General features: G+C 37.2%; 49 protein-coding genes and 1 pseudogene. 15 read left to right on the top strand and 35 right to left on the bottom strand.

All coding sequences use genetic code 11. The features are described 5' to 3' along the window. Positions 1 to 105: 105 nt before the first annotated feature. Together AC625_RS24860 and AC625_RS24855 are read right to left on the bottom strand one after the other, a co-directional pair. Positions 106 to 1,386 (bottom strand): M20 family metallopeptidase, encoded by a 1,281-nt coding sequence (locus tag AC625_RS24860; protein ID WP_049684101.1) that lies wholly within the window; start codon positions 1,384 to 1,386, stop codon positions 106 to 108. Between the two features lie 611 nt (positions 1,387 to 1,997). Then, positions 1,998 to 3,896 (bottom strand): endonuclease MutS2, encoded by a 1,899-nt coding sequence (locus AC625_RS24855; RefSeq protein ID WP_049684100.1) that lies wholly within the window; start codon positions 3,894 to 3,896, stop codon positions 1,998 to 2,000. A gap of 743 nt (positions 3,897 to 4,639) precedes the next feature. On the opposite strand from AC625_RS24855, the gene AC625_RS24845 reads away from it, so the two are divergent. Both AC625_RS24845 and AC625_RS24840 read left to right on the top strand, forming a co-directional pair. Further along, a complete protein-coding gene (locus tag AC625_RS24845; protein ID WP_049684098.1) occupies positions 4,640 to 5,005 on the top strand; it encodes a carboxymuconolactone decarboxylase family protein in 366 nt (121 codons plus the stop codon). 422 nt (positions 5,006 to 5,427) lie between these two features. Next, complete coding sequence (locus AC625_RS24840) at positions 5,428 to 5,688, top strand: DUF3243 domain-containing protein (protein WP_049684097.1); 261 nt, start codon at positions 5,428 to 5,430, stop codon at positions 5,686 to 5,688. Between the two features lie 292 nt (positions 5,689 to 5,980). On the opposite strand, the gene AC625_RS24835 is transcribed toward AC625_RS24840, so the two are convergent. After that, on the bottom strand, positions 5,981 to 8,227 hold the full coding sequence (locus AC625_RS24835) for an MMPL family transporter (protein ID WP_049684096.1): 2,247 nt from the start codon (positions 8,225 to 8,227) through the stop codon (positions 5,981 to 5,983). A gap of 120 nt (positions 8,228 to 8,347) precedes the next feature. Here AC625_RS24835 and AC625_RS24830 point away from each other — a divergent pair, with 120 nt between their 5' ends. Continuing rightward, positions 8,348 to 8,965 (top strand): TetR/AcrR family transcriptional regulator, encoded by a 618-nt coding sequence (locus AC625_RS24830; protein WP_049684095.1) that lies wholly within the window; start codon positions 8,348 to 8,350, stop codon positions 8,963 to 8,965. 95 nt (positions 8,966 to 9,060) lie between these two features. On the opposite strand, the gene AC625_RS24825 is transcribed toward AC625_RS24830, so the two are convergent. From AC625_RS24825 to AC625_RS24815, 3 genes are all read right to left on the bottom strand, one after another. Next, entirely contained in the window at positions 9,061 to 9,354 is a 294-nt protein-coding gene (locus tag AC625_RS24825) for a DUF378 domain-containing protein (RefSeq protein ID WP_049684094.1), read from the bottom strand. Between the two features lie 671 nt (positions 9,355 to 10,025). Next, a complete protein-coding gene (locus AC625_RS24820; RefSeq protein WP_049684093.1) occupies positions 10,026 to 10,862 on the bottom strand; it encodes an AAA family ATPase in 837 nt (278 codons plus the stop codon). Beyond that, positions 10,855 to 12,300, bottom strand: a complete 1,446-nt coding sequence (locus AC625_RS24815) for a Mu transposase C-terminal domain-containing protein (protein WP_049684092.1) — start codon at positions 12,298 to 12,300, stop codon at positions 10,855 to 10,857. Before AC625_RS24815 ends, AC625_RS24820 begins: the two co-directional genes overlap by 8 nt. Before the next feature lie 172 nt (positions 12,301 to 12,472). Between AC625_RS24815 and AC625_RS24810 the strand changes: the two genes are divergently transcribed. Beyond that, positions 12,473 to 13,078 carry a recombinase family protein gene (locus tag AC625_RS24810; protein ID WP_031538326.1) on the top strand — a complete coding sequence of 202 codons (606 nt, stop codon included), beginning with the start codon at positions 12,473 to 12,475 and terminating at the stop codon, positions 13,076 to 13,078. Between the two features lie 200 nt (positions 13,079 to 13,278). On the opposite strand, the gene AC625_RS24805 is transcribed toward AC625_RS24810, so the two are convergent. The 9 genes from AC625_RS24805 to AC625_RS24765 form a co-directional block, all read right to left on the bottom strand. Next, a complete protein-coding gene (locus AC625_RS24805; RefSeq protein ID WP_049684091.1) occupies positions 13,279 to 13,953 on the bottom strand; it encodes an ABC transporter ATP-binding protein in 675 nt (224 codons plus the stop codon). Between the two features lie 11 nt (positions 13,954 to 13,964). Beyond that, positions 13,965 to 15,482: a hypothetical protein gene (locus AC625_RS24800; RefSeq protein ID WP_049684090.1), complete on the bottom strand. Its 1,518-nt coding sequence runs from the start codon at positions 15,480 to 15,482 to the stop codon at positions 13,965 to 13,967. 16 nt (positions 15,483 to 15,498) lie between these two features. Then, entirely contained in the window at positions 15,499 to 16,296 is a 798-nt protein-coding gene (locus AC625_RS24795; RefSeq protein ID WP_049684089.1) for a hypothetical protein, read from the bottom strand. Positions 16,297 to 16,420: 124 nt separating this feature from the next. After that, positions 16,421 to 17,716, bottom strand: a complete 1,296-nt coding sequence (locus AC625_RS24790; RefSeq protein WP_049684088.1) for a sensor histidine kinase — start codon at positions 17,714 to 17,716, stop codon at positions 16,421 to 16,423. A gap of 3 nt (positions 17,717 to 17,719) precedes the next feature. Beyond that, the gene (locus tag AC625_RS24785; RefSeq protein ID WP_049684087.1) at positions 17,720 to 18,436 is read right to left on the bottom strand and encodes a LytR/AlgR family response regulator transcription factor; all 717 of its coding nucleotides are present in this window, start codon (positions 18,434 to 18,436) and stop codon (positions 17,720 to 17,722) included. Between the two features lie 818 nt (positions 18,437 to 19,254). Beyond that, on the bottom strand, positions 19,255 to 20,214 hold the full coding sequence (locus AC625_RS25240; RefSeq protein ID WP_053178225.1) for a lysozyme inhibitor LprI family protein: 960 nt from the start codon (positions 20,212 to 20,214) through the stop codon (positions 19,255 to 19,257). Positions 20,215 to 20,244: 30 nt separating this feature from the next. Beyond that, entirely contained in the window at positions 20,245 to 21,618 is a 1,374-nt protein-coding gene (locus AC625_RS24775; RefSeq protein ID WP_049684086.1) for a sensor histidine kinase, read from the bottom strand. A gap of 3 nt (positions 21,619 to 21,621) precedes the next feature. Then, positions 21,622 to 22,314 (bottom strand): response regulator transcription factor, encoded by a 693-nt coding sequence (locus AC625_RS24770; protein ID WP_049684085.1) that lies wholly within the window; start codon positions 22,312 to 22,314, stop codon positions 21,622 to 21,624. Between the two features lie 12 nt (positions 22,315 to 22,326). Then, positions 22,327 to 23,571: an FG-GAP repeat domain-containing protein gene (locus AC625_RS24765; protein WP_245645133.1), complete on the bottom strand. Its 1,245-nt coding sequence runs from the start codon at positions 23,569 to 23,571 to the stop codon at positions 22,327 to 22,329. Positions 23,572 to 23,984: 413 nt separating this feature from the next. Here AC625_RS24765 and asnB point away from each other — a divergent pair, with 413 nt between their 5' ends. After that, entirely contained in the window at positions 23,985 to 25,886 is a 1,902-nt protein-coding gene (asnB, locus tag AC625_RS24760) for an asparagine synthase (glutamine-hydrolyzing) (protein WP_049684084.1), read from the top strand. A gap of 325 nt (positions 25,887 to 26,211) precedes the next feature. Here the strand turns inward: asnB and AC625_RS24755 are convergent, their stop codons facing one another. From AC625_RS24755 to AC625_RS24695, 13 genes are all read right to left on the bottom strand, one after another. Further along, complete coding sequence (locus AC625_RS24755) at positions 26,212 to 26,793, bottom strand: DUF7010 family protein (protein WP_245645132.1); 582 nt, start codon at positions 26,791 to 26,793, stop codon at positions 26,212 to 26,214. Positions 26,794 to 27,257: 464 nt separating this feature from the next. Beyond that, entirely contained in the window at positions 27,258 to 27,959 is a 702-nt protein-coding gene (locus AC625_RS24750) for a hypothetical protein (RefSeq protein WP_049684082.1), read from the bottom strand. A 21-nt stretch (positions 27,960 to 27,980) separates the two neighbouring features. Beyond that, complete coding sequence (locus AC625_RS24745; RefSeq protein WP_049684081.1) at positions 27,981 to 28,514, bottom strand: hypothetical protein; 534 nt, start codon at positions 28,512 to 28,514, stop codon at positions 27,981 to 27,983. Positions 28,515 to 28,531: 17 nt separating this feature from the next. Continuing rightward, entirely contained in the window at positions 28,532 to 29,566 is a 1,035-nt protein-coding gene (locus tag AC625_RS24740; RefSeq protein ID WP_053178223.1) for a bifunctional lytic transglycosylase/C40 family peptidase, read from the bottom strand. A gap of 92 nt (positions 29,567 to 29,658) precedes the next feature. Next, on the bottom strand, positions 29,659 to 31,710 hold the full coding sequence (locus AC625_RS24735; RefSeq protein ID WP_049684080.1) for a CD3337/EF1877 family mobilome membrane protein: 2,052 nt from the start codon (positions 31,708 to 31,710) through the stop codon (positions 29,659 to 29,661). Between the two features lie 11 nt (positions 31,711 to 31,721). Beyond that, on the bottom strand, positions 31,722 to 32,153 hold the full coding sequence (locus tag AC625_RS24730) for a lipoprotein (RefSeq protein ID WP_049684079.1): 432 nt from the start codon (positions 32,151 to 32,153) through the stop codon (positions 31,722 to 31,724). After that, entirely contained in the window at positions 32,150 to 34,600 is a 2,451-nt protein-coding gene (locus AC625_RS24725) for an ATP-binding protein (protein ID WP_049684078.1), read from the bottom strand. The genes AC625_RS24730 and AC625_RS24725 overlap by 4 nt, the downstream gene beginning before the upstream one ends. Before the next feature lie 12 nt (positions 34,601 to 34,612). Then, a complete protein-coding gene (locus AC625_RS24720) occupies positions 34,613 to 35,002 on the bottom strand; it encodes a TcpE family conjugal transfer membrane protein (RefSeq protein WP_049684077.1) in 390 nt (129 codons plus the stop codon). After that, positions 34,999 to 35,229 (bottom strand): TcpD family membrane protein, encoded by a 231-nt coding sequence (locus tag AC625_RS24715; protein WP_049684076.1) that lies wholly within the window; start codon positions 35,227 to 35,229, stop codon positions 34,999 to 35,001. The genes AC625_RS24720 and AC625_RS24715 overlap by 4 nt, the downstream gene beginning before the upstream one ends. Before the next feature lie 6 nt (positions 35,230 to 35,235). Continuing rightward, complete coding sequence (locus AC625_RS24710; protein ID WP_049684075.1) at positions 35,236 to 36,315, bottom strand: conjugal transfer protein; 1,080 nt, start codon at positions 36,313 to 36,315, stop codon at positions 35,236 to 35,238. Beyond that, the gene (locus AC625_RS24705; RefSeq protein ID WP_245645137.1) at positions 36,302 to 38,290 is read right to left on the bottom strand and encodes a type IV secretion system DNA-binding domain-containing protein; all 1,989 of its coding nucleotides are present in this window, start codon (positions 38,288 to 38,290) and stop codon (positions 36,302 to 36,304) included. The genes AC625_RS24710 and AC625_RS24705 overlap by 14 nt, the downstream gene beginning before the upstream one ends. Beyond that, positions 38,256 to 39,050 (bottom strand): hypothetical protein, encoded by a 795-nt coding sequence (locus tag AC625_RS24700; RefSeq protein WP_049684073.1) that lies wholly within the window; start codon positions 39,048 to 39,050, stop codon positions 38,256 to 38,258. Before AC625_RS24700 ends, AC625_RS24705 begins: the two co-directional genes overlap by 35 nt. Before the next feature lie 1,182 nt (positions 39,051 to 40,232). Continuing rightward, positions 40,233 to 41,780 (bottom strand): primase C-terminal domain-containing protein, encoded by a 1,548-nt coding sequence (locus AC625_RS24695; protein WP_049684072.1) that lies wholly within the window; start codon positions 41,778 to 41,780, stop codon positions 40,233 to 40,235. Positions 41,781 to 42,873: 1,093 nt separating this feature from the next. Here AC625_RS24695 and AC625_RS24690 point away from each other — a divergent pair. The 4 genes from AC625_RS24690 (at position 42,874) to AC625_RS24675 (ending at position 47,776) form a co-directional block, all read left to right on the top strand. Next, entirely contained in the window at positions 42,874 to 44,733 is a 1,860-nt protein-coding gene (locus AC625_RS24690; RefSeq protein ID WP_049684071.1) for a helix-turn-helix domain-containing protein, read from the top strand. A 162-nt stretch (positions 44,734 to 44,895) separates the two neighbouring features. Next, positions 44,896 to 46,038, top strand: coding sequence for a ParM/StbA family protein (locus tag AC625_RS24685; protein ID WP_049684070.1), 1,143 nt, complete (start codon positions 44,896 to 44,898; stop codon positions 46,036 to 46,038). 8 nt (positions 46,039 to 46,046) lie between these two features. Beyond that, positions 46,047 to 46,472, top strand: coding sequence for a hypothetical protein (locus tag AC625_RS24680; protein WP_049684069.1), 426 nt, complete (start codon positions 46,047 to 46,049; stop codon positions 46,470 to 46,472). A gap of 620 nt (positions 46,473 to 47,092) precedes the next feature. Then, entirely contained in the window at positions 47,093 to 47,776 is a 684-nt protein-coding gene (locus tag AC625_RS24675) for a hypothetical protein (protein WP_049684068.1), read from the top strand. 654 nt (positions 47,777 to 48,430) lie between these two features. Here the strand turns inward: AC625_RS24675 and AC625_RS24670 are convergent. From AC625_RS24670 to AC625_RS24660, 3 genes are all read right to left on the bottom strand, one after another. Continuing rightward, entirely contained in the window at positions 48,431 to 48,634 is a 204-nt protein-coding gene (locus tag AC625_RS24670) for a hypothetical protein (protein ID WP_049684067.1), read from the bottom strand. A 188-nt stretch (positions 48,635 to 48,822) separates the two neighbouring features. Beyond that, positions 48,823 to 49,578, bottom strand: coding sequence for an S-layer homology domain-containing protein (locus AC625_RS24665; protein WP_049684066.1), 756 nt, complete (start codon positions 49,576 to 49,578; stop codon positions 48,823 to 48,825). Positions 49,579 to 49,771: 193 nt separating this feature from the next. Further along, complete coding sequence (locus tag AC625_RS24660) at positions 49,772 to 50,317, bottom strand: DUF3967 domain-containing protein (RefSeq protein WP_049684065.1); 546 nt, start codon at positions 50,315 to 50,317, stop codon at positions 49,772 to 49,774. A 545-nt stretch (positions 50,318 to 50,862) separates the two neighbouring features. On the opposite strand from AC625_RS24660, the gene AC625_RS28070 reads away from it, so the two are divergent. Continuing rightward, a complete protein-coding gene (locus AC625_RS28070) occupies positions 50,863 to 51,837 on the top strand; it encodes a DUF4362 domain-containing protein (protein ID WP_053178221.1) in 975 nt (324 codons plus the stop codon). A 22-nt stretch (positions 51,838 to 51,859) separates the two neighbouring features. Next, positions 51,860 to 52,042, top strand: a pseudogene (locus AC625_RS26280) (thermonuclease family protein); the annotation flags it as partial. Between the two features lie 49 nt (positions 52,043 to 52,091). Here the strand turns inward: AC625_RS26280 and AC625_RS24650 are convergent. After that, entirely contained in the window at positions 52,092 to 52,322 is a 231-nt protein-coding gene (locus AC625_RS24650; RefSeq protein ID WP_049684064.1) for a helix-turn-helix transcriptional regulator, read from the bottom strand. Positions 52,323 to 52,560: 238 nt separating this feature from the next. Between AC625_RS24650 and AC625_RS24645 the strand changes: the two genes are divergently transcribed. From AC625_RS24645 to AC625_RS25230, 4 genes are read left to right on the top strand one after another with little or no spacing between them, the layout of a single operon-like run. Then, positions 52,561 to 53,847 carry an FtsK/SpoIIIE domain-containing protein gene (locus tag AC625_RS24645; protein ID WP_049684063.1) on the top strand — a complete coding sequence of 429 codons (1,287 nt, stop codon included), beginning with the start codon at positions 52,561 to 52,563 and terminating at the stop codon, positions 53,845 to 53,847. Next, entirely contained in the window at positions 53,783 to 54,367 is a 585-nt protein-coding gene (locus tag AC625_RS24640) for a replication-relaxation family protein (protein ID WP_180320173.1), read from the top strand. Before AC625_RS24645 ends, AC625_RS24640 begins: the two co-directional genes overlap by 65 nt. An 18-nt stretch (positions 54,368 to 54,385) precedes the next feature. After that, positions 54,386 to 54,538: a hypothetical protein gene (locus AC625_RS27150; RefSeq protein ID WP_156187693.1), complete on the top strand. Its 153-nt coding sequence runs from the start codon at positions 54,386 to 54,388 to the stop codon at positions 54,536 to 54,538. 19 nt (positions 54,539 to 54,557) lie between these two features. Then, on the top strand, positions 54,558 to 55,031 hold the full coding sequence (locus AC625_RS25230; RefSeq protein ID WP_053178218.1) for a hypothetical protein: 474 nt from the start codon (positions 54,558 to 54,560) through the stop codon (positions 55,029 to 55,031). A 110-nt stretch (positions 55,032 to 55,141) separates the two neighbouring features. On the opposite strand, the gene AC625_RS24630 is transcribed toward AC625_RS25230, so the two are convergent. The 3 genes from AC625_RS24630 to AC625_RS24620 form a co-directional block, all read right to left on the bottom strand. Beyond that, a complete protein-coding gene (locus AC625_RS24630; RefSeq protein ID WP_053178216.1) occupies positions 55,142 to 55,804 on the bottom strand; it encodes a hypothetical protein in 663 nt (220 codons plus the stop codon). A 292-nt stretch (positions 55,805 to 56,096) separates the two neighbouring features. Then, positions 56,097 to 56,678, bottom strand: a complete 582-nt coding sequence (locus tag AC625_RS24625; protein ID WP_049684062.1) for a sugar O-acetyltransferase — start codon at positions 56,676 to 56,678, stop codon at positions 56,097 to 56,099. Between the two features lie 197 nt (positions 56,679 to 56,875). After that, entirely contained in the window at positions 56,876 to 57,442 is a 567-nt protein-coding gene (locus tag AC625_RS24620; RefSeq protein WP_049684061.1) for a hypothetical protein, read from the bottom strand. Between the last annotated feature and the right edge of the window lie 229 nt (positions 57,443 to 57,671).

Raw genomic sequence — 57,671 nt, 5'->3', positions numbered from 1 at the left:
AACGGGGGCAGCACCAACATTTCGCGCAAAACATACGTTAAGCAAAATTCGACATAGAAAAAGGTTCTGAAGTTACCCCTACATAAAGTTTTAGTGAAAATAGATTTAAAATGACCTAAGATACTTGACTGCCGTCTCAGCATATATCTCGGCAGATTCTATTAAGCTCTCTACTGAAACCTGCTCATCGTACCCATGGATAGTGTGTTGCAGCCCAGGACCATAAAGGACGGTATCAATGCCATGGCGCCGGAAGTGACTGGCATCACTTGAACCAAGCAAGAGGACGCTGAAGACGGGTTCCTCCATTCCGAGGACACGCTGGATTCCTAGTTCTATGGCCCGCACAATTGGACGATTCTCTAAGGTCCAGTTCGGGTTAGTATAGGGTACCATTGGCTCTACAACCGCACCTGGCGCTACAGCACTGACAAGATTCCTAGCGACATCAAGTACAAACTCGGGCTTCATACCGAATGGAACCCGGGTATCCACTTTAATGATGCACTTGTCTGCGACGACGTTCACATTTGTTCCGCCTTGGATTACACCTGGATTGTAAGAGGGACGATAAAGTAATTGTGACAGTAAGGGATTTCCTAGACGCTGAGATAGGAACCACTCAGTATTGTACAAAAGTTGACCAAGCTCTGCCGGAGGCGTTGCCTTGAGCTCCCATAGCTTGGTTAGTGCTTCGACCGCGGCTGCCCCTCTTCGTACGGCGGAGATTCCAGAAAGCGGTTGTTGGCTGCCATGCCCGGTCTGACCTGGTATGTTCACCTGCATCCATGCCTCGGCCTTTTCACCGGCATTCGGATGGTGGGGGTACGTTGGTTCACCAATCAGACAAGCATCACCCTTAATCAATCCTTGATCCAGGAGCGAGGCCACCTCAATGCCGCCAGTCTCTTCATCCGGGGAGGCAATAACTCCTAGGCTACCTTTCAAATTAAGAGTGGAGGCGAACTCCTGAAGTAGTCCAGCCACAAAAATCAGTGATGCCAAGCCTCCTTTCATATCGGAGGCTCCCCGAACCAAAAGCATATCTGCTCTGACTTCTCCTGAGAAAGGATCGAAGGTCCAATGTGAACGATCGCCTGCAGGTACGACATCTGTATGTCCGCAAAATAGGAGCCGTGAACCAGGTACCCTGGTTAAGGGAGCATCACAGACCATGGTAACCAGCGCATTTTCGCTACGGTGGTGCTCGGTAATCAAGAACCCTTTTGCTGCTAGGTATCGGCTAATATGGCGTCCCATTTCTGCTGACCGCTTCTTAAACTTGGGCGATGGATTTTCAGATGGGATTCGAATAAATGAAGCAGCAAGTTCGACTAATTCCTGTTGCCTTGACCTTATCAGCTGCCGGATCATTCTGGTACTCATATAAATATATCCCCTCCATGTCCAGCATTAGCCGCAGTATTTCTATACTATTCTATGCGCTGTTCCTAGATCATATTTCTGGGTTTAAAAGTGGAGAAACATTTGATACGTGTTATTTAGAGCCGCGTTCAATGCTATAGTTAAACTTAATGAGCCAAAGATATACAGAGGGTAGTGTCTTGAAAATGTGCTTAACGTTGTAAATCCGCATTTTCAAGACGGGAGCCCATACCCCTATTCTATTTCTATTATGGAACATATCTTTACTCCTTTCTATCAGACAAAAGTTAGACTGACGCCCAAGCCATTTCGTTTCAATTTTTAGGATAAAAATGAATATTTCATAATTGCTTAATTAAAAACAGCACCATAAACGCACGTTTACCGTACTAATAATTACTTTATCAAAAAACAATGTCACTTTAGGAGGTAACTTGCGCTTTTTTTAAGTGTTATTTTGCACCTACAATTTTAAAACCCAGCTACCTTCACATAAGCAGATTAGCTGGGTTTCTTCATTACTATATGGTAATTTACATTGATCAAACAATTTAATTAGTGAGTTTGTGTAGGAATGTACTTAGACAAACGATTGATGTTCCCTTTTCCACTTACTTATTTTTTCGTATTTCTTTATGGATTTTACGAAGTGCTTTTTTCGAGCCTCGTTCAATATCATGATTTAGTTTTCTGCTTGTATAATCAATGAATAAAGTGTCTAAGTCATAGCCTTCTGGATATAACTCTACAGCTTTTAACTCTAGAGCCAACCGTTTTTCGTTTACCTCAATAAATTGATTTTGATAAAATACAGTAACGTTATAATATTTGTCTTTTTCTTTGTACACTATTCCAAAGTCGTCTTGGTCAAGCAGTTTTACACGGTCTCCTTTTTTATATTCGATATTATTCTCTGCTTTTTCAACAATTACTTCTGGTTTTCTGATTTTGCTTTGATTTAGTCGTTCTAAGCGATATTCTTTACTTTTCATATAATCTTCGGCTTTTTTTAGAACATTTTCCGGCACATTCATTTTCCGAGAGATCCATAAGGCGTTACTGTCTCCAGATTTCCCTATAAGAAGTTTATATAAAGGTTCTAATGTTTCATTATTAAATTGCATTGCAGCGTTCATAAAGTCACTATGCATTTCGGAAAAGCGTTTTATTTCTCCATAATGCGTTGTGGCAACGGTAATACATCCTTTAAGATAAAACTCTTCTAAGAGGGAGATTGCTAACGCTGCTCCTTCATTTGGTTCTGTCCCACTGCCAATCTCATCAAATAGTAACAGGGTATTGTTGTTTACTGATCGAAGTATCTCTGATAAGTTCTTCATGTGAGAAGAGAACGTGCTAAGTGCATTTTCTAAACTCTGATTGTCACCAATATCTACAAAAATGTGGTCAAATACTGCAATTTCGGTTTCTTTGGATGCTGTAATATGAAAACCGGACATAGTTGCCAAAGTAATAAGACCAATTGTCTTCAGCACAATTGTTTTTCCCCCAGCATTAGGACCCGTTATTATTAAACTACGATAACTACTTCCAATCTGAAATTGAATTGGAACAACATGACCTGATAATAATGGATGCTTGCAATTTATTAATTTAATATTTCCATAATCATTTATTTTTGGCTCAATTCCATCCACATGTCTGCTATATTTAGCTTTAGCAAAAATCATATCGTACTGGGATATAAGCTCGATATTGATTTTAATAGGTTGGAGATTTTCTGCCACTAGCCCTGTTAAAGTAGCTAGTATTTGATATTCCAACATTGCCTCTTCGGATTTTAATATTGCTAATTCAACACTTAATTTCCCTACCACATTAGGTTCCATAAAGACTGTTGAACCTTTAGAGGATATTTCAATTACGGTCCCCTGTACTTGATTTTTGTATGATGCTTTTATAGGTATTGTATAACGGTCATCTTTGATACTAATTATGAATTCCTGAATATAGTTTCTATTTACGCTGCTGTTTAAAAATTTATTTAATCGTTCTTTTATTTTTTGTTCAGTTGTTTGAATATGGTAACGAACACGTTTGAGTTCTTTGTTGGCGGACGAGTCAACTTGATTATTTTTAATAGAAAAATTAATTTCCTCTTCTACCTCCATGAATTCTGTCATGGAATTAGCATAGGACGCTAATGTTGGTGCAGAAAATTCTTTGTTGGACATGAAAATTTTTATTTTTCGGCTGCCTCTTAAAAAGTCGGAAATACTTACGAACTCCGATGGGTCTAAAATTATGCCTTTTTCTAATTTAGCAATAATATGTTCAATGTTGGAAACACCTGTAAAAGGCGGGTTTTCTCCTGCGTCAAGGATGGCACGTGCTTCAGATGTTTCAGTTAATCGATGTTTGACTATTTTTAAGTTAGAACTAGGAATTAATTTATCAATTAGTTGTTTGCCTAGTCCACTAACGCAATAAGATTTTACGATTTTTTTTAGTTCGTTGTATTGTAATTTTTCAAAAGTATTTTCATTCATGTTTTCATTCTCCTCAATGTGATTAATAGATCAGCAATGAAGAAACCTAATGGCAAGATTTCAATGAGTTGAGTATAAATATAAAAAAAGCTGCGGTGGATACCGCAGCTTACGTTTACAATGCAAAAGTAAAATACATAAATAAAACCATCAATAACGATAGTTCTAATCATGAAGTGATGCGCTTGTTTGTAAAGTGTGGTAGGTATCTTCATAAGTGGAAATAAGTCCATAACAAAATAAGGGGTGTGAAATTAACTGAAATCCCCTGTTGTTAAAACTTCCTTATTTCCTATAATGTTTTACTATTTAGAAACTACCGCACTCACAAAATGCACCTCTTATAATATAATTGATATGCTCATTGAAATCGACTTTACAGGATTTATTATACTTTGTGATACGGGAATTGTAAAGAATATCAAATATTTTGTTAACCCTATAAATAACTTTGGATAAACCATTATTATCATTTTGCCTGTCAGAGTAAAAATTATGATTAGTTGATTATGGAAGTCGATAATATCTATCAAAAAACTTTAGTATTAGAGTCATTGATGACAGGAAAGTCTCCTTATATTTGTCTATGAACCGACAATTACTAGAAGTAAGCTTGAGAAAAATTGGTTAAATGTCATCTGTTCACTGTAATTAAGTAATAGCGTCAATTTTGTTTAATCAATTCTTATTTGGCTCATACTAATTTTTGATTAATAAATGTTAGAAATGGAGCTGAATTGATTATGGAATTTGAAGCTGGAAATTCTACTGAAGCCGCACTTCATCATTATAAGGCTGGAATGGGTTTATTTACTGAGAAGATGCCTAAACTTGCTGAACAATTTAATTCATTTACAGAAGAATGCTTTAAAGAAGGTGTTTTATCTAAGAAAGAAAAACAGCTTATTGCTTTAGGCGTAAGCCTTTATTCTCAAGATGAGTATTGTATTATCTATCATACTAAAGGGTGTCTAGATCAAGGATGCTCAGAACAAGAAATCTTTGAAGCTGTGGGAGTGACGGCAGCATTCGGTGGTGGAGCATCTATGAGCCAGGCGGTAACTCTTGTCCAAGAGTGCGTTCAGGAATTAATTCAATTGAAGCAGTAATTGAATTCTACCGTGTGGAAATGTAAATTAAAAATACAGTTGGCACCGTTGGGCCATTCAATGAAGAAACTAAATGGCGTTTTTAAGCCACTTTATTGTCAATTAGCACTAAGGTACGGAAAGGGAATATTTTACAGAACTTTCCAAAGGCGATACTACAATTAAAGTAGCATCGCCTTTGGAAAGTAGAAAGCTTTTCACGATAGCCACATTTACATGTAAATATTTGACCTTTACCTTCACCACGAAACCCTAGTTTCTTCTTACATTGATGTAAGTTTTTCAGTAGCCTCCACGAAAGGAAAGAGTTTCTTTCTTAATAAATTCAGACTTTTTGTACTACCTCTAAAATTAAATGAATAAATCACTCTCCTCTTTCACACAATAGCATTGTACTATTATGAGGGAAGGGATGATTCTTAATGTCAATTTTAGAAAATTGGGATCAGTGGAAAAACTTCTTAGGCGACAGATTAAACCAAGGAGAAAGTCAAGGCATGGATGAAGGGACTATTAATAGTTTAGCCTTTGAAATCGGCGATTACTTAGCACAATCAGTCGATCCAAAAAATGAACAACAAAGAGTATTATCTGATCTGTGGTCTGTTGCTAGTGAGCAAGAAAAACATGCTATTGCTAGCGTGATGGTGAAACTAGTTGAGAATAATGGTACTTCACAGTAAATAATTATGAAGTCCTGTCCATTGTAAAATGTACCCTTTGTAAGGGGTACGGCAAGAATTCATTATTTTTTGGGCCACTCATAAACAAGAGAGATTTTTTAAAGTTGGCAAAGTGTAAAGTGGCAATATAGTATTTATTTTTAAATCCTCAAATACGCTTAACCCCATTCTAATTTTTTAGGATGGGGTCAAAAGTTGTTTAATTTTTGATGTAGATTACTTCACTGCACATAAAGTCGTTTAAATCTAAGAGTGGATAGATTACCATCCTCACGATTTTTATGTTAGCTATTTATTCTATGTTATATTCAGTATTTGATTTTTGTGATAAGGCGTCCTTCTTCCAGAGTTTACCCGGCCAGAAAGCGAATTGCCCTAGAACAGCAGTAATCGCCGGTACGAGAAGTGGACGAACGATAAACGTATCTAATAGTACACCAATTGCTGTAACAATACCAAATTGAACAAGTACTTGAATAGGTAAAGTAGCCAAAACAGCAAATGTTCCTGCCAAGATTAGACCTGCCGAAGTGATAACACTTCCGGTTTGTATCACTCCGCCCGCAACAGCATCAAGATGGTTTTGAGTCCGTTTATTCTTCCATATTTCCGAAACCATAAAAATATTATAATCCTCACCTAATGCAACAAGGAAAACAAAGGCATATAAAGGAATTGCACCTTGAATTGCAGGGGCCCCCAGCCCAACGTGAAGAATGAGCCAGCCTGCACCTAGTGCAGAAAAGAATGATAAAACCACAGTTAAAATCAAATAAATCATGGCAATGATAGAGCGTAAGTATAACAGCAACAATAATGAAATAATACAAATCATAACGGGGATAATAACAGATTCATCTCGTTCTGTGGTTATTTTTGTATCATATAATGAGGCTGTCTCACCGCCAATCCATACATGGTTTTCGAAATTATGGATGTCTGCGGTTGTTAACATCTTTTTCAATTGACTTCTTAGCTCGGGAATCCGATTCAACGCTTTAATGGAATAGGGATTCTCAGCCAAGGACACTTCGTACATTTGCAAATGATGATTATATTTTCCTCCCACGGGCTCGGTTACTTCCGCTACGAAGGCAAGTTGTTCCAATTCCCTTTTCAAAGAGATGTCTTTCCCAGTGGTATCAACAACAATTTGTATAGGTGCCAATTCTCCCGGAGAAAAATGATCAGAGATTAAATCAAACCCTTCCCTTGAGGGCATATCTTTAGGAAAAGACTCCAATAAATCATACGTATATTGAATTCGTGGAACAACGGCAGCCAATCCTCCAAGTAGAATAAGCGTTGTAATAATCACCGTCCATGGCCGTCGGGTCACGAGGCGGCCAAGTCCCTTACTAAAGAACCCTTGTGATTTTCTAAGTTTGATTGATTTCCCTTTCTTTTTAGCCCATTCTTCTGTCATTTCCTTTGTTCGTGGAATAAACGGAAAAAATGCCACTCTTCCAAAAATCGCAAGCAAAGCTGGAAGAAGTGTTAAAGCTGCAATCCCCATCAGAAGAACGGCGAGACTAAATGGAACGGCAAACCGATGGAAAGAACCGAAATGAGCAAGCAATAATGTACCTAACCCTATCATGACAGTTAGAGCACTCATCGAAATAGCTCCGCCTGATTCTTTCATTGCAAGTTGTAAGGCTTTAAACTTATTTTCCTCGCGAAGCAAGAATTCCCGATATCTGGAGATGAGGAATAAACAATAATCCGTTCCAGCTCCGAACAATAGGACTGTCATAATGGAAACACCTTGGGCATCAACTGTAATCCATCCTTTATCTGCCAAAAATCCAAGAGTTGGACTGATGATACCATACGCAAATCCAACAACAATCAAAGGTAAAACTGCCATAAGAGGTGAACGATAGAGAAGAATTAATAGGACTAAAACCAGTAGTACAGTTGCAACTAATAATTTGACATCTGCTTGGCTAAATAAACTAACAGCATCAGTTTGAGTACCAACAGGGCCGGATAACCGAACATGTAAACCAGAATCAGATAGCTTTCGTTTAAATGGATCTTCATTCATCGTACTTTTAACTATTTTCTTTATTTCATCCATATTGACTTGAAGAATTTCCATTCCAGCATTTTTTTCAAAAAATACCGGAGTGACTAGAGTGGTACCATCCTCTGAAACGCTTTGCGCAAGTGCCTGCTCGGGAATGATATCAAATGGTGGTAAAGTCGATTGTTTTGTTAATGGTTTATCTTTTAGCTGCTTATAAACGCTTTGAATCGCTTTATAGTCCTGATTATTTAGCTTGTTATCTTTGTGCCATACGATAAGAACAGGGTTCCCGGCATCGTTTGGAAATTCCTTTTTAATGAGTCTGCTCGCTTGTTGTGACATGGATGAATCAGGAAGGTCTACTGCTGTATCGTCTTCCACTGAATTGATTGCCGGCCAAGTAAAAGATAAAACGACGGTTAGAAGTATCCATATTACGAGAGTAATCCAGCGAGTCTTTGAACCTCCAACGAATGTTCCCCATGAATGCCAAGGGCGTTTTTTCATAAAAACCCACCTTTTCAATTGATTTATTATTAATTATATATACCGGTCAGTTAATTATTCAAGAACAAATTTGAATATGTGCTATAATATTTTGATATTAATAAGTTAGGGGAGAACTATATGCAACAGGAACATCGACCACTTGGAAGACCACGTCAAGATCATAAAGAGAAGCCTACAAAAAACGTAATATTAGACGTAGCTACTCGATTGTTTCTTGAACAAGGCTATCAGGTAGTTTCCATGGATGATGTTGCAAAAAAATGTGGAGTAACCAAAGCAACCGTGTATTACTATTATAAAACAAAAGCTGATCTCTTTACGGATGCAATGGTCCAAATGATGATTCGAATTAGGAAACGCATTTTTGATATACTTTCTGCGGACAAACCATTGAAAGATCGATTACTTGAATTTGCCAAAGCGCATTTGCAAGCAACAGTTGATATTGATTTAAAAGGCTTTATGAAAGAAGCAAAAACTTCTCTTTCCAAAGATCAATTACAGCAGATGAAGGAAGCAGAAGATAAAATGTATGAAGTACTTGAGCAGGCACTAATAAATGCGATGGAAAAGGGAGACATTCCTCAGGGTCACCCGAAATTAGGAGCCCATGCTTTTGTCTCACTGCTAACAGTGGGAAATTATAAGGATTCGGATCAAAAACCTATTTTTCCTTCAATAGATGAAATGACAGAACAAATTGTTGATTTTTATTGGAATGGACTAGCAAAGTAATTTATTAAATAATTTCATTGGAAAACATAAGAGCCATGCTATAGCATGGCTCTTATACATTATTGAGGTTGATTTATCCTTTGAATGATTAGATACTATTCTTCCTTTAATTTTGATAAATCTGTTTCCTCACCAAATTCAGTGGAGTAATTTAGGTTTCTTTGACCTTGTCGATTCACGTTCTGCACGGTTGCTCCCATTGGTGCAAATAAAAGGGTTATACATGCTAGTCCACTAATCCCAACTAGGCCAAAAATTACTCTTGCCAAAAAGGCACTTTGTCCGCCAAATATTGCTCCTACTAAATCAAATCTAAAAAAACCAATTAAGCCCCAGTTAATAGCCCCAATTATAGTTAGTAATAAGGCGATACGTTGTATTATTCCCATCGATATAACACCTCCTTCATTTTCTAGGATTCTAAATAGTAGTGATTATCAGTCGATAAATGATATATACCCCTAAATAACCCCCAGTTAATAAGAATAATGGATTTAGGAAGATGGAATGGATATTCGTCATAAATACAGTTTTATCTTTTATGATTTTATAAACAGACATAGAAGCAATATCTCCAAATATAATGGCTGATACAATGGCACCTAAATTAAAAAATAATACGAAATTTCACCTGGAATTTCTGTAGAAAAAACATAATTAAAGGAAGTACAATACTTGTTAGAACTAAGAATATCTTCAAAAAATCACCTTCTATATACAGTCTTAATTAGTTTCCATTTCACGAGATTATTTTCATTATTCCGAAAATACACTTCAATATTTCACAAATATCCTAATGAAATCCGTTTCAAAGCACACTTAAAAAAGCCCTTAATATCTTGCTTCAACACGGAGAAATTATACACTAGTTACTTTATAAGAGCTCCGGAAAGTAAAAAACACACAATTTTTCAAAATGAAATATCGTGTGTCTTAACATAAGTGATTCTGATTTTTCAGGTGAAATATTTGTGACTTTAAGAGATAAATTGCACCCTTTTTAAACGCTAAATTGCATTCAAAATGGGTAGTCAGTACAAAACCTTACTACCCATTTTGCTTAGTCGTTCGATCCAATGACTAAAATGTCCCGTGCTGTTTCGTTTGCTTCTGTTGTTATCTTTTCTAGTCTATTGATTTCCATAATTCGTTCAATTTGTGAAAATAAACGTTGAATTAATCTAAAGTTTCCACTAGTAATTTTAATGATAGTATTAAATGCTTCATAATCAGAAAAAGATTCATATTTTATAGACGTCCCAAACTCTTGCCATTTGAACTCTAAAATATATTTCATTTCAGTCGGAGTTAACTTTTTGAATTCATGAATGAATCCAACCCTTGAGTATAACTGAGGGTAACGTGATAAACGTTTTTCGATTCCTGGCATGCCAATAAGAACCATGCCAATGTTATTTTGATCATAAATGTCGCGTATAATTTCTAAAGTTGGAAGCTTTAAACGGTCAACTTCATCAACTATAAGTAAGTTAACATCTTCATATCTCGATCCTTTATCAAATGATTTTATCCAATCATTTTCAAGGTTATCTCTTTTAGCGACATATCCATCTTTTCCATATTGAAGATACTCTGCTAAATTATTTATTTGAACATAAATTTGGGATGGTCGCATTACCGGTGCTGTATAGAAGATAGTATGACAGTTTAATATCCTATCATCTTCAATATTTTGGCCTTGATCTGCAAAAAGTTTGCTTTCCGTGATTTTTCGATGCACATAATCCCAATTTGCATAATGTCTTGCTGAAATAGTTTTTCCAACGCCCGGGGGACCCTGACAAATTCCAATATACTTGTACTTTGCGCAGGAATCACAGAATTCAGCAAAGCGCTTATATTCTTTTGTTTCAATAAATACAGGATTATTACTCATGATAATACCTCTTCAAAGTCGTCTTTTTGGGTGAATTCTCAGTATCCGACCTTGGATGTTCTGCATCTTTTTCAGCTTTTAAATTTTCAACAACGGATTTTGTGTGCATTACTTGTTTCTTCAATTCACGCTTTTGTTTATTTCGCGCTGCTTCAATTTCTTTTACACCAATTGAATAACCATCTATTGACGATGAAATGGCAGTACATAAAAATTCACCGTTGAAGAAAACTCGAATTTCCGCAATGTCTCTTGGGTCATATCGAATGACCACATTTTCACCAACAAAGGCTGAAAGATTTGTATGCATATATTTTAGCCCCATAAAGTGTATGCCATCAGAATGAACTTTTCTTGGTTTTGCTGGAGTTAGAAGTAATAAATCCAACTCGTCTAAACTATTCGGTATATTGGGTAAGAATCCGAATTCATTCCACATGTTAATTGGCTCTTTTTTTGTAGTTCCATGTGTACGATGGTGGTAAGTATTCAAAATAAAACTAGTGATTTTCTCAACAAATTCAGAAACCGTCAATAGTTTAGTCGTTTTTTTATTTTTGATATAACCCGGCAGGTCCTGAAGAAACATAGTGTTAATAGATTGAAAGAATCGTTCAATTTTTCCTCGTCCCCTTGGGACTCCTACTCTAGAAAATGACAAGTTCATACGAATGTCTGCAGAAACTTGTTCCATATGCTTTGATGTATAGTCACTCCCATGGTCTGTATAAAAAATTTCAGGAATTCCACAAATCGGCCAGTTTTTATTCTCTTTACGCCAAATCGCTTTCCTTAAAGTTAACGTAGTTCTCAAGGTATCTGGTGACTTAAAGTCAATAAAGAATCCAGCAACTGCTCGACTATAATCGTCAAGTATTACTGTTAGCCAAGGGCGCTCTGGCTTTCCCTTTTCATTTAGAACTTCAATATCAAGCATTGTGTGGTCAGCTTGCCAAATCTCATTTGGATAATTTGCTTCACGTAAATAGACAAGATCAAATTCGTTGGCATATTTTTTTGTTCCGTCATGAGCTAACTTCGTTATATTTTGAGGAATTGTCTTAGTAATTGCTCGAACTTGATGGTAACTAGGAAATTGTAAATCATTATCTTCACACCAAGCTAATGTTCTTCGGTAAATGGAGGTAATTGAAATACCTTTGTTGGATAAGAATATTTTTTTTACTTGGTCTTGGATTGCTAGATCAACTTTCACGTTTCTCTTATCAGTTCTTTCCATTCGAACTAGTCCTCTTAAACCTAGTTCTTGATATTTCTGAATCCAATAACGCAAGGTACGAATTGAAATATTTTCCTCAGCACTAATTACTTCTAAAGATTTCGACTTTAGTAAATATGAATGGATAATTAAATATTTTCTGTGTGCTTCCTCCAGTTGTACTTCTGTACATTGAGTTAAAGAATTTATTTCTTGCATTGTCTTTTGTCACTTCCTTTTTTGGATTCAGGTCCATTGTTTCATATTTTTTATTCAATGTCTATTTAGGGTAAACCTTAAACAAACACTTAAGCGTTATTGTTAAGATTAGGTTTTGAGTGTATGATTAGGGTGTCTATTAAATAGATCTGCAAAAGGGGAAAATTACGAAATGAAAGTTGCTTATGCTAGAGTTTCTACTGAAGATCAAAATTTGGAACGGCAGATTGAAAACTTGAAAAGTTTTGGAGCAGAAAAAATATTTACAGAGAAGAAATCTGGTGCTGCAGTCAATAATCGAGAGCAATTCCAAAAAGCTCTTGATTTTGTTCGTGAAGGAGATTATTTCATGGTTGAAGCGATTGATCGACTAGGAAGGAACTACAATGAGATTATTGAAACGGTTACTACTTTAAAAAATAAAAATGCAGGTTTAATCGTGACGAGCATGCCCATCTTAGCTGAAGCTATTGGAAATCCATTATTGGATCGATTTATGAAAGATTTGATTGTTCAGATTTTGGCAATGGTTGCAGAAATGGAACGGACAGAAAGTAAACGTCGTCAAGCTCAAGGTATAAAAATTGCGAAAGAAAAGGGAGTTTACAAAGGGCGTCCGTTACTTTATTCACCTAACGCAAAGAATCCACAAAAGCGATTAGTCTATCAAGAGGTGGTAAGAATGTTGAAATCCGGAACTCCAATTAAGCAAATTGCGGAAAAAAATGCTATTACTCGATCAACTGTTTATAGGATAAAAAAGGAACTGGCAGAATAGAAGATTGTGGATTCTTAAACTATCTATATAGTAGGAGTAGCATCAGGAAAGCAGGGTTACAACATTAAGGAAATTCAAATATAAAAAAAGCCTAATTTCTCGGTATTGTAAGTGGAAAATTAGGACTTTTTTATTCATGAAAAGCACCCAGAATAACTAATATGCTTCTATTAGTTAGTGTTATTATAGAGTCTACTTTATTACGAACGTTTAAAATAAATCGATTTCAATTCTTCCGTTAAATGCTTTAGTTCTCCATCAGCAATGAAATACACTTCATCGCAAAGCTCTTCAATATCTTGAAAGTGATGGCTTGTTAGTAAAATTGTTCGGTCAGTAGCCTGAAGTGACCTTATAATCTCCTTAATATCATTATATGTTTTATAATCTAATGCATTAAACGGTTCATCTAGAATTAGAATATCTTGATTTTCCATGATGGCCTGAGCAATCCCCAGCTTTTGTCTCATACCGAGCGAATAATCCTTGACCTTCGTTTTATTATCTGGATTTAATCCAACATGTTTCATTGTTTGTTTAATTTGTGAATCCGTTATATTTTTATTAATTGCAGCTAAATACTGCAGATTTTTAAATCCACTATAAATCTCAATGTATCCAGGTGAATTAATAAACACCCCAACATTTTCTGGAAAATCAATTTCTGCTCCTAACACTTCTCCACGAATTTTTACCATTCCTTCGTCTGGACGAATAAATTCACATATCGTTTTAAATAGGACAGACTTTCCACTACCATTGCCACCGACAATACCAACTGTTTTCCCTTTTTTAATTTTTAGTTGAATATTTTTTAAGATAGTTTGTCCCGAAAATGCTTTGGAAACATTACATACTTCGATTACATTTGTCATGAATGAACCTCCTAATTAAAAAAGCGTTTGTAGGAACGACTAATAGAGCCAAGTAATAGGATTGATCCGAGCATTAATACTGTAAATGCTTTATTCAATGGTACACCTGTCGAACCTTCAAATATTTGTAGATTTGCAATTGTTACTAAACCTGCAGGATTATACGAAAACAATACAGTTAATACTAAAATGAGTGCATGCGCTGCAATGACAATTAAATAAGCTGCCGTCACATTTTTTAACCATATATATAATAAGAAGAATGTAAAGAACAATACACTAAGCTCCATTACTTTCAAGCAAATAAAAATAGGCCAAATACTCATTTGAATATTTTCTGAAATTTGAATTGTATGGGCTATCCATGTTTTTTTTGTTAATAGTCCACATATGAAAAGTAATGTAAAAGATAAACCAATATAAATAATATGGAATATAAGTCCGTTTGAAACAATCGCAATCAACCATTTCTTTTTCTGTCTGATTCGTATAAATACAGGCAAGTTATCATCTGAACACCAAGTTTCTATAAATAATGCAAATAAATATAACGGCGTTCCATAATAAATAAGCTGCTCTAAGAAGGTTAACAAATGAAAATTTCCTGTTTCTAGTCCATAAAAAAAGCGAAGTATATAATCTTGCATTGACTCTTCCATACCATTCATCGCTTTCCATATCGTTAAAGTCCCTATAATTCCACATAGCAATAAAATGATTTTACCTGTCCATAATGCTCGTGCGTAATAAAAAAACAATCCTTTACCTGTTACATTCCAAGACAGTGAAAACTTACGATACCAAGCAAAGCGAATGCAGATAATTTGGACAAATACCAACACAATCATTCCTGTAACTGACCATAAAATACCATTTCCAATCACTAAATTGTGATGAAGTATAATGTAGCGATTCATCGTAATAAAGGGTAAAGTACCTAGTGCAGGTATTTTAAGACCTATAACCATTATCAAATAGGCCGGAAGAACCGTTATCAACACAACTCTTCGATTGAAAAAATGAAATATGGTTAAAATTGAGACTCCAACAAAAGATAAGCCAATCATCATATATAGACTACTGCTAATTACAGCCAATAAAGGGGTCGAGAAGGCTGCTTCAAAATAATTAAATAGTTCATTTTCAACTAGACTATTCACAGGATATTCATTACCAACGGGTAAGCCAATTCCTAGTATAAGTACAGTGATGATTTGCAATAAAACAAAAAGGATGGCGTAAATCGAGATGGCTAGCCATTTTGTATAAAAGTAACGTGCAAAAGTTCGAAAACGAACGATTAATAAGGGGGTATCCTCTTCTAATTTTCGAAAAATGGACAATAGAAAAACCGGTGTCACACCATAAATGATTAAATAATGATCCGATAATATCCTTAAAACAAATAATTCATAACTTTCCGGACTACCTTGTCGTTCCACAATACAAAACAAAATGTAGATGACAGCTAGTAACAGGAGAGGAGCGCCGATATGCTTTCGAACATCATGTTTTAAGATTGAAATCATTCTCTTTCCTCCTGCCTTAGATCGTGTAAATATCTTCCTTTACCTTAAATTTCATATATATGACATAAAGAATCGTGACAAGTACTGCTAGCACAGGGCCAAATATAAAGGATGGCAGACCAACGTCTTCAACAAGAATCATTGTTGGTTCGAAAGCTACAGCTAATCGCAAATGATCAAGTCCTACTATCTGAAGAGTGAAATTTTCTAAAATCAAATAAACAAAAGGACCTGTTAATATGACAAATAAGTTTTTGCTATACAGACTAAACACATATCCCATTGTAGCTGGAATAACAGAAAGGATTCCTTTCCAAAAACTTAATAAAAATCCATAGAGTAGTGGTGATTCTAAAAAAATTTCTGCTGCAAAATGAAAATGGATTAAACTTGGAGCAGGTTTTCCTGTTTCAGGTGAGATCCAGCCTAAAAACACATCAATTGGTTGCACAATATAAAGAGCTGTAACAACACCTGCAAAAGATATAATAAACATAGTGAAAAACGCACTACTGCTAATGACTAGCCATTTTGATAACAAATATTGTTTTTTACTCGCTCTTGGTAATGTATATTTTAAGAAGCCATTTTTACGCTCAAAGTACATCAGCCAACACGTCGGTAAAACGGAAATAAGTGGGAATATGACATTGAAAATTGTAAACCCAACTTCCCATACTTCTAACTGATGCTCTAATGCATAACTCTTATAAATGGTGCTGCATAAAATAATCGATAGTAAGGTCCCTGCTATAATTGTAAGTAAAATCGGCATTTTTAATTTACGCCATTCCAGCATGATTAAATTTCTCATCGTATTCCCCCGTTTCGTTGACTACACTATAACGAACATATTTATCCGAAACAACAGGCTAGAAACAAACAGGGGTTTTAGAGGAACGAAAAAGTATTTGTTCCTCTAAAACCCCTGTTATGCTTTAAAACTGGATACCAATCGTAATCATTGGCCCATTCTTTTGATCGTTTCGTGCGATAATTTTTCCGCCATATTGCTTCGCAATTTGTTGGACATTATATAATCCAAAGCCTCGGTTATCCGAATGAATAGATTTCGTCGAATATCCGAGCTTAAACAACTGCATAAATTGTTCATTCGTCATATACTCAGCTGGATTACTTACTGTCAGCTCGTATCGATCATTTAATTGTACCATTCGGATTAAAATTGTATCACCTCCGAAGCAAGCTTCAATGGCATTATCAATCAGAATACCAAGAACTTCAATTAAATCATAATCTTCGCATGGAAAGGCTGAAACCGATACTGAACGTTCAAACTTCAATTTCATATTTAACTGTTCTGCACGTTTCATCTTCGTATAGAGAAAGCCTGCAATCACTTTATGATCCATATTCAGCAACTCGTGCTGTCCACTTGTTAGCTGCACATTCTCTACATACTTTGAAACTTGTTCGCGTGCATTCTCCATATTCTCATTTGCTTGCAAAATACTTGAAATAGCTAACAATTTATTTGAAAACTCATGTTGTCTAGATCGGACTTCCACCACTAACTCATCAATAATTGGAATATATTTTTCAATTGCTTTCATTCGATTTTCCATTACCTGAGTTCTTTTTTGTTCATAAAAGAGAAAAACAAGCATTGCAAGCACAATTAAAACAACAAATGCTATAAAGGCAGGATCGATTATAAACTCGTTTCGATTCCTTGATGACAGAACAATATACAATATAAAGGCAAATACACTGACAATTATTAATTTAACAAAATGATTGAAATCATTGCGTATATAAGTTGAAAATTTTTTCTTCATGAGCCAATAAAAGCATATTGCTAGAATAAGTGTTAGTGGGCGAATAGTCATCTGACTAATTGTGAATAGATCGATCGTTGCGACAGTGAATAATCGTATTAAGAACCAAATAATAAATCCGAGCATTGTAACAAAGATGATTTCAATATGTGATGCCTTTAGAACAAAGCTGTTCATTAATAATGTCAAAAAAAGAAGTCCAATTAGTCCTGAAATGCTTTGAACAGGTAAAATTTCAAAATCCCTATGCAGTATGGCATTAATATTACTGCTATCAAAGTTAAATAGTGGCTGATTCCATAGGCCAAATATCAAGATGACTACAAGCCATTGGATTGCTCCTCGTTTAAGGCTAACTTTCTCACGCCCTACTGAAAACATAATCAAAAAGAGTGAGATTACATCCAAAGCTGTTTCAAATAATAACAGTACCATTTTTCAACTCTCCAAGACTTGACTGCGATATTTAAGTCCAATTGGTAATGGATCTAAGCAATGGCGAAGCTTGACTAGATTATCTGCTTTTTGAATCGCTTCAACATACGTTTTATTGAGTATATAGCTTTTGTGGCATTGTACAAAGGGGCCATCATCTAATAATTCTAGCATGGCTTTTAAAGAATAACCTGCAATTTTTTCCTGTCGGAGTTCCCCTTGTTCCGTTAACAGATGAATAACCATTTTTTTGCCGAAAGATTCAATATATAAAATATCTTGCAATCGATATTCAAAAATAAATCCTTTTTGTTCAATCCTTACTGTCCTGTCATCAATTATCGGTTGCTGCAAGTAGTCGAGTACCTCTGCAACAATTTTCTGTACTTCCTCTTTTGTGTACGGTTTCATAAGATAGTGATAACATTTTAATTCTCGATATGCTCGTAATTCTTCTGACACAATAGCTGTTTCAAAAATGATTGGCGTATATTTATATGTCTGTATAGAGCGTAGCTGTTTAACTAAATCTGTACCTTTATAATCGAGTAGTTGAATATCAACGATGAATACATCAAATTGTTTCTTTTGTGCCATAACTAAGGCGTCTGTAGCACTGCCTGAGAAAGAAAGTTGTAAATCTTCATCTAACTCAAATAAAGCATGCTCCAAAAACTGTTGAATTTTTTCCTCATCTTCTATTATTAAAATCTGCGTCATTTTAGAAAGCTCCCTATCTCTGCCAATCTCTGTTAACCACATATTTATTATAAGCACATCTTGTTTACGTATTGCAATCAATCTATTAGTTGTAAGCCCGTTAAAGTCTACTACCTCTTTAATTAAATAACTTTGAGTTTGGAATAAGATGCTTTTCGTTTTTAAAGGACTTTATTATTTTTTAACTAACTTTATTGTCACTTAACATCCATTTTGAGTGCAATTTAGCGTTTAAAAAGTGTGCAATTTATCTCTTAAAGTCACATCATTTCAACGGGAATCTGTGTGTGTTCAGAAAAGGACGAGTTTTGGAACAAATAATAGAATCTATGATTATCAAAAGGTTGTTTTTTGATAAAGTTGTTTTTAGCAGTATAAATGTCAGTTTTATGGAACCTTTATGAACTGAAATAATAGATAGCCAATGAGGGTGCTTTTTCGGAGTAACAATAAAAGTCCAATTTCTCATTTTAATGCTGAGAAATTGGACTTTTTTATATTTACTTATAGTGCAAAATAACGCTTAAAATAGGTGCAAGATAACTCCTGAAGTGACACTCAAAATCGATGTCAATACTTTTGAGTTATGGCACTGTTTATATAGCAAAATCGACCTAAAAAACTTATTAAACTACCAGTAATTGAAACCAGAATTCTTACATAATTTCACTGACAGCCTTTATCATTTTACCAATCAACAGTTTTGCAGCTAATGCATCCGATGATATGAAAAAGGCAAACAAGATAATTGCTGAAACTAACCAATCTGTGGATGAGCTAAAGGGTGATGAGGATTCCACGTTCAGCTTAAGCTTCTGCTACTCCATATACCCTTCCACTAACTCATAACATCTCTCTTCTGTCAGCCTTGCTTGTGTGCTGATATATTCTAATGATGCCATCGTTCCGCCTTCAAATTTCAAGGAATTCTCTTTTGCGACTTCATCTCGGTAGGTTAACCATTTACGTTGTTCTTCTCTTAAACTCTCGAATTTGCTAGTGGACAGTTGATTCTCGAGTGCCCCATATATTTCGTTTAACGCAGTATCCCATCTTTTGAAGATTTCCCCCTTAGCCTGGGTCATTTCGACTTGTGTTCCAGCTAATGCGTTATCAAATTCCGCTAAACCTTTTTTGATATCATTAAGTTTTTTTAAATATTTTTCCCTTTCACTTGCTGCTTTTTCTTTTTCCTTATTCGTGACTTCTTCCTTACTTGCAGCCAATTCACTATTCGCCTTTTCTGTTTTGTCTATTGATTTTTTTTCAGTATTCGCCTCTACTTCCTTTTCGCTTACAGCGATGTTACTTTTCGCTTTTTCTGCTGTTGGTTTTTCTTCTGTATTCACAGCTTCTTCCTTCTCACTTGCATTCGTACCGCTTTCTGCTACTACTTCTTCTTTTGAGTTCATATCTTCTTTATTTGCGGCCAATTCACTTTCCGCCTGAGTGATATATTGTTCTGCTTCCGCTTTTATGCCTTTTGCTAATCTATCTTCTTTAAGAAGGTTCTTTGCTTTCGTTAATGCAACTTCCCAATCAGTACCGTCAATGGCTTCTTTCACTTGATTTAAAGCTTTGATATTTTCATACAGTGTTCTTGCCTCTTTATCTTCCGGCTTTTCCTCTAATGCTACATCAAGAGACTTTAATGCTTTTTCATATTCCCCGTTTTCTACCTCTGAAGTTGCGTCTTTCATCGCATTTGCATAGGCGCTAGTCCCACATCCCGCTAATAACAGAATGATGGTGGACATTAATACTGCTAATTTCCTCATATATATTCCTCCTCATATTTTTGCTTTTAGTTATTCCTTTTCCATCCCATTCAAAGGTAAGCGAACCATGATCGTGGTTCCTTTTCCATACTCACTTTGCACTTCTATCGTTCCCCCGTGCTTCATCACAATATTTCGGGTAATGGCTAATCCAAGCCCTGCCCCCACTGATTTTGCATCCACTTTATAAAAGGAATCCAATATATAATTTAATTTATCCTGCTGGATCCCTATGCCTTGATCTAGGATCTTCAGGACCACCATTTCTCCCTGTAAGTACTGAAATATTTGAATGTCACTGCCATTTTTAGAAAACTTGATGGCATTATCCAATAAATTGATTAATACTTGTCTGATCTTGTCGCCGTCAGCATTGATTAAAACAGGCATATACTCTAGCTTGATCAGTACGTTTTTCTCGGAAGCCTTTTTCTGGAGCTGGAACGCAACTTCCTTAATGAGCGTATCGAATTCCACCACGGTTCGAACAAATTTGACGCGGTTTGACTCATACCTGGAGAAATCCAATAGGTCTTCCACTAGATTCATTAGGCGTTCCGATTCACTGTTAATCATCCTCAAGCCAAATTCTGTTTCTTCTTTCGACAAGCCATCCGGTAACTGCATCGTCTCGGCCCAGCCCTTTATCCCCGTCAATGGGGTTCTAAGCTCATGGGAAATCGAAGAGATGAAATCATTTTTCATTCGTTCCTTTTTGACAATTTCTTCTGCCATATAATTCAGCGTTCTGGCCATTTCCCCAATTTCATAAGGAAAATCTTCTTTGATTCTTTGTTCAAAATGGCCCTTTGACATTTCTTCGGTGACATGAATAATTTCATTGACCGGTTTAACAATGGAATCCGTCAAGCGAAGGCTAATAAGAAAGACAATGAATGCAACACCTAGGCTAATCAATAATCCGTATTCAAGTAGACTTGTAATGACTTCCTGGACCAACGTCAACGAAGAGACATAGCGGAGGATTCCCACTATTTGTCCATCTAAGATCAAAGGTGTGTAGACGGCCAAAACGGTCTGTTCAAGTTCCTCTTTCTTATAGATTGTTTTATATGAAAAAACATCAGGATCTATTTGGTAGCTTTGTTCTTCGTAATAACCTGTGGACGATTGTATAAGTTCGCCATCCACATTCAATAGCTGCAATTCCGCTCCGTCATATTGATAGTTTTTAATCACCAGGTCGCTATAATCCTCAAGACTCCCATAATGGAGTTCATTTCCCTTTTCCCAAAAAGAATCAACGGCTTTGACATGGTTTTGAAACGTATTGGCTATTCCTTGGTAATAGTATTTTGTCAACACGACTCCAAACACCGCCATGATTAAGCTTAATGTCAAGATGATGATGATTGTGAAATAAAGGATGACTTTACGTTTCATGGCCTAACTCTTCCATAGATATCCATGTCCCCACTCTGTACATAAATAGAGAGGGGAAGAGGGATCGGACTCTATTTTCTGACGAATGCGCCGAATATTGACGTCGACTACTTTTATATCTCCTACATAATTTTCTCCCCATACTTCATCTAACAACTCGTCTCTTGTATAGACCCGGTTCGGATGAAACATTAAAAAATGGAGAATCGAGTATTCAGTTGGGGTGAGTTTGATGTCTTTTCCTGAGCAGACAAAGCTTTTGTTTCTTAAATCCAATTGAAACGGACCGGATACAAACAGTTCAGTGTTTTCCAATGAAACTTGGTCGTTTAGGTTGATTCTCCGCAAGAGCGAGAACATTCTGGCCTCCAACTCCACCATGCTGAAGGGCTTGAACAAGTAGTCATCGGCTCCTAACACTAGTCCCTCCACCTTGTCCTTCTCTTGCGTTCTTGCCGTCAGCATAATGATGCCCACCGTCTGATTTACCTTCCGGATCTCTTGACAGACTTCAAACCCATCCATCCCCGGAAGCATGAGATCAAGCAAGACGATATCGAATGCTTCGCTTTGGAAGTACACCAATGCCTCTTCCCCGGTTTCCGCTTCCCTGACATCATATCCTCTCTTTTTCAAATTCAAGCAGACAAAGCTGCGAATGGATAGCTCATCTTCAACAACAAGGATTCTATTCATTTTCTCCCTCCTTCAAAACTCATTTTCCAGCAAATGGAATTGTTCAAAAGGAAACGATTTCTTTTCCTTCCTATCCGTATAAAAAGTGGTAGTCTTCGTTTCCTTCAAAACTGTTTTTGAGGAATTTATTGATTTTTTATTGGCCCATTTCACCTCAAACACTAGCTGCTGGTTCGAATACGATAATAATTGAATGCCATTCTTGATCTTTTTCACGGTGACTTTACCATACCAGGCAGGTGGGATCTCGATGTAAAACCTACGTACGCGGTCGGTCAACCGTTCCTCCATCTTTTTTGAAACTCCATCTATCGCATACGTGGAGTAAGTTTCGATAAAGGGGATATCTTCGAAGGCAGAATCCTCCCAACCTTTTGGGATATACATCCCTCCCACTTCCGTTATCCCGTCTTGATTGATATCTTTGCTATACAGCAGGTAATCTTTATAGGCTTCATTCCCAACTGCCACAAGTTCTCCATCATGATAGGCGACGATTTCCGTTAACATGAAATGAATGCCAATTGTACTATCGATAAATAAAGCCTTTTTCCCATCTCGTAATTTCCCACTGACGATCTTCTTATGAAAGGCAAACGCATCTAGGCTTACGGCTGAGCGAGGCTTTAATGTTCCTTTTTCATAGTCCAGCAATTCTGCCTTGAACGATTCTCTTCTTTTTCCTACGATAAGCAGGACATCCTTTTTTTCATCTCCATCATAGTCGGCAATGTCTATTGCGTCGTAACTTCGATCGATGACGTTCTTTAATCCCGTCCTGTCCCATTGATAAATGAACAGCTGCTTTTCCGTTTCGAATTCAGAGATTCCTAACCCAATGACCACTTCCTTTACTCCATCTCCATCCAAATCTTGAAGCCCAAAATAATCGAGCGTGTGATAGTCCGTTTCTATATTCGTTATTTCCGACCACTTCTCACCCTTTTCTTGGAGAACCAGTAAATGCACTTGTTTGCTTCCCTTTAAACTTTTGTATAGAATACATGCTTCTTGCTTACCGTCATTGTTGATATCTTCCAAATAAATGGACTGTTTCCTCACGCCTTGTTTTGGTGTTATAAACTCTATACTGGATGGTAAAAGTTGATTTAATGTATTATTTAATGCAATTTGTTGCACATCTTGTGGATCAGGGGATTCAATTAACTCATTGGGAGATTTTCCAATGTTACAACCCGATAATAAAATTCCAACTGAGATATACATGCCTAACTTCCATTTCCCTCTGTAATCCACGCAGTACACTCCTATCTTCTAACCCAATGATTCTAAACCGAATTTTCGTTTGAACCCTAACGGAATAACCTCATTATATAAATCTTTCTCTATGAAAGAGTTACAAAAAAGTTACAATATAAATTTTCCAAACTTTGTAAGTAAAGATAACCTAAGTATTATTCTAGTGACCTTGCTTGTCACTAGACGAGGTTTAGGAGATTTTTTTGCTAGGTTATCAGTCCTAAATCTTACCACAACGCTAGCATACTATTAAAGGAGCCAAGAAAAATCCAAGCTATAGACAACCATTTTTTCACTTCGTATTCTGTAACTTTTTTGTAACTACTTTACTAGTACCCCCTGTATATAATAGCGAAGTAGATAAGGAGCATCAAAATAATAGTAGGAAAATAAAAAAAGCAGGTGGAGAAATGTGCGGATTTGTAGGATGTTTATATAACCAGCCTAATGCTCAGAATATATTAGAAGAAAAAATAGTGGAAATGAATGAAACCATCACGCATAGAGGCCCCGATGATGAAGGATATTACTTCAATGAATATGTGAACTTTGGTTTTAGAAGATTAAGTATAATAGATGTTCCTAATGGCAGTCAGCCACTCTCTTATGAAAATGATAGATATTGGATTGTATTTAATGGAGAAATATATAATTATGTCGAACTTAAAGCAGAATTGATTGCCTGCGGACACACCTTCAGCACGGATACCGATACTGAAGTGATTCTTGCACTTTATAGCCGAATAAAAGAGGAAACGGCTGGTAAATTACGCGGCATGTTTTCCTTTGTCATCTGGGACAAGCAAGAAGAGAGACTGTATGGGGCAAGGGATCAGTTTGGCATTAAGCCTTTCTTTTATAGTGTACAAAAGGATATAACTTATTTCGCTTCTGAAAAGAAATCATTATTAAAGGCTCTTGAAGACGACGAGTTGGATATTCTTTCCCTGCAACAGTTTCTAAGTTTTCAATATGTACCGGAGCCGAATACACTTACCAAGTCGATTAAAAAACTGTCCCCTGGTCATTATTTCACACAAAAGCCTGGAGAAAAAATGAAGATCCTCCCTTATTGGCAGCCTAAATTCCAGCCGTCTCACCTGGAAGATTCCAAACTGATAAAAGAAATTCAGGACGCATTAATCGAATCTATAAATGTTCACATGAGAAGTGACGTACCTATTGGGGCCTTCCTTTCTGGAGGAATTGATTCGTCCTTTATCGTTTCTCTAGCTAAAGAAGTGAATCCAAAGATTAAAACCTTTTCAGTTGGCTTTGAAAATAAAGGATATAGTGAAATTGACGTTGCCAAAGAAACTGCAAATGTGCTGGATGTAGAAAACATATCGTATCTAATCAGTTCAGAAGAATATAAAAAGGAGTTACCAAGAATCATTTGGCATATGGATGATCCACTAGCGGATCCTGCTGCCGTTCCTTTGTATTTCCTGTCCAGGGAAGCAAGAAAGCATGTGAAGGTCGCTCTTTCCGGAGAAGGAGCAGACGAATTATTTGGGGGATATAATATATATAGGGAACCCCAGTCATTACAGCCATTTTCCTATATACCGTCTCCCTTAAAAGCGCTATTAAAGGTTCTTGCTAATGGAATTCCTGATGGGGTCAGAGGTAAAAGCTTTATTGAGAGGGGCACTACCCCCCTTCAAAAACGGTATATCGGCAATGCTAATATTTTTAATGAAAAAGAAAAGGAACTTTTATTGGTTCATTATCTATCTCATGCAGGAAACGAAAAAGTAACGGATTCTCTATACTCAGATTCCATCCTCTATGATGATGTCACAAAAATGCAATACATTGATATTCAAACCTGGCTGAAGGGAGACATCTTATTAAAAGCAGATAAAATGTCGATGGCTAATTCGTTAGAAGTAAGAGTGCCTTTCTTGGATAAACATGTTTTTAATGTTGCCTCTAAACTAACCAGCCTACAAAAAATAAGAAATGGTCAAACTAAGTTCCTTCTTCGTGAAGCAGCGAAGGGTATCGTTCCAAATCACGTATGGAGTAGAAAGAAACTCGGTTTTCCAGTGCCTATTCGACATTGGCTGAGAAATGAGCTTTATGACTGGGCTATTCAGTTAATCCACGAGAGCCAAACAGACCACCTATTTAACAAGAAAAAAGTCCTTACATTACTTGCTGATCATGTTATGGAAAAGAGAGATAACAGTCGAAAGCTATGGTCCATCTTCACATTCATGATTTGGCATCAAGTTTATGTAGAGAAAGTATATATGTTTGATAACCATATAGAAAGCAAAGAAAAACGGACCCTTATGACAACTTAAAAGTAACGATTTTCATTTTCCCTAGAATTTTGCTGATTTTCAAACAAAACAAGGAATCAACCATGCTTCCGATAGGAGAATTGCTGGTTCCTTGTTAACCTACCTGAAACCTACTTATAAATCCTGTGATATACAGGATTTTTTCTTTTTCAGAATCGGGCCAGATTGTTTAGTAATGCTTAGTAAGATAAATGCAGATTATGAAGAAATGTACTTAAGCTAACGGGGCAGGTTAGATTGAATAAGAAAGTTACTCTACCTTCCACTTTATTGTACAATAAACACACTTTTCCGGAGTAAAGTCCTATCTTGCTGTTTATGTTATTTATTGTGGTATGATACCTAGCAATCTTCTACCCATTAGCCATATTGCCAGACCAGTTCCCCACAAGATCAGGGCAGAGCCAAAGCCTACTACAGACATAAATGCATTTATCTGATGTTCCCCCAGCGTGACCTTCGCAGGCACAACCAGCAATGTAATAATAGCGAGTAAACAAAGGAGTGCTCCTGTAAAATAATAGAGTCTGACTTGGAAAAGAGGGGCCAATGGGAGAAAATGAACACCGACAATAATAGCTATTACGGGAGGTATAAGTTCAGAGTGACAAGTAGCGTTACAGACAACAATCGTGATTGCTATAGCCAAACCCTCTGCCGCGAAAATAATATTAAACCAGAACCTCGTACGCTTCCCGCGCCTTAAATCCGTTTTTGAAACCTGATTCGTTAATTCTCGCGATGCACGTATTAATGAAACACCGCCGATGAACAGCGCTATACCTATGGTAACAGCAGCAACTAACAACAATGGAACTCCCCAGCCTTGCAATCCCATAATTCCTGTGTACGCCCACAGGGTACCGAAAAACGCCATGAAAAATACGCCAGATGCCGTTCCGCGCACCGCGGCTCCAGGAATAGTTCTTGATGTTTGTGTCATAAATGAAAATCTCCTTTCAATCTAAGTATTTGATCATTGCAACCGCATATCAGCTTACATTAGTATTAGGCAGTTCATTTGCGAAAAAATCCTATATCCCTTTTTATATTATATTCAGACAGACAAATTACCGAACTATTCCGAACAGTCAGTTCAATAAGAAAGAACAAAATCTCTTCTTTATGAGATAAGATATTTTGGTTCATCATTTTTATAAACGGTTTAACTTTTTCCAAAACGGTGCATCTTTATTTCAAAACAACACCGAACGCGAATATTTTCTGTTTGTATTTGGTATCCATACCAGATCGAGGGTCGGCGATATTATTGCGTTATAACCTTAAAAGACCAATAAAAATAAGCTGTGAACCATTTTATTGTGGCTCACAGCTTAAATAATTTGTCTAATCTACTCTTTTTAGTAAAGGTTATTTCTGATTTGCTTGTAGGTAAAGTTGAGTTACTTTGTAAATACTCTGTTCATTCCCTCCAGTAGCTTCCATCTCTCTATACATTAATTCCATCTCATAAAGATGAATGTAATAGAAAAAATCAAGTGGGCCAAAAAAAGCTTCTTCAAGATCTTGAGGATAAAATACATAGCCTTCGAATTCCGTTTGCCCCTCTTCCATTCTAGTTCTAATTCTTTTATTTCCATCTGCACAAATAAAAGATTTTTCAACTCCAAACATCCTCACAAAGAAGGGGAGACGCTGATCTTGTAATTTATTTTTAATAATGGGAGTTGTAGGGTCCACATACAGATAGTTCAAATGTACACGTTCGGTTGATAAAAGATTTCTATTTTTAATCTCTTTCATTTTTTCTATATCAAAATGAAAATAATAGGAGCCAAAATCAGTAATATGTTCAAATTCAAACATTTCATAACGCTCATCTGGTATTAAGGTTTGATGTTTAATTCGTTGTATAATAGGATTGGAGTTTGGGAATTTTTCCATATAAACTTTAACCTCTTTATCTAGCTTAAGAAAAGTAGTAAGCCAGAACTGTTTCCACTGCGAAAAAAAAGATAAATGTCCAAATAGCTCGTCTAAAGAATCAAAATATCCTTCAAAATCGAATTCTACATATTGAATAGGGGTTGTGGGTGTAAATGTAACAGGCATACTAAGACACTCCTTTTATTTTTAATCACGCCCAGTCAATTGACCAATAAACTCAACATCATCAACCTTCCAATCTTGCTCTTTCACATATACGAGCGATATTTTGACGATAACCGTTTCAGTGGCAGCAACATTATTAAATTCTGTAGTGAGCTTAAATTCATTAAAAAATTCAGCTTCCGTCTTCGAGGACTGATATTCAAAAGCCTTCAAGCCTACCATGGATGATTTTACAGATTCCTCCGAATCCGGAATTTTCGTCCCTGAAGGGTGGGTCGCCTTGTATCCTTGATCGGTCATGTATGGTTCAATTTTTTTGTATCGCTCAGCAGTGGTTTGATAGGTGAAAAAACTTTCAAGAAACTCACGGTTTACCTTTAATGCATCCGTATTCTGGATAGAGGAAAGAGATTTAATCTGGTCTTCATAGTTTCCCTGGTTAGTTCGGACTTCCTGCAACTGCGATCGCAAGCTGAAAACGTACATAATAACCAAAGTAGCAACGACAAATACAATCATTAAAAATAAGAAATTTTTCTTTTGGGGTGGCTCCATACCCTGCACCTCCGTTTCTATATCCGTCTAAAACCTAGGAAGGGATATAAGTTTTTCCATTCTTCAACGGATGAATAAGAAGTACCACCACTGCTATTTGCATTGATAAATTGACCATTCCCCACATACATACCTACGTGGGACGCTCCCGGCTTATATGTGGAGAAAAAAACGAAGTCTCCTGGTCTTATTTGATCTTCTGGCACCGGGTTTGTTTTGTTGTATTGCGATTGAGCTGTACCGTACATATCAATGCCAATCTGTGCAAAGGCATATTCTAATAGGCCTGAACAGTCAAACCCTCCTGCTGCTGGCGTTCTGCCTCCCCATACATACGGTCGGCCAAGATACTCTTTCATGATGTTATGAACTTCCTCTACATTAAAAGATTGTGTACCATCACCCACTACAACCACGCTGCCGTTTCCGGAGTTGTAATAACGCATGACATGTTCTACATAGTTCACATCACCGTATCGGCTCCACCCTTCCTTAGCAGCCATCATACTACTAAACTGGGTAGCTATTTCTTTGGAATAGCCTCCACGTTCTAATGCGTACCCAATAAACCCATTTCCAAAGTTATAGCTTTGCAAGGCTAGATTAATATCCCCTTTAGCCTGCTTCATCACTTCCGCAAAATATTTCACGCCAATTTGAATAGAGTATTCAGGGTCAGTAATAGCTCCGGGTAGAAGCCCGATTGATTCGGAAGACTGCATAACATCTAAGAGCCTTCCACCTGATTCTTGTTGGATAAGAGCCATAATAAGCCCGACGAATTCACTGATACCATTTTCCTCCGCATACTTCCGGATTAACGGCTCGTATCGCAAAACTTCAGGTGACACTTGCGCTGTTCCTCCGGCTCCTTCACTAGACATTCCCGATTCAAACTGGTTCTCACCGCCCAAACTGATTGAAACAAACAAAGCAAATCCGAAAATAGAAGTGAGAAGAAGAAGGATGCCTGCAATAATCCATGTGATAGGGTTTTTGAGAATGGCAATGGTTCCAGCAACTTTTGCACCTTTCTTCAAAACTCCTTGCATAGGAACTCCTTTCTAAGGGCGATTCTGACACAATGAATAGCAGATTTCTCACTAAACTGCATCTAATGACGTCAAAGCGCTTCTCTCAAATATCATTTTCGCTCTTTTTCTGTTTCCTGTTTTTTTGTCTTCCTGCTCTCGGAACGATTGACGTTTTCGGAAGGTGTTGTATTTGCTTTTCTGGCATCGATTTTCTGTTGGACTTCCCACTGCGTTAGATGTTTGACGGGTTCTCTTGAAGCTGCTGCTTCTTGTTGGCTTTCCATTCTGGCAGCTGGGTTACGATGTGGGGAAGGCTGATTTTCACGGTTAGTTGATCCCACTGTTCTTTGGCTAGTAGGCTTAGGCGCCTCTTGTTTTCTGCTTTCTTGTCTATTTGAATTCGGAGGGTTCGAACTCGGCTTCCGAGCTTCCGAAACGGTACGTTCGGAACTTCGGGCTGCTTGGCTGGTGATTGTACCTTTGCTTGTTGCGCCCTCCGCTTTTTCACTTTTATAATCTTTTAAACTCACAATGGCAGCTCCTGCATTTCGTGAAGCTGATCGATTGGCCGTTTCTGTCGCTAACGACGTTGCTGTATTTTTTGAGCCTTTTCCAGTTGCTTGTTGCCCTTGATTTTTCCCTGTGCCTTGTTTTTGAGATGTATTCTCTCCCACCGCTTTTCGGTGCTCTGACCTTCCACCGTTTGCTACTGAAGGATTGGTAAAAGTCTTTCGGCCTGTACCCTCTTTCTCTGACTGAAATTCTTCTTGACGTTTTTTATTTTGGTGGCTTCTATAAGCTGTAGCGACCATTCTTTTTGCCCCTTTGAATCCTTTTTCTCCAGCGTCACCCATCTTATCGAATGTATTGGTTGTAGCTCTCTCTACCACTTGCTGACCTTGCAGCATACCAGCAGAGGCAACCTCAAAGATTTCGGAACGGTATTTAAACAATCCCCAAATGGTAATGCAGATCAAGAAAACAACAAAGACATACCCTTCTACGCCATTGGTTACTTTTACCGATTCATAAAGCAAAGTGACAAGTCCGGTAATAACGGCAATCAAGAGGACTAACCCTGCTTTCATAAGTAGTACCCCCACAAGTTTCTTCCCGTGATTCAAGGCCGTCTCGCTAAAAGACGGGATTAAAGAAAGGACTAGTGGAATGGCTGTAAAAATGACCAATGCCAGGAACCATAACTGAAGCAAAAACTTAAAGATACCTAACAATAAGATTGGAATCGAAAGTGCTATGGTTGAAATAATCGTGACAATGAGATATCCGAAGCGTTCACCACTAAAACTGGAAGACATCTGTTTGTTATCAAAGTTGGAAACTTCCTTTTTAACAATCCTTTTGCGTTCCTCCATACCTTCGCCTGTATACGGTTTAATTTCTAAAAGACTATTAATCCGATTAGGATTTTCACTAACAATTTCCGATTCCTTTGTTGATCCGTAATTTAAGAGTAAATATGGACGCTTGACCATAAGATTAAATAATTGATTTTCCAGAACCGCAATTCCTTCTTTGGAATCATATGAGGCATCGCTGTCAAACTCATCAGAACTGATTAGCACATTAGCAGAGCTGGCAATCCCTTCAAGCTCCGCCCCTCTATCATTCAACCATTTTATATTTCCAGCCGTATTAGAATAAAACCAAAACGTAAACACCATGATAGCCAAAGCACCCATAATCGCTTTTACCGCATGACCCACTTGTTGATTTACAAAGTAACGCCAGGCTGCTGATCCTCCTACTAAAATGACAAACATGGATAAGAAGGTTCCAGACATAATTTCGTAGATTCGTTCACTCATAATCCCCGCTTCATCAACAATACTGCTAATCAAATCAAAGGACATCAGCTGGTTAACGGAATAGAGTGTAAAACTAGCAATCGTTTTATTGAACCCCCACATCCCCTGATTAATGGCATGTAATGCATTATCGCCAACCTTCGTGATACCGTCGCCAATATCAGCTTCCATCTGGTAATGATAGAGATCATATTCCTTACTTTCCAAAATCACACGGCCAACTGTTTCCTCCTTTTTTTGAACAGTTGTTGCCGCATCCTCGGCAAGTGAACCCGTTGGCATAAGAAGAATCAACAGCACTAAACAAAAGCCTAAGCCTTGTTTAAGGGTTTGCATCCTATCCCTCCTTATTTACAATTAATGCACGCTTCTCGGGCAAACTTCTCAGAAATATCTTTACGAACTATATCCAAACTTTCGCTGGTATCAACCTTCCATTCCTCATCTTTTTTACGAAGGACAATATTATCCTCTACTGAATTTTCTCCATTAGGATTTTTAAAATCTGTAAAAATATAATACCTTTCTATTCTTTCATCGAAATAGATTTCATAGCGAATATCTCCATATTTTAATCCCGAATCGATTTTTTCATCTCCTTTATAGGCTTCATAGGACCCCTCTTCATAAATGTATTTTTGCTGTTGTTCATAATCCCGATCAAAATTTGCCTTTTCCCACTCATAAGCAAGATTCGCAATATCTTCAGAAGATGCACCTTGATTGCACCCAGTTAAAAGTGCAATCAAACCAATGAAAGAGATGAATAATTTTTTCACATGAACGCCTCCTCGGTCTCTGCTCTCCCACGATCACTTTCTTTTGTGTTGAAGGCGCTAATCCATTCATCAAACAATACATCTGTCTGAATCTTGGCTGTTCTCCCGTACATATCCTCAACGATACATTGGCCTTCAGAAAGGTTTTTCAGCATATTTCGGTTGGCTTTGTTATCTTCCATCCCAAGAAACTCAATAATATTGCCAGCTTCTTCAGTTGTTTTCGCTTTAAAAGCAAACTTCGTGCCAATATTCTCCTTAATCTGTGGTTTGTTGTATTCATAAGTAGACTGTGTGACGATATAGACAGCTGAGCGCAAGGAACGTCCTGTACGCAATAGTTCATTGATCAATCGATCGCCAGCACCCGTATTCATAAGCATCCATGCTTCTTCAAAGATCGTCATTTTAACCACGGTATCATCCCGTGCGAATTTCGTTGCAAACTTGGCAAGTGGCTGCATCAAAGCAACGGCAATGTGTTCGTCTCGTGTGGCTGCCTTTTCGCCTTCATCCGGAAGATTCAAATTTTGAATCTGTAAAATGTTCACTTGTTCACCCAGACTAATCCCGTCAACATCACCTTCCGAAAACATCAGTTTAGCAACCCCGTTCGTACCGATTTCATAAAGCAGATCACCCACATTTTTAACGTCCTGATCGTCAGACTCCTGCAAATAACGAACGACTTTCAATAGTCCTGGTTTCTCTTCTTGTTGAAGAACATGACGAACACCTTTATAAATAGCCGTTTTCACATTCCGCTCGTTCGATTGTAGCTCTGATAAGTATTCAAGAACGCCGACTGCCGCATCTTGCGCCTCTTCCCCTTCAAGGAAAGTAAGGGGATCAAGCTTTCCAGCATCCTTTTTCTCACTTGATAGAGTGATATAGTTGAAACTCTCAATTAACTCTTTAAAGAAGGGAGCCATACGCTCCATTTCAGGTGTAAGGGCTTGTTTGAATTTCTTTTCAACTTCGTTCTTGGGATCTGTCATAAGGACTTTCGCTCCGAAAAAAACGCCATTCAATAAAATATCCTTTAGTAGATAAGACTTCCCCATCCCTGTCGGTCCCGAGATTGTTACATGCGGGGAAGAATATTTAGAACCCTTTAAGCCCAAGTGGGCTAGGAACGGATGGTAAAAAACGAGAGATTGAGAGCTTTCAATGCTTTCCCCATCATGCGATATATTTTTTCCAAGATAGAATCCCACAGTATTTCCGATTTTTCGTGTAAGAGAGAAAAGGGATTCAGCAAATGATTCAGGAGTAAGAATTTGTTCCCAGTCCTCGGCAATAATTTTGGCTGCTGGTAACGATTGATGGAATAAAAGAAGTTGGTCAGCAAGTGGCTGCACGATTTCAATTTGCTGGTCTTTAAAATCTGATTTGAGCCTTCTGGCTCGTTTTCGGACTTCTTCTTTTGTTTGACCATATACAACAAAATTGATGTGCGTTCTAAGAAGTGGTTTTCCTTGATTTTTGATTTCATTTTCCAGCTCATGCAAAAGCTCACGCCCGGTATTGATTAAGCTGTCGTCATCCTCATTTGCTTCGATTAGTTGAGCATCTTGATCGCGAAATCGTTTTTTAATGGTATTGGTTTGGTTCTCATCATCTTTTTTCTTTTTGTAGATCGTCCGCATGTTGACTTCTACCGGAAAGTGATAGGACTGAAAAAAGTAAGCCCACTCTTTATGGCTTAGATCAACCGGAAATTCCGAAACAGGTAGGAAGGCACACCACGATTCATCATCTAGTTGTCTAATATGGAGATATCCGGCTTTTCCTGGGTCGAGTATACCTTCTGTAAGGCTGTAAACACTTCCGTCCCCGTCAGGCTGTTCTTGACCTCTGACGAACTGATGACGAATGATATAGCATAATTCCTTTTCCTTCGCCCTGAAAGCACCTAGATAATTATTTATAGTCGCATAAGCATCTTCCTCGGATTCTTCAAACATACTGGCTGTCAAATCATCAACCTCATGCCCTCCAAAACCAGCAAGCTTTTGCAAATAACGGTTCATACTTTTGAAAGAAGAAGAAAACGTGCTAAGTATATTTTCGTCCAGCTCCCTTTTCTTTAACTTAATACCAACAAAAAATTTGTATTCTACGACATTTTTAGCTTCTTCACGCAAGATTTCTTTTGCCCGTTCCGCATAATATTTCCCTATTTCGGCATATTTCCCTTCATACTGTTGTTGCAGACTGTCCATACGCTTATCAATATCAACAGGTATTGGAACGATTTTATAGTCAATTTCTTCAAAGGCCGCAAATTGCCAAGCAAGCCTTTGAAGACGGTTAACCAGATGATTTTCAGCTTCCTGCTCATTCACGCCTACCGTATTTTCATGTAAGCGATAATAAGACCAAGCTTCCATGTCATGTGTGTAGATCACATTACCTTTGTAAGATTGAATGGGAAATTGTATCATGGTACCACCACCTTATTGGATTCGCTCGTAGGACTGTGCTTTCTTCATCTGTGGCTGGTAAACAGGCTTATGGCTGCTATAACTAAAACGCCTATTATACATATATCGAAAGTACCCGATAAAAAAACGGTCAAGTCGTTTACCGTCCAATTTACTTCTGCAGATCGCCCCGGCAATCATCCACGGCAGCACGGCATAAAAAGCCAGTTGTAAAGTCGTCGGTAATACCTGATTAATACTCCCTCTGAATAGAAAGAAAACACCGAAAAGAAATAGAGAAACAATGATCTGTCTGATCTCGATCCCTTTTGAAAAAACTAGAGATTTTTCACTTTTACCAATTTTCCAAATCTTTAAAGGATATTTGAAAAACTTTCGGTAGCTGTAGGCTGCTGCCCTCATGAAAGTCCACCGCTTTTTACTTGTTTCCATATAGCCGTGGCCATGCTTTCGAACTCACCTGGATTCGCGACAATCACGTAACAAATGACCGCAAAAATAAAGCTTGAGAAAAACTGTCCCCATCGCTGAGAAATAAAAGCTCGTACAATCATGACGACCATCACAATAAACAAGACAGCTGCGACTTGAGCTGAAACATAATCGGTAAGACCTGTAATATCTGGCATATACAATCATCCTCCTATCGTATGTTTTAATTCTTGAACATAATATTTATTGTTCTGTTTGCTCACAACCAGGGTAAACGGGTGTTTAGATTGAAGGCCCGTATTCGCCTCCTGTAAGAGAACAAGCGATTTCACCATGTATTGCCCTTCTTTTTCCCTATCATATACCACAAAATCTTCTAGTCCCTTATACTCGTACAGGTCTTTAAGAGATTCGGGTGTTTCCATAAGGTACGACATTTCCTCTATAGTATTAGTCGTATAAGAGGTGAAAAATTGTGTAGAGAACTGCTTAAGGTCACTTTCAACCCTTGTATTCCTCTGTGCTTGATCGGTTTTGTCTGTAATGGCTGTTAATCTTGTAGCACTTGGAATAGCCTGATAATAAGGCTGTTCAATAACGTTGAAGGAATTTCCGTCTGTTCCAAGCCGCACCACAATCATTTGCTGTTTTTTGCCTAGCGATTCTCCAGCTATAGTGACCTTTTCTTCTTTCACTACTTCTTCCTGGCCTTCATTATTTTTCTTCTTCACCTCTACTTGCTCTTTTTTCTCTACGATTTTAAAAAGTTCATATTCTATACGATACATATAACTGGCTGCAGCTTCCGAAACGTCCTTCACATCATATAAGCTAGCACTGTTCAAAACTCGTTTCCCTTTAAATTCCGAAAGGTTTTCCAACTTTCCAACTTCTAACCCTTCAGCAAGAAAACTTTGAAGTGCTTTTGCTCGTTCTTCTCGCTGTTTTTGGTCATTGGATACGTTGATATATGTGGCAATAAATGTACTGGCGTATTCCTCACCAGCTGGTGAATTGGCAAAACCAACTTCGTTCAGGTTGGCAATTTGCGCCATTGCTTCATTCTGATATCCATTCACCTTCTCATTCAGGAAGCCTGTTCGAGACCACGATTGAAAAGTGGAAAAAATCACTCCGACAAGTACAGCCCAAAATAAAAAGCTAAATACTAATCGACCATTAAATCTTGACGACTTCAGTCGCCTTTCATCTTTTAAGATCTTCTTGCGCCCTCGATCCGCATTGTTATTAAAACCCTGCTTCAGCCTATCAAGAAACTTCATTGGATTGAATCCCTCCTAATTCAAGTGCATTCCGTACATACACTCGGCGGAAATAGGTATCTCCTGTATCCTCCTCTACCATTTTGCGATTGATGAAGATTTCACCAATTTGCAAGTTTTTAATTTCACTAGGATTTGCCTTAAATCGTTCCACATTACGGACAGTTCCCATGACTGCTTCGTAGCGAATGTGGGGGTATTTCTTTTCAATCTGCTGCGTAATCTCCCGGTCGGAATACGTACCAAAAACTTGTGCGATTCGTTCCGCGTCCTTGGATGAATTGACACGGCCAGTGGCAATAATATTGCAGTTAGAAATGATTTGCTCCGTCATGACAGGGTCAATGGCGTCAATATCGGACAACGTTTGAGTAGAGATTATGCATTCAAAACCTGCGGAACGTGATTTATTGACGATATCAACAATTCTGCGATCACCATAAGCTGAAAACTCATCATAGACACCAAAAATCGATTTACGCCCCTGAGCTTGTCTGTAAGCTACCAAACTATTTACGTCCAGAATGATCATTTTTCCAATCTTTTTAATGTAATCGGCATATCGGCTTCCAGAAATACTGAAGATCACGACGTCGTTGTTATCGGTGATTTTTTGAAGATCAATACCATTCTTACTTTCCACAAATAAATGCCCAAGATCGGATTCTAGCAGCTCTCCTAGTTGCATCTTTAATCTTGTCAAACAGCCTTCGACAATCTCTTCCGGAAATTCATCATCTAACACTTTTTTAATACGCTGCATACCCTCTTCAAGTTTCGAAACAGATCGCTTACGTTTCTTTAAAACCACTTTTTTGACTATTTCCGTCTTTGGCTCTGTCGACGAAAGAAAACCGCTTAAATCGTCATCCAGTGACGTTTGAGACTCCTTTTCAACAAGTACTTCTTCCTCTACTTCCACCTCGATTTCTTCTTCAATTTCTTCCTGGGTGCTGTGTTCCCTAAAAAATTCACTCATGTACTTAAAATTGGTTAACTTGGCAATCGTCTTGATCTCTCTAGGAACGCCTGCTTCATCAATTAGCTTGACCACTAGTTGTAAATAACGGGATACAATATCGGTGTAATAGGCTCCATCCCCCTCACTTGAAAAACTGAAAAGCGACATCAGCTTATCTCTTGTTTCGGTCGGTGTGCCATTCTTGATGGGGTTATACGTGAGATTATCCATTTCAGAAAAAAGGTACACTTTCCGGCCATATGCTTCACACAACGCCTTAAATTCAAGCATGGATTTCCTTTCACCCTTGCCATCCATGAAGATAACGGGTTTTTCCTGTTGCAAGGCTGCCTCCATGAGTGAAGCAATGAGTGTAGTCTTTCCTGTACCCGTTCCTCCGGTAGCCAACATGTGATAATTAAGCTCATTTGCACCAATTGCTACACGCTCTTTAAAATCGGTGTACCCGACAAAGACCTCTTTGGTTGGCTTATTTCGGTAATGATGCTGCTTCATATCCAAAAATTTCACCCGATTTTTTCGGAAAGCTTTATATTTCTGCTCTTCTTTTTTCTTTTGCACGTCCCCAGATTTGGTAGTCACTCTCTTCTTCCAAAAATACTTGGCGAAGATAAAAAATCCAAACGAGAATAGGAATGCCAATCCTAGTAACACAAAATAGGTAGTACTTGTTGTAGCAATGGTATTTCCTTGATTCAAGAATCTCTCAACACCCACCGACATATATGGAATATTCAGTTCTGAAATTAATCCAAAATAACTAAGGATACGGCCTGTTTGAAATTGCCAAAACAAAATAATCGCTCCAGTTGCAAGTGCAACGTATGAGATCCAATCTCGTCTAAAGAGGTTAATAATCGCAAAAATCAGCATTCCAAGCATAACTGGCAGAAAAAACAAAATTCCAATTATTCCGATTAAACCGTAAATCACGAGTTCGCCAATCATTCGATCCGTTTCAGTCTGTTTTGGCTCCCCTTGTTTCTCCATCATTGGTTCCACTAGGCAACACCTCTTCCCAACGTTCTTCTAATATGACAGAAGGAACATTACGGACTGTAATCTTACTAGCATTAATTAATCGCTGTTTTGCCTCATTAATCACATTATGAATTTTCACTTCATTAGCAAAGTAGATCACTTGATCGAAGGAGTATGGTTGTTCACCCTGACGCCCGCCAGAAAGTATTTCATCAAACATCTTAAACTTGTCATCATAGCGCTTTCGTTCTTTCTTATTCAATTCCAGCTCAACCCAGGTAGTCGTGACATTTCCATTAGCTGACTTAAAAAAGAAAACTGCATCCGGTATTCGATCCCGCTTATCATTAAAAGCTTTCAATTTACTAGGATTATCACCCTCCCCAATCATAGAAAAACGAACTTCCCTCTCTGTTCGATATTTAAAATCAACACCCTGCTTCTCCGATTGAATCTCATAAAATAGAATAAGATCAGTCATGAGAAGATTATGTTGCATGGTGTAAATCGTTGCCTTATTCGGAACGGTTACATTGACATTCGTTAATTTTCTGGCATCAATCGTTCCAAGATAGACCCCAACCTTATGTGCAATGTGTTCATATTTCACATACTTTTTCCCTACTAATTTTCGAAGTCTGCGATAAACACGGTCTTTATTCGGCTCGCGAAATTTCAGCATAATTTGTTTAGCCGTCACCATACCATTCCTCAAAATAAACGATAGATACTCCAAATCTTTTTCTTTTAACGAAGTGTACTTTATGATCATCTAAAACATCATCCTCTTTTAGCAAATATAGGAACCACTCTCCCTTGTAGCAGTTTGCAAAAACAAAACTAATTAAGTAAAAAATAAATACAATTAACACCACAACTAAGAACACAGGTAGGTTAAAAATTTTTACAACCGCCTACAACTCAATAGCGTAAGCAAACATGAATGATCCTAAATAAGCTTTTATCCATCCATTCACCGTAATAACTCCTCACCTCATTGATGAATAAATATACAAAAAATCTTGACTTATACAAATTTCAATCAGTTACAACACCCCACCCTCATCATTATAAAATTATTTTTTCACTTGAACTTAACCATTCCTTTAACCACGAACTTTATTACTTGAACTTAATCTCTGGGTATATATCACTTAAGCTTATCACTTGAACTACCTCTCTACCACCCTCTCCTCCCTATCTAAAATCTATCCAGTCGACCCCACTCCCACTTTGGATAACCTCCGCCTTTAGACTAGTAGCAGAAGACCTCGGCTATGTTTACGTAGTATAGCCGAGGTCTTCTGCTGGTTACGGGGATAGACAGGAGGTTATCCGCCCTTTGTGTGATTGGGGTCGACTGCTTTTGAAAACCGCAACTCATATAGATATTCAGTGACTTCTAAGTTGCGTATATAAATCTATATGAGTTGCGGTTTTCAAACCTTATTTTAAGACTACTAGACGTACATTTGTTTGGCAATACTTGTAAAGGAAAATGATTACAAATTCCCATATTTTAGGATAAGAGTCAGTGATGAATCACCTACATATACCCATTATCTAAACTTAACATCATTGGTTCCTCGCTAGAATAATAACTTAAGATTCTCCTACTTCTTGTCCAATTAATCTCATTTTTATTTAGTGATAATTTAAATAATCAACCAAGGAAATCCTAATATGACTTTAAAATCTCCCTCACTAACTAAACCTTAAACATGTTTAAAATGGTGCATATTATATGCTAAATCTTCTTGCTCCCACCCTAAGCAAAATCCAAATAAAATATATAAAGCAACCTCCATTACACCCCTCCAATAGAAGCCACTCAAAAAGTTCTTCCCCAATAAAAAGAAAAACTATCCACCACTCAATCTAGTAAGAGAGACCAATTTCTTACAGATAACCTAAGAATACTATAGATATGTACTGGCAGACTGGCTCATTATTTTTAAGAAGTCATTTTATCTGGTGGAGAAGCCCCGGAACGGTATAAAATATCCACTTCATGAGTCAACAATTGGGTTTCCAATGTAGGGAATTGAAGGGCAACAAATCGATTCGGTTCGGGAAGAAGTTCGGCAAAAGATAGCTGGGCTTGTAAAATGCTATTCTTACGTAACATCAGCAAGCTCCTAAATAGCATCGAACGGCTTGCAAGTTTTGTTATAGCCCCGCGGCCACGACCAATCGTAAATTTTTTAAGTTTACTAGATTGCTTACAAACTTCCTTAAGCGTAGATACAGACATTCCAAAGGTTTTAGCAAGACTACTCAAAGAAGCCTCCAAAAATGGCATTTCAGGGCTTGTATGTGTATCTAAATAAGCGATGATGTCCTCTTCCCACTCCTTATAATGGGAACGCACTCGCTCTTCACGCGGCTTTTTGAATTTATACCATCCTTCCCTTCCCTTGAATTGAGCTTGTCCATCTGTCCAAAGATCCAATAAGTCTTCCACGTAGGAACGCTTTACGCCCTTATATTTGCCCGAATACGCACTCCTTATAATTCTTTCAAATTCGTTTTTCTTTAGTGGTTGATCCAGGTTGCTGTTAAATTGATCAAGTTCATCATAAGCTTCTTCCAATGGCCGTTCACTCGCGTAATTGGCAAGTGCAAGCGTCATGAGCGCATTATTGCGGCTAGAGCCAAAATGCCCTTTCTGGATGTGTGTAGCTCGAATAAGCGCCCGATACCAGTCTGAAGACGTTTGGTCGATCGCTAAAGCATTCTTGTTATAAACTACTCGCAGAAAGTTCCTATTTTCCTGCTCTTCATACTGTTTAGACCAGGTTAGCAGTTGGCTTGTATTGGCAGGCTGGTCATAGAAGTCCAGTACATTGTCTTCTTTTGGGATGCGATAAAAACCGAAAGGGACACATCCGGTATCAACCGGCACATAGCTTTTAAGTGCTTTTCGCATATTTTCCGACAGGCGCTCAGCAACTCTTAAAGCCTTGTAATCTTGTTTTTTGTGTATATGAAAAGGAGTTTCCAGCACAAAGAAGACCTGGAATCCTCTTGGCGTTTCCAGCAGAAGATTAGGACGAGGCAAGCCCAATTCCTCACATCCAAGATAAAGGGCATACAGATCCACTTCCTTAGTATCGATATCAAGGCTAATTACATTGATTTGTTTTAGATTCTCACGCTCATGCCCCTTGATGATACGTCTTTTGAAGTCATAGTATGTACCACCTCTATAGGTATTAGGCGTCCAGTGGGTCAGGGTCCGATACTTTTCTTGGAGAGCTTCGTAAGAAGTCACAATATAGCCTTTCCCCTCCGCAAGGTCAGCCTTACACGGCGATACAAATACCACGCCTTTACGATGAGGGTTTTCGTTCATAGCACTCTCATACTCCGCAACCCTATTTAAGGACTGACGGGAGCCCTTTTTTTTATATAGACGCAAGCTACTATGAGTCATAAATTGCATGATTTCAACGATTGAAAGGATATCTCTTTGGTAATTAGCTGCTATTGGAGTTCCCATGATTCACACCTTCTTCCTATACTTAAATGGTAAACATTTAAAGTTACAAAATTGCACCGATTTCCACTTCTTGCATGGAACTTTTTGATGAATATAGTATATCGAACTCGACTTTTGAAAAAGGGTGCTCTCTAAGAGAAATGCACCAAAAATAAAAAGTCCCTTGCGGCTTAGAGCCCCAAGGGATTGATTTTTTTTTTTTTTTTTTTTGTTATGCAAGTTCCGCTCACTTTTTGCACCAAAAATGCCTAAAGTGTACCATTATTGCACACATTGCATATTGAACGGAATCCTAATAAAGCTTGTCATGATAAGGTTCGTTGGCGTACATCTTAAAAAAATACCAAACAGGTTTCGCTCATCTCTGAGGGTGAGTGGTGCATTTTTGGTATACAGGTTCCGCTCACTTATTAAATAACGGAGCTCAAATTGGGTACATTTTTTAAATCTGTTAGAAACAAACTAGTGCTAATATGTATATAAATCAACGTTTTTTCCTCCTACACAGGTTCCGCTCACATGCACACTAAAAATATAATTTTGGTGCATTTTTTTCACCAAATAGTATACAGGTTCCGCTCATTTCGAGAATAATGGAGCATTTTCGCAAACATATTTCGCTTTATCAGATTTTCCTAGAAAGTTTCAAGTTGGTACTCCCCAAAATCTTAGAGCTGTATTTACAAGTAGTTGAAAATACAAAGAGAGGGTTGGTGCATAATATCTATAAATAGTACACAGGTTCCGCTCACTTTAGAATAATGGTGCGTTTCCCCTAAAATATTTAGAAGTCATTGAATCTTTTGTTTAGAGAACTTGAACATATAATGATTATTTTGACAGGGGTAGATGTTTACGTATGCAGGCTTCGTAAAACAAGTATGGTTTATGGTGCATATGCACCATTACTTCGAAACCTATATAGTAAATGGTGCACATTTTTCGGAACCTGTGTAGTAAATGGTGCATTTTCTCTTCGAAAACTGTTCCACTCTTGCTATAATGATAAGAAAGTAATGCATTTTAGATAAAAGAAGAGGTTTTAATCTTTCCAGCCAATGGATATCCTTCAAATAGAGAGGGTGGATTATTTTTGAGATATCAGGACATACATGATCATATGATTCTGAACTATGAGTTTCTGAAAATTGCTATTTTCGAAGAAACCAAGATTTTGTTTGAAGATCGTCCTTATATTCTGGCTAAATGGAAACAGGAAGCCTATCGTATGACCGAGGAAGAGGTCAAAAATCAGATTCCGGACTATACAATGAGTCCAAGCTTCCGGGCCTTATTTTCTTTGTTCACTCAAACATTATACTTCGAAAAACTTATAACAAAAGAAATGTTAAAAAAGGCTGTAGGAAGCTATCAGGATACAATGAAGGTCATATTAGCCGGACATTTTATAAACGAATTCCCTATGGATGAGATAAAACGAAGCGCGAATGAAGAAAAAATAAGTGAAGCTTTGAGCCGTGAATATATATATTCCAGCATGGATATGGACTATCATTTAATGAGAGACATCGTGACAAAGAAAAAGGACTTTAAAAAAGGAGAGACTGGTTTCTTGGCAACCGAGATTATCGACAATCGTGGAAAGGTCAGAGGATTAGCTGAAATCAGGCCCCTAGAGCCCTATGTGACTGAGCTTGCCTCAGATCAACAGGAAATGTGGTTTGAACTTATCCAATCTACCATAAACTCATTGGATGAAATGACGGCTGACCTCTTTGATTTAATTACATACTTATGGATGGTGTCTCCTAAGACCAGTGACGGATATATAGAGTTTCATAGTAATGATGCCTTACAGCTTAGGAACCTAAAGAAACGCACAGCACAAGGCAGAGAATTGGATTTTCGTGAGGAAGATCGCTTCAATATCATGAAACGGGTGGCTGCACTTTCAAGCATCTGGGTCTCCCTTGGCAATCAGCAGGTAAAGGTGTTTAACGCCCAAGATATCCAGGACAATGAACTTTATGAATTCAAAGATTTCCAAAGAATGTTCGAAGTTGGAAAAATCCGTGTTGCCTATGATAAAAAAACAGGAGAACCGAAAGGTATATATGCCGTACAAGTAAAACCGTCCTCTGTTCTTACACCCTACTTGGATGGACCGAATCGAACACTTGGTTTATTGGATTTGAAGGTTTTTCAATATAGCCATTACACACAGCGCGAACACAAGCGATTGACCCGTTATTTAAATATCCAGTGGAAAATCAGGACCATTAGAAGAACTTTGCAGCAACCCTTTAAGGTATCTACCCTGTTAAAAATAATGGACATATCCAATCGATATAACGGAGTGCAAAAGAGAGATAAGTTTGAAAACGTATTGGATGAATTGCAGAAGGACAGCGTGATCAGCAGTTGGAACTATACGGAAAAGATCGATGAGGAACAGGTTGGGAAAAAGGGTTGGTTCCAAAGCTATTGGACCAAACTGAGCGTACTTATTCTGCCAACAGACACTGTCGTTAATGAAAACCAGAAAAAGCTATTGATTGGTTCAAATCGCTTGGTGAATGAGGAAATTATTGAACGGATGAATCAGATAAGTCACGATAGCTCAATTACAGAAGATCTTATTTTCTCACAAAACCTTTCATTAAATGAGCTAGCTCCAACACTTGAGGTAGAATCCACTGAGGTTCCATCCATCGTACCAGCTGGGAAAAGTAGTAAAGAGGGACATGCGGAACCGGAGCAACAAGCGTTGCATTTCGGAACAGAACAGGAAATGGAGCTCTCTCCAGAAACAATGAAAGCCATGATGGACTCCCAAAACATGAGTATCCGACAGACGGCAGAAGAAATTGGTTTTTCCCACTCCACTCTTTCCCGGTACCTAAGAAGAGAAAATAAGCGCCAAAACAACAAAAACGATGAGAAAATGCTCAATTGGTTAAAAGATAAACAACGACAACACTCTAACTTATGAAATAGGTTAGAGTGTTTTTGTTTGTTTATTACCCTCTTCATTGGAACAAGAAATTTTATTGTATGCAATTTGCATACTAACTTGAATTTTGCATACAAAAAGTATACAATAGGATGAGATTAAAAAGAAAATAATTGAAACTAAGGAGGAATCTACTAAACTATGGCTAGATTCGTATCAATTGATATTGGAAATGATGCTGTAAAGGGCTTTTTAGGAGATCTTACTAACCGGATATACATACCGAACGTAATAGCAAATGTGCAAAATCGTGAAATTGTTGAAATGGAAAAAAATTCGTTAAATGCCTTACATGTAGAAATTACATCCTCTGCTCTGAAAAGTAAAAATGGAAGTTTTGCAGTCGGAAAACTTGCATCTAAATATCCGAATAATGACGAATTGACTCCCGACCAGGATAAAGCCGACAGTGATCAACCAGTAATTATGTTATTAACAACCCTTGCTTATGATGCGGTAGAGCAATTTCCCGAAGAAGATGGTGTAATAGAAGCAACTTATTATTTATCTACGGGATTGCCCTTAGATGAAACTAAACAAGGCAAAGCAAAAGATTTCAAAAAAAAGCTAAAAAACTCGCAGCATGAAGTGAAATTTTTAAAAACACCTTCTCTAGAAGGAAAAATTGTGCGGATAAAGTTTGAACAAGTACTTGTAAATACAGAAGGATTTGCCGCATTTGTAGACTTAACGACAAATAATGATGGTTCCACTAAAAACGAAGAGCTTTTAGGGAAAACGATACTAATCAACGATATAGGCGGTCTTTCAACGGACTCCGCGATAATTACGGATGAAGCTGAAGTAGACAATGAATATAGCAACGGTATAAAAAGAGGTGTATCTACGTATTTAGACACCATAATTCGGAAGGTATATTCTAAATATAAATACTCCATTAAAAGTAGACGGACTCTTGTTGAAATCATCACGAACGAACAACCTGAAGAACAATATCATATCTGGGTCAATGGAACTCGTGTCTCTATTAAAGACATCATTGATGAAGAATTATCTATTTTAGCAAAAGAAGAATATAAGTTAATTAAAGATATGTGGCGTAATGTACCAGATATTCGACTTGCTTATCAAACCGGCGGTGGCTCCCTAGTATTAAAACCTTACCTTACTAAATTAAATCAAGCTGATAAAAACTACCCTCTTCGATTCGTATCTGAAGATGATAGTGTATGGATGATTGCGCGTGCTTATTTCAAAATTTTACTTATGTATGCAAACAGCAAAGGGATTACAACACAAAATACTACGTTAACAAAAGCGTGAACTGAAAAATGGAACAATTTGAGCCGGGAAAATCTCTTTCGTTTCGATTACCATCTGATACCCCTTCACATGTACTTAAATACTTAACAGAAAACAAGAAAAATGCTGGTAGAAAATTCAGTAGCAATATAGCTTCAATTTTTATTGATGCTGTTTCACAAAAAGCTTTAGGTACCGCAAATGGTAATCAAATGAACGTCCCCCTTCCTAAAGGGCTAACATCTGAAGAATTGGAATGGATAAATCATCCGCATACAAAAGCATTAATTAGCCAGCTCCTATATCAAGTAGTTAAAAAACCTTATTCACCCTTTGATTTAAATCAACAACCTGAAAAAAATAAGGAAGAAAATCCCCCTGCTTTTAAAGCGAATGCAGCCATTCAAAATTTCGCTCAAAAAGCATTCTTGGATTTTGATGACGACGACGATTAACCCCCTTATATTCATAGGGGGTTTTTCATTAGACAAAAATAGGCATAATTTGATGTAGGATATTATGAATAGCAGTTTAAATACCTTATCAATCAAGTATACATATAGACCACACACTACATATACCCTACATTTCCATGAATAATGTATTCTACATGTAGAATCTAATAAATTCTCATTTTCATTACTGACGAGGACGAGGATTCCCCTTATATACATAGGCAGGTTTCCTTAGACAAAAATAGTCATATTTTGTTGCAGGATATTATGATTAGCAAGTCTAATAGCTTATAAAACAGAGATACATATAAACCATACACTACATATCCCTTACATACTTTTCAAAAAATGTAGCCGACTTATGGTTAGTGGTCTAGGTGTAGATTCTTATAATTACTCCTATTCATTACTAATGAAGATTAAATAACCTTCATTATTTTATTTTATTTCAACTATCTATTATAATATTTAATGTTATTGTGTGCTACAAGTGGTTTATGGTCTACTTATAGACTATAATTTTGTCCATAAATACTCATAACACAAGGGACTTCATAACTTTTTGTATCTCATCTCAATAGAATCTAGTACATATGAAATTTAAAAAGGAGGTAAAAAATTTGAATGAACCAAAGTATTGGAAAATCAGCGATTTTGTAGAAGAATTAAGAAAAAATCTAGATATCCCAAACATACATATTAATACAGTTGATGGCTGGTTTAAACGGCTAGAAAATGATCGAATCCATTATATCAACCGTACTGTAGAAACAAATGAAAAGATTTATGACGAATTAGACTTAAAGATTGCCATTTTTATAAAGAAAAGAAGAGAAGAAAAGTGGGCCCTCGGGGCCATTTCTAGAGAGCTGAACAACTTTACGAGTTTAAGATCATTTCCTCACATAGAGGAAAAACCAACACCATATGTAGACAATATAGAGGCCTTAAAGAACCAAATTACTGCAGAAGTCCAAAAAACATTTGCAGAACTTGCTGCGACGCAAATGGAAGAACTTAAAAATCAATATAATCAATTACTAACCACTTTACCGAAACAACAATCCCCAGAAGAACAAAGAACAAAACGATTTGAAGAGTTAATGCTACAAAAAAAAATCGAACGGAAGCTCGAAGAAGATGCAGAAAAAATCTGGTCAGAACTGCCTGAAACAGAACGTCTGAAAAAGGTTGGATTCTTTAAAAAAGAAGTAGATTTAGAAAAAAAAAGCCAATTTATGCGCAACTATAAAAATGACCATTTTGAAAGTTATTTAAAAACTGAAATGGGATTAGAGATATAATATATTTCGACTTAATGATTGTTTATACGCAATTATTAAGAGTAAACATAATGGTCACTTTAGAAACTCTCCCTTGAAACATAAAATTTCTTGGGGGAGTTAGTAGATTCTGTTACCTTTCCCATTGCCTAGTTCTTTATATATTCTAGCGAGATTTATTTTAAAATAAACATAACGAATATATTTTTAATCATTATTACCTTCAATTTACATTTCTAATGCTTTCTGAAATTCTGGTCAACCTGTATTTTTGCCTCTTATTTTTTCAGTGAAGATTTTTTTACATCCGTACTCTCCTAGCTATTCAACTTGTAAAGTATAATCCTGATCTGTCGTGCTTACCCGTGCATATCCCACCATTTCGCCCATTCTTCATACACCATCATCATCTAAAAGTCTAATAACTTCCTGCACATTACATTTAAACTAACTTCTAGACGGAATACAACTAATAAAAGAAGGAAAAAAGGTGTTTTTCCTGACCGTCCATAACTTACAACTTTTGGACACTCATTAAATTTTTGTGTACATTTATAGATTGTTACAACGTCCTTACATTTCGTATTGACACCATTCCCTTTAACGAAATTAAAAAAGCCGATGTATTTAAATCGACTTTTGACTTTATCTTATTCAATTAAAGTACCCGTTACTTTATGTACAACACGCTAATACTTTGTCCATATCTTTTTCTCTAACCCAAATTTCTCCTTCTCTAATCTCATAATTTATATTTGCCCCATCTAAACGTTCAATTTGGTTATCTGTTTTTTCTGTCCAGTAAATATAATCCTCTTCCGTATTACAACCCGATAAAGAAATGAGTAATATAAAGGCTATACCAAATATTTTCTTCATAGTAATCTCCTTTGTATTTATGGGTATCTATACCATAACATATTTTGTAAATTTATTATTGGACTTTTCTGATTCGTAGTTTTAATTTAAATGTCTATATAACCTTCGTTTTATGTACATGTACTTTTTTAGACACAAAAATAACAATAAAAAAAGACCGTCCATTGACAGTCTTTTTTAATAATAGTTTATTTGCCTTCAGTAGCAGCTGGTTCTACTATTTGAAGGTTTAAAGATAATCCATCACCGATCTTTTTGAATTCAAATCGCCCACTCGTATCATATGGGGTTCCATTTGTGGTTTTATCTGTGCCATACCACGAATAAGCTTTATAAGTCGTAGTGTCACGTTCAAGTGAACCTTTTCCACCTAGTATGGCACTAACTTGTTCGTAACTCATACCATTTTCTAACTTTTCTAGGTTCTGTTTCGTTACTTGTGGGTAATGTTTTATGGTAGATTTAGAGGGAGAATACCTCTTACCATCTATCACGTTTTTATCGATTGAAGTTACAGTTATATCCATATCTTTTGTAGACAGAACATAATATCCGTTGTATTCAGGTGAGCCACCCACAGGGGAGAATTTACCAAGTGTATTTTCTAAATCCTTTAGCGTTGTTTTTCCAACTTGGATGGCTTCATACTTCTCATAACCATCTAAAGGAATATCAGAGTTTAAATAGCCTTCTTTAGCTAGGTTTTGTACCACACCAGTTAGTTCCGCACGTGTGACATTACTATTCGGTTTGAATGTACCATCTGGATAGCCACTAACAATTCCTTTTTCTTGCGCCCATAGAACAGCATTTTCGTACCAGGCCATTGCTTTAACATCTTTAAATTTCCCACTTGTAGCAGCACCTACAGTAAGTGTTGCACTTCCTAGTATGACTGCCGTTGATAATCCTAAAATAAAGCCTTTTACCGTTTTCTTATGCAATTTCGTTTTCCCCTCTCAATTCATATAATCCTAGACTAACATAAACCTTAATCAACCATAATACCTAATATTTGTTATAACGCTATTTGCAAGTTAATTGAAGAAGAATCTGTTCCGAAACTCTTAAGTTATGACACGGGAACAAACATAATAAAAAGAGCAGCCGAAATGACTACCCTTCTAATAAGCTCCTTTAATCCTTGTTAAAAAACTTAAATATCCCTTTACGCTGCTTCCTCTCTTCCTGTGTTGCCAGGAGGAGTTGTTTGGTTTCTTGGGATTCCCTCAATGATTGCATTAAAAGTTCATCACGCTTGTTTAAACGATTATCTATGTAATCTTGTTGCTGATCCAACTTCTTTATAAGTTCCTGAAGTAAATCATTTTGCTGCTTAATCGTTTCCTTCATTTCCTTGATATCATCGTCATAGCGTTCGTAAGGGTTCGATTCTCTCATAACGCTCAGTGATATACCTGACTGTTCAACCCATGATATAACAGCTTCCGCGGCCTGTTCTAACGTCATATCACGGTTACTCTTGACCTCAATAAACCGTTTCAACACTATAACGTCTTTGTCGAAGTAACCTCTTTGCCCTTTATCATTGACATGGAACTGATATCCCGCGTCTTTTAAAAGTAACGCATATTTCCTTAATGTAGATTCTTTTATGTTCAGTAAAGTGCATACATCCGTTGGCCCCATTAGTATTCCGTTTTCCTGTGTATTGCTCGTCATAACAGCCTCCTCATCTTCATCATCTTGTATATAGCAGTGATATAACGTTATTGTAGTCCAAGCCGCAATATATGAATAGAGAACACGAATTCGTTCCCCCCTAAGTTAGTCTGACGGAGGCAAATTTAGCGTGATTTCCGAGGTCAATTCACCTTCATTGTCTATTAGATTTTCAGGAAACATTAAGGTTCGGAACCCATCCCTCTAATTTCGGTACAATCGCTAACTGTATTGTCATACATACATACATTGAAGCGAAAACGGAAGAATGACCTTCTTATTTATGAGTTAACCCGCGCTAACTGAACATTAAATAATATTAATAGGGACACACACTTGCGAACCACGTACAAAAGGCAGTAACTACTGGTTTCGGAACTTCCGAATAGGTCATATAGGGTTATCGTCAGGCAAGCGTGGATTTACAATGAATTGAGATTGTAAAGTGATACACTTAAACTAATGAAGCAGTTTAGTGCAAGAAGGATAGAAGGGAAATAAGTGCATTAAAACGAATTTTAACTCTATAAGGGAGAGTGATGATATTGAAAAAAATTAGTTTGATTTTGTCCTTTATGTTTTTATCAATTGGTTTATTTGGTTGCCAACGAAACAATGACGAGAAGGTTGATAATGCACCGTCTATTACTGAAAATTTGGAAACGAAAGCTGAGGTCACTGAGGGAGAATTTGTTTATCGACTTGTAACGGAAAAAGCAGAGTATGGTGAGGATGAACCCATGAAAATATATGCAGAACTAGAATATATAGGTGATAAAGAAGAGATTGAAATATCTCATGCAGCTTCCCCATTTCATTTTCCAATGGTTGAGACTACGCGAAATTATGAAATTGGTTACGGTATGGACCAACCATCATTAAGTACCGTTATTCTTAAAGGAGAACCACTCCGTACAGAATATAGGGGTAGTGGCGGATACGGTTCACAGGACAAAAAAGAATATATAGAGTTTATGAAGCGAATTATGAATCAGGAATTTCCAGAGGGACATTATGTTGTAAATGGCATTGCAGACTTTGGTGTTATAGCTAACGAGGGAACGGAACAAAAGAAAGAATATAAAATAAAAGGACAGGTTGAATTTAGGGTCAGCAATAGTAATCAACAGAATAGTGAGATTAACAATCCGAAAAAACCTTATGATTCCGAGGAAGCGATAGAAAATGGAGATGTAGTCAATCGCCACGGAGAAATTAGTAACTTAGATAAATTTGAGAATTTTATAAAAAATGTTGAGAGTGGTACTAAAGATGAAATTCGTATCACAATGTACACTATTGAAGGGGACCCAATTTTCTATAATCTAAATTATGACGGTAACAAAATTCAATATACTTATGATGATTCACAAGATGGATATGCAGGTTCTGGAAAAGGAATAAAAAGTACGTCTTGTTCTAATATAGAATCAAGAAATACTGAAAATGGAGTTGAGTATCATTTAAGTGAGTGTTCTTCGGAAGTTGGAAATACCTTTTACTTTCAGGTTTCGGAATAAAGAAAAGTAGAAAGTATGTGACATATTGTACTTAAGGAAACGGGTGAATAAACTCTTGCTTGAAAAGGGTCTTGCACGAGTAGCCTATGTATACGCACCTAATACTCGATATGTTGATACATTCCATGAAGTACAGAGAAAAGCCCAAGTGCAAGGAATCGGGATTTGGAGTATTGAGAACTACGTTCAAGAAAATGGATTTAATTCATAATGCATAAAAAAACAAAAGGACCGGGCATTGCGCCTAGTCCTTTTTATATGTCGAAATAATCATCGGCTTTCGCTCCAGGCTCAATACTTCGAATCGTCTTCATTATTTTCTTCAGTACGCTAGGTGATGGCACATACTTTGGATCGCTACAGACTTTACTTACTGTATTCCGGGAGACTCCAGAAGCCTTTACAAGATTCTCTTGTGTATATCCATGCTTATCAATCAACTTCCCGACCTTGCTTCGTGGTTTTCCCTTTCCAAATTTAAACATCGCTAGTCCTCCAATAACTTTTTACTAGCATCCTCGTCCATCTTTCACAAATTTATACAAAATTTTCTGAAGTTTTTGTGCATAGGACAAATCCACGACGGAATATTCTTTATCAAATACTGCTGAAGCATTTGAAACGGAACTATCAAAAAGGCGTTATTTAGCCGTTCTAAGCTGTCCAAGAACGTTCTAACTCACACAAACTATTTATTTCATAAATAACACGGGAGGTGGCGCAGTGTTAGTCGAGGTAGGTTCGACAATCATCATGGCAGGAGTGGCCGGTTATTCGTATCTGAAAACAAATGGTTCATCCATGAGCGATTCGGATAAAATCCAACGAATTTTTAACAATGCTGGAATGAATGTCCGAGAAAACGGAAAGGTCAAAACGATTCGCATTCACCGTAAAACCAAAATTGAAGGTGGCGTTGAGTACGTGTTCCAATTACCACTTGGAATGTCAGCTAAGCAGATTATCGACCACAAAAATGTATTAGAAGATGGATTGAACGCACGACATAAGGTTTTTGAGTTTGATCCCACAGAATTATTAACCCTTAAATGGGATCGGACGGTAATCAAGCAAATTATGAAGATACTAACATCTAAAAAAATCATTCGTAAGGAGATTGAAATTGATTTTGATGGGATGTTGAGGATTCGCGTATACGATTCGAGTTTAGGGAATGAGATCCAGTGGTCTGACGACATGCTGAAACTGAAAACGTGGTCTGTTCCGATAGGAATCACGCGAAACGGAACCATTTATCACGATTTTGATAAGCGAAAACATTTAATCGTGGCTGGGGCTACTGGTTTCGGTAAGTCCGTCATTATGAAGGCGATTATTACTGCTTTAATCCTGTCTAAACCCAGCGAAGTTACCTTTTCCCTTGTTGATTTAAAAGGGGGCCCAGCATTTGCAAGGTTCAAAAATGCCAAGCAAGTCGTTCATTTTGGCGTTGATACTACGGATGCTTTGGAAATCCTCCAAGATGTACAGCAAAAAATGAATGATGATTATAAAAAAATAGTAGATGGAGGACACGAAGATGTGTCAGAAGCAGGTATAAGCAAGAGGCACTTCCTTGTTGTTGACGAAGCTGCTGATTTAGCAGGAGATCAAAAAAGCATGGAGATTTTAACCGACATCGTGAGGAAAGGAAGGGGTGCTGGCTACTACGTCATTTATGCAACCCAGTATCCTTCTGCTCAAGCCATCCCAATGCAAATTAAGCGAAATATTCCTGCCCGTTTATGCTTTGTACTGGATAGTGCTATGGCATCCATGACCGTACTAGATGGGCCTGGTGCTGAAAGCCTTCCAGAAATACCGGGTCGTGGGATCTATAAAGAGGTCAAACAAACCATTTTGCAAACGCCATATATGAGCAATAAACAAATACAAGAACGAATTCAGCCGCACGTCACAATCCGTACACGAAAGGATGATGGAGATGGACAGAAGAGCCTTCAAACAGCAACGACAAGAAGACATTCTATTGTCATTGAAAAAGTTTGACTATCTCACCCGTTCCCAAATCCAAATCATACACGATTTAAAAGGGGATCGGAACGCGAATCGGGTACTGAACGATATGGCTGAGTATTTAGGGACATTCAGACATGAAGGTAACATCGTCTACTATTTGAACAAAAATGGGCGTGAACGGATCCAACATGATGTGATCCGAAAGAAAACGCCAAATATCCAGCATTTTTTAGTCCGTAATCAATTGTGGATGCATCTTAAACGCCCACATTCATGGCAAAACGAAGCGAAAATCAAAGTCGGTGATACTTCCATTGTTTGCGATGCTTTATTCAATCAGAAGGGCGTCACGGTGTTTGTAGAGGTGGACATCACGCAGCCAATGATAAACAATCGGAAAAAGATTGATAGATATAAGAAAATCAGAGAATTGACAGACCAACCCTTCCACGTTGTATGGATTACAGAGATTGAAAGTAGGAAACCCAAGCTGACCGAATTATCGGCTGGATTGACGGGTCGGATTTATACATTAAACGAAATCATATAAGGGGGGGGGGAGATCGTGGTGATTAATTTGATTTTCAGCAAATTCATAGAGTTGTTGCTGCTATTACCCGTGACGTTCCTTTCTGTATGCGGATTAATTGGAATTATGGCCATATTTAAACCAACACGAATCTTTATAATTGCTGGCGTTTTAGCTTATTTCACGCTTTAAAACGAAGGAGATGGCTATATTGTTCAAAAATCGGACTGAAACCATACCATTTAATGATTTTATGAGTGAGGAATACAAATATAAGCCTAAACCACAAAAAGCCACCAGTGGACGTTTACGTGCGAATTACGGGCATCTCGTTGAAAAGGTACAATGGATTCCGATAGTCGCGGTATCTGCTCATATCATGAACAAAGTTTCCCCTGTGTTTGCTGCTACTACTGTACAACCAGAAGCCATAGTAGTGACAGGCGCTATACCTGGTGCAGTGAAAGAGAAGATTATTCATGCGTTCGATCCCTTGGTGGAATTAATTATGGGTGTATCGCTTCCCATTGCTTCTGTGATGATTACTGGGGGTGCTTTGCTTGTTATGATAGGGATTAAAGATAAAGGGTATTCGATGATTATGTCATCAGCGATCGGCTATGTATTGGTGCAAATGACGCCTTTATTAATTGATTTATTGGCTGGTGTAGGTAGTGCAATCTAGGCATTGAGAAGATCAGATTATCCTGTCGATTACAATTATTTTTGGAGTATATATCGGAGAATTGAAAAGACCACCAAATTGGTGGTCGCGCTGTTGAATTAAAGGTTTGTTTAAGAATGATAAAATCCAACCTGCATTCGAATATACTCTCCTGTAGTTGCATTAAAGGGTACCACCTTCATCTTTTTATAGTTTTTTTTCCACCCATAAACTATTATAACAACAATATTTTTTACTGAATCTGTAGCTTTAGTAATTTCAAAGTTATACCCTTTCGCCCATTCATTCCCTGGATAAAGCTCAGTCAAATCTTTAGCCTTTTTTAACAATTGAGGAGAATCGTATTTAATATCAGATAGCTCTATAAAATCCTGTTTTGATTTTGAAGGACCATTGCGAGTTATATCTTTTTGCAGGTCTATTTTCCCTTCTTGGACTTGAACTATAAATTCCTTATTAGTATCTGGTACTCCAAATATTACGTTCCAATATTTCCGTTTTCCATTCAAACCACTGATATTTTTATCCCCATCCACACTATTACAACGCAATAGTTTCGCCTCTTTATTCCAACGAATCGCAACAGAATATACCAAATCAATAGCTTGTTTTAATGATAATTCTATTGTTTCGGATGAAGATGGGGTGCTTTGATTTGGATTCAAAATATCAATTGTGCTTTGAGCCATTGCTTGTTGATTAAAATATTGAAAATATATTGTGATTACAATTAAAATCAAACACGCTTTTAAAAAGAAGTTAATTTTACCCAACTGTGTCCCTCCAATTTGCAAACTTAAAAATAGTTTGTACAAATTGGAATACCTTTAGCAAAAGAGGGGGGGGAATGTATGATTTTGTATATTTAACGTACATTGAAAAGACCACCAAAAAGGATCTTCTTCTTGAACTGATGTCACCCATTAGCTTAATAAGCTAGATTAAAAAACTCCTCTTATTTTATTTCAAGAAGAGTTTACATAATCATTTTTATAGGTACTGAAAAAGGATCTTCGGTTTGGAAGATCCTTTTAGCTGCTTGTTTTTTATCTAATGAGACCAAAATTACTTTAAATTATTATTAATTTTTTTTATAGATTTTGCCGGTACTCCTGCAACAACAGTATTTTTGGGAACATCCTTAGTGACAACTGCACCTGCAGCTACAACAGAATTATCCTCAATAGTCACACCAGGTAGTATTGTTGCGTTTGACCCAATCCATACATTTTCACCAATTATAACTGGAGAGGGATATGTTGTGTTTCTTGTGTCTAAAGGTAACCCATGATTAAGTGTAGCGATCGTGACATTCATACCGATCATCGAACCGTCTCCTATACTAATTCCACCTCTATCTTGAAATGAACAGCCTGTGTTGAAAAACACATTTTTTCCAATAGTAATATTTTTGCCGAAGTCTGTATAAAATGGCGGAAAACACATAAAAGACGAATCAACTTTATTACCTGTTAGTTCACTAAAAATCTCTACTATTTCTTCTTTTGAATGATAGGACGTATTCAATGCCATTGTAATCTTTTGGGCTTCATAACTACATTGAGTTAATAGCCCATGTAATTCTTTATCCTCACCTGAAATTGGATTGCCTTTCTTACAAAAATCTATAAAATCTTTCATGTCCATTTATAAATCCTCCCTTTAAAAGTTTAACCTTTTCAATTAAATCATAAGATGAGTGTTCCTTAAAATGTCCTTTTAGTTGAACAAGATCCCAAGGTCTCTAATGAATATCATATACAAATCTAGTTAACATAAGGTCAATTATCGGCAAAAAAAGGATTGGGTACCTCTTAGATATCCAATCCTTTTTGTTTTTTTGGTCAATTTTCATATTTTTCTAGAAAGTCGGCTAATGCTAAATGAAACACATCAGACTTATTGATCCTCTCGGCTTCACAAAACTCATCTAAACGTTTACCAATGACACGATCAATAACAATAGTCTTTCTTGTTTTGTCACTTTGTCGCAACTGTTTGACGCGGTCATAAAGACTTGGCTCATTGGTTTGTGTAGTTGGGGTAACCTCTTGCCACGATTTAAGCATTTCCTTAATCATATGGATTTCATCTTGGGTGAACTGTTCATGAACAATAGGTGGATGATTTGTGAATATCTTATTACTTTGTGTGAAAGACGTATGAACTTTAGGTGAACTAGATTTCACATAATCAAAAATACTTTTATCAAGAGGTTCTTCACCTTCTCCAATAAAAAACCAACCCTTTTGACCAGAGTTTCTAAATTCATATCCAGCCTCTTTTAATGCGTTTCTAAATGGTTTTTCACTTATGCCAGGTATTTGTTTAGCCACATCGCCTGTCTTTATTCCTTCTTGGGCCAATATTTCTAAAATGCTTCGTATGGATGCTTTTTGATCTGCACTCATAGTTTGTTCACCCTCATTTCACTTAAAATCATATATGTATTATTCCATGTGAAATACGTATGACCTTCAAGTGAGTTAACATAATCACCCTTATCGGCATTAAAAAAAGATCTTCGACTGGAAGATCCTTTTAGCTGCTTGTTTAATTAGTCGAGTAGAAGGGAACCTCTCTACCTTGCGGTAGATTGTGTTCCTCCCCCCTCACAGAACCGTGCTTGCGCTATTTACG

It is taken from the genome of Peribacillus loiseleuriae (assembly GCF_001183985.1).
Classification (GTDB): domain Bacteria; phylum Bacillota; class Bacilli; order Bacillales; family DSM-1321; genus Peribacillus; species Peribacillus loiseleuriae.
Note: the sequence above shows the minus strand (reverse complement) of the source record. Positions and strands in the feature narration are given on the sequence as shown.

Coding starts and splice junctions, on each gene's coding strand:
- AC625_RS24750 (WP_049684082.1), bottom strand. CDS start 27,959: ATGCCTGTTACATTTACACCCACAACCCCTATTCAATATGTAGAATTC.
- AC625_RS24735 (WP_049684080.1), bottom strand. CDS start 31,710: ATGCAAACCCTTAAACAAGGCTTAGGCTTTTGTTTAGTGCTGTTGATT.
- AC625_RS24720 (WP_049684077.1), bottom strand. CDS start 35,002: ATGAGGGCAGCAGCCTACAGCTACCGAAAGTTTTTCAAATATCCTTTA.
- AC625_RS24785 (WP_049684087.1), bottom strand. CDS start 18,436: ATGACGCAGATTTTAATAATAGAAGATGAGGAAAAAATTCAACAGTTT.
- AC625_RS24660 (WP_049684065.1), bottom strand. CDS start 50,317: ATGACGAGCAATACACAGGAAAACGGAATACTAATGGGGCCAACGGAT.
- AC625_RS24775 (WP_049684086.1), bottom strand. CDS start 21,618: ATGAAACGTAAAGTCATCCTTTATTTCACAATCATCATCATCTTGACA.
- AC625_RS24830 (WP_049684095.1), top strand. CDS start 8,348: ATGCAACAGGAACATCGACCACTTGGAAGACCACGTCAAGATCATAAA.
- AC625_RS24670 (WP_049684067.1), bottom strand. CDS start 48,634: ATGAAGAAAATATTTGGTATAGCCTTTATATTACTCATTTCTTTATCG.
- AC625_RS24640 (WP_180320173.1), top strand. CDS start 53,783: ATGGACAGAAGAGCCTTCAAACAGCAACGACAAGAAGACATTCTATTG.
- AC625_RS24715 (WP_049684076.1), bottom strand. CDS start 35,229: ATGCCAGATATTACAGGTCTTACCGATTATGTTTCAGCTCAAGTCGCA.
- AC625_RS24825 (WP_049684094.1), bottom strand. CDS start 9,354: ATGGGAATAATACAACGTATCGCCTTATTACTAACTATAATTGGGGCT.
- AC625_RS24815 (WP_049684092.1), bottom strand. CDS start 12,300: ATGCAAGAAATAAATTCTTTAACTCAATGTACAGAAGTACAACTGGAG.
- AC625_RS24745 (WP_049684081.1), bottom strand. CDS start 28,514: ATGGAGCCACCCCAAAAGAAAAATTTCTTATTTTTAATGATTGTATTT.
- AC625_RS24845 (WP_049684098.1), top strand. CDS start 4,640: ATGGAATTTGAAGCTGGAAATTCTACTGAAGCCGCACTTCATCATTAT.
- AC625_RS24705 (WP_245645137.1), bottom strand. CDS start 38,290: ATGATGGAGAAACAAGGGGAGCCAAAACAGACTGAAACGGATCGAATG.
- asnB (WP_049684084.1), top strand. CDS start 23,985: ATGTGCGGATTTGTAGGATGTTTATATAACCAGCCTAATGCTCAGAAT.
- AC625_RS24840 (WP_049684097.1), top strand. CDS start 5,428: ATGTCAATTTTAGAAAATTGGGATCAGTGGAAAAACTTCTTAGGCGAC.
- AC625_RS24740 (WP_053178223.1), bottom strand. CDS start 29,566: ATGCAAGGAGTTTTGAAGAAAGGTGCAAAAGTTGCTGGAACCATTGCC.
- AC625_RS24650 (WP_049684064.1), bottom strand. CDS start 52,322: ATGTTTAAATTTGGAAAGGGAAAACCACGAAGCAAGGTCGGGAAGTTG.
- AC625_RS24770 (WP_049684085.1), bottom strand. CDS start 22,314: ATGAATAGAATCCTTGTTGTTGAAGATGAGCTATCCATTCGCAGCTTT.
- AC625_RS24695 (WP_049684072.1), bottom strand. CDS start 41,780: ATGGGAACTCCAATAGCAGCTAATTACCAAAGAGATATCCTTTCAATC.
- AC625_RS24820 (WP_049684093.1), bottom strand. CDS start 10,862: ATGAGTAATAATCCTGTATTTATTGAAACAAAAGAATATAAGCGCTTT.
- AC625_RS24805 (WP_049684091.1), bottom strand. CDS start 13,953: ATGACAAATGTAATCGAAGTATGTAATGTTTCCAAAGCATTTTCGGGA.
- AC625_RS24710 (WP_049684075.1), bottom strand. CDS start 36,315: ATGAAGTTTCTTGATAGGCTGAAGCAGGGTTTTAATAACAATGCGGAT.
- AC625_RS24800 (WP_049684090.1), bottom strand. CDS start 15,482: ATGATTTCAATCTTAAAACATGATGTTCGAAAGCATATCGGCGCTCCT.
- AC625_RS24685 (WP_049684070.1), top strand. CDS start 44,896: ATGGCTAGATTCGTATCAATTGATATTGGAAATGATGCTGTAAAGGGC.
- AC625_RS24860 (WP_049684101.1), bottom strand. CDS start 1,386: ATGAGTACCAGAATGATCCGGCAGCTGATAAGGTCAAGGCAACAGGAA.
- AC625_RS24625 (WP_049684062.1), bottom strand. CDS start 56,678: ATGGACATGAAAGATTTTATAGATTTTTGTAAGAAAGGCAATCCAATT.
- AC625_RS24790 (WP_049684088.1), bottom strand. CDS start 17,716: ATGGTACTGTTATTATTTGAAACAGCTTTGGATGTAATCTCACTCTTT.
- AC625_RS24835 (WP_049684096.1), bottom strand. CDS start 8,227: ATGAAAAAACGCCCTTGGCATTCATGGGGAACATTCGTTGGAGGTTCA.
- AC625_RS24725 (WP_049684078.1), bottom strand. CDS start 34,600: ATGATACAATTTCCCATTCAATCTTACAAAGGTAATGTGATCTACACA.
- AC625_RS24810 (WP_031538326.1), top strand. CDS start 12,473: ATGAAAGTTGCTTATGCTAGAGTTTCTACTGAAGATCAAAATTTGGAA.
- AC625_RS24855 (WP_049684100.1), bottom strand. CDS start 3,896: ATGAATGAAAATACTTTTGAAAAATTACAATACAACGAACTAAAAAAA.
- AC625_RS24700 (WP_049684073.1), bottom strand. CDS start 39,050: ATGATCATAAAGTACACTTCGTTAAAAGAAAAAGATTTGGAGTATCTA.
- AC625_RS24795 (WP_049684089.1), bottom strand. CDS start 16,296: ATGAGAAATTTAATCATGCTGGAATGGCGTAAATTAAAAATGCCGATT.
- AC625_RS24620 (WP_049684061.1), bottom strand. CDS start 57,442: ATGAGTGCAGATCAAAAAGCATCCATACGAAGCATTTTAGAAATATTG.
- AC625_RS24680 (WP_049684069.1), top strand. CDS start 46,047: ATGGAACAATTTGAGCCGGGAAAATCTCTTTCGTTTCGATTACCATCT.
- AC625_RS25240 (WP_053178225.1), bottom strand. CDS start 20,214: ATGAGGAAATTAGCAGTATTAATGTCCACCATCATTCTGTTATTAGCG.